The 57,671-nt window shown below is 29.8% G+C and carries 58 protein-coding genes (1 of these 58 cut by a window edge); 21 read left to right on the top strand and 37 right to left on the bottom strand.

Features of this window, described 5'->3' with window-relative positions; all coding sequences use genetic code 11:
• Positions 1 to 214 precede the first annotated feature (214 nt).
• Complete coding sequence (locus AQ1685_RS00790) at positions 215 to 1,576, top strand: alanine/glycine:cation symporter family protein (RefSeq protein ID WP_197697491.1); 1,362 nt, start codon at positions 215 to 217, stop codon at positions 1,574 to 1,576.
• Here AQ1685_RS00790 and AQ1685_RS00785 read toward each other — a convergent pair whose 3' ends face one another.
• From AQ1685_RS00785 to AQ1685_RS00730, 12 genes are all read right to left on the bottom strand, one after another.
• Positions 1,577 to 2,278, bottom strand: a complete 702-nt coding sequence (locus AQ1685_RS00785) for a M50 family metallopeptidase (protein ID WP_095068833.1) — start codon at positions 2,276 to 2,278, stop codon at positions 1,577 to 1,579.
• A 15-nt stretch (positions 2,279 to 2,293) separates the two neighbouring features.
• Complete coding sequence (locus AQ1685_RS00780) at positions 2,294 to 2,929, bottom strand: FMN-binding negative transcriptional regulator (RefSeq protein ID WP_095068832.1); 636 nt, start codon at positions 2,927 to 2,929, stop codon at positions 2,294 to 2,296.
• 96 nt (positions 2,930 to 3,025) lie between these two features.
• Complete coding sequence (locus tag AQ1685_RS00775) at positions 3,026 to 3,370, bottom strand: HopJ type III effector protein (RefSeq protein WP_095068831.1); 345 nt, start codon at positions 3,368 to 3,370, stop codon at positions 3,026 to 3,028.
• Positions 3,371 to 3,496: 126 nt separating this feature from the next.
• Complete coding sequence (locus AQ1685_RS00770; RefSeq protein ID WP_157730036.1) at positions 3,497 to 3,646, bottom strand: hypothetical protein; 150 nt, start codon at positions 3,644 to 3,646, stop codon at positions 3,497 to 3,499.
• 211 nt (positions 3,647 to 3,857) lie between these two features.
• Positions 3,858 to 4,223: a hypothetical protein gene (locus AQ1685_RS00765; RefSeq protein ID WP_095068830.1), complete on the bottom strand. Its 366-nt coding sequence runs from the start codon at positions 4,221 to 4,223 to the stop codon at positions 3,858 to 3,860.
• 20 nt (positions 4,224 to 4,243) lie between these two features.
• Positions 4,244 to 4,594, bottom strand: coding sequence for a hypothetical protein (locus tag AQ1685_RS00760; protein ID WP_095068829.1), 351 nt, complete (start codon positions 4,592 to 4,594; stop codon positions 4,244 to 4,246).
• A complete protein-coding gene (locus tag AQ1685_RS00755) occupies positions 4,591 to 4,866 on the bottom strand; it encodes a hypothetical protein (protein ID WP_095068828.1) in 276 nt (91 codons plus the stop codon). The genes AQ1685_RS00760 and AQ1685_RS00755 overlap by 4 nt, the downstream gene beginning before the upstream one ends.
• Before the next feature lie 11 nt (positions 4,867 to 4,877).
• A complete protein-coding gene (locus AQ1685_RS00750) occupies positions 4,878 to 5,144 on the bottom strand; it encodes a hypothetical protein (protein WP_095068827.1) in 267 nt (88 codons plus the stop codon).
• A 79-nt stretch (positions 5,145 to 5,223) separates the two neighbouring features.
• Positions 5,224 to 5,424 carry a hypothetical protein gene (locus tag AQ1685_RS00745; protein ID WP_095068826.1) on the bottom strand — a complete coding sequence of 67 codons (201 nt, stop codon included), beginning with the start codon at positions 5,422 to 5,424 and terminating at the stop codon, positions 5,224 to 5,226.
• 235 nt (positions 5,425 to 5,659) lie between these two features.
• Positions 5,660 to 6,028 (bottom strand): hypothetical protein, encoded by a 369-nt coding sequence (locus tag AQ1685_RS00740; RefSeq protein WP_095068825.1) that lies wholly within the window; start codon positions 6,026 to 6,028, stop codon positions 5,660 to 5,662.
• A gap of 123 nt (positions 6,029 to 6,151) precedes the next feature.
• Positions 6,152 to 6,538, bottom strand: a complete 387-nt coding sequence (locus AQ1685_RS00735) for a hypothetical protein (RefSeq protein WP_095068824.1) — start codon at positions 6,536 to 6,538, stop codon at positions 6,152 to 6,154.
• A 13-nt stretch (positions 6,539 to 6,551) separates the two neighbouring features.
• Positions 6,552 to 8,696 carry a hypothetical protein gene (locus AQ1685_RS00730; protein ID WP_095068823.1) on the bottom strand — a complete coding sequence of 715 codons (2,145 nt, stop codon included), beginning with the start codon at positions 8,694 to 8,696 and terminating at the stop codon, positions 6,552 to 6,554.
• A gap of 416 nt (positions 8,697 to 9,112) precedes the next feature.
• Here AQ1685_RS00730 and aspS point away from each other — a divergent pair, with 416 nt between their 5' ends.
• Both aspS and AQ1685_RS00720 read left to right on the top strand, forming a co-directional pair.
• Complete coding sequence (gene aspS / locus AQ1685_RS00725; protein WP_095068822.1) at positions 9,113 to 10,873, top strand: aspartate--tRNA ligase; 1,761 nt, start codon at positions 9,113 to 9,115, stop codon at positions 10,871 to 10,873.
• Between the two features lie 152 nt (positions 10,874 to 11,025).
• Positions 11,026 to 11,730 carry a DUF6503 family protein gene (locus AQ1685_RS00720; protein ID WP_095068821.1) on the top strand — a complete coding sequence of 235 codons (705 nt, stop codon included), beginning with the start codon at positions 11,026 to 11,028 and terminating at the stop codon, positions 11,728 to 11,730.
• 21 nt (positions 11,731 to 11,751) lie between these two features.
• Here the strand turns inward: AQ1685_RS00720 and AQ1685_RS00715 are convergent, their stop codons facing one another.
• Together AQ1685_RS00715 and AQ1685_RS00710 are read right to left on the bottom strand one after the other, a co-directional pair.
• The gene (locus AQ1685_RS00715) at positions 11,752 to 12,936 is read right to left on the bottom strand and encodes a leucine-rich repeat domain-containing protein (protein ID WP_095068820.1); all 1,185 of its coding nucleotides are present in this window, start codon (positions 12,934 to 12,936) and stop codon (positions 11,752 to 11,754) included.
• Positions 12,937 to 13,066: 130 nt separating this feature from the next.
• Positions 13,067 to 13,696, bottom strand: coding sequence for an energy transducer TonB (locus AQ1685_RS00710; RefSeq protein ID WP_095068819.1), 630 nt, complete (start codon positions 13,694 to 13,696; stop codon positions 13,067 to 13,069).
• 285 nt (positions 13,697 to 13,981) lie between these two features.
• On the opposite strand from AQ1685_RS00710, the gene AQ1685_RS00705 reads away from it, so the two are divergent.
• The 3 genes from AQ1685_RS00705 (at position 13,982) to AQ1685_RS00695 (ending at position 16,959) form a co-directional block, all read left to right on the top strand.
• A complete protein-coding gene (locus AQ1685_RS00705) occupies positions 13,982 to 15,091 on the top strand; it encodes an alpha/beta hydrolase family protein (RefSeq protein ID WP_095068818.1) in 1,110 nt (369 codons plus the stop codon).
• A 96-nt stretch (positions 15,092 to 15,187) separates the two neighbouring features.
• Positions 15,188 to 16,240 carry a sensor histidine kinase gene (locus tag AQ1685_RS00700; protein ID WP_095068817.1) on the top strand — a complete coding sequence of 351 codons (1,053 nt, stop codon included), beginning with the start codon at positions 15,188 to 15,190 and terminating at the stop codon, positions 16,238 to 16,240.
• On the top strand, positions 16,237 to 16,959 hold the full coding sequence (locus AQ1685_RS00695; RefSeq protein WP_095068816.1) for a LytR/AlgR family response regulator transcription factor: 723 nt from the start codon (positions 16,237 to 16,239) through the stop codon (positions 16,957 to 16,959). Before AQ1685_RS00700 ends, AQ1685_RS00695 begins: the two co-directional genes overlap by 4 nt.
• 33 nt (positions 16,960 to 16,992) lie before the next feature.
• Here AQ1685_RS00695 and AQ1685_RS00690 read toward each other — a convergent pair whose 3' ends face one another.
• The 5 genes from AQ1685_RS00690 to AQ1685_RS00670 form a co-directional block, all read right to left on the bottom strand.
• Positions 16,993 to 18,426 (bottom strand): SH3 domain-containing protein, encoded by a 1,434-nt coding sequence (locus AQ1685_RS00690; RefSeq protein WP_231970229.1) that lies wholly within the window; start codon positions 18,424 to 18,426, stop codon positions 16,993 to 16,995.
• Between the two features lie 281 nt (positions 18,427 to 18,707).
• Positions 18,708 to 19,691 (bottom strand): glycerophosphodiester phosphodiesterase, encoded by a 984-nt coding sequence (gene glpQ / locus AQ1685_RS00685; RefSeq protein WP_095068814.1) that lies wholly within the window; start codon positions 19,689 to 19,691, stop codon positions 18,708 to 18,710.
• A gap of 19 nt (positions 19,692 to 19,710) precedes the next feature.
• Positions 19,711 to 20,625, bottom strand: a complete 915-nt coding sequence (locus tag AQ1685_RS00680; protein ID WP_095074972.1) for a glutaminase — start codon at positions 20,623 to 20,625, stop codon at positions 19,711 to 19,713.
• A 157-nt stretch (positions 20,626 to 20,782) separates the two neighbouring features.
• A complete protein-coding gene (locus tag AQ1685_RS00675) occupies positions 20,783 to 22,681 on the bottom strand; it encodes an amidophosphoribosyltransferase (protein WP_095068813.1) in 1,899 nt (632 codons plus the stop codon).
• Positions 22,682 to 22,744: 63 nt separating this feature from the next.
• On the bottom strand, positions 22,745 to 23,671 hold the full coding sequence (locus tag AQ1685_RS00670) for a PfkB family carbohydrate kinase (RefSeq protein ID WP_095068812.1): 927 nt from the start codon (positions 23,669 to 23,671) through the stop codon (positions 22,745 to 22,747).
• Between the two features lie 75 nt (positions 23,672 to 23,746).
• On the opposite strand from AQ1685_RS00670, the gene AQ1685_RS00665 reads away from it, so the two are divergent.
• Genes AQ1685_RS00665 through AQ1685_RS00650 form a run of 4 tightly spaced genes read left to right on the top strand, consistent with a single transcriptional unit; the run spans position 23,747 to position 25,823 of the window.
• On the top strand, positions 23,747 to 24,166 hold the full coding sequence (locus tag AQ1685_RS00665; protein ID WP_095068811.1) for a SufE family protein: 420 nt from the start codon (positions 23,747 to 23,749) through the stop codon (positions 24,164 to 24,166).
• Between the two features lie 2 nt (positions 24,167 to 24,168).
• A complete protein-coding gene (locus AQ1685_RS00660) occupies positions 24,169 to 24,990 on the top strand; it encodes a hypothetical protein (protein WP_095068810.1) in 822 nt (273 codons plus the stop codon).
• A 4-nt stretch (positions 24,991 to 24,994) separates the two neighbouring features.
• Positions 24,995 to 25,315: a DUF59 domain-containing protein gene (locus AQ1685_RS00655; protein ID WP_095068809.1), complete on the top strand. Its 321-nt coding sequence runs from the start codon at positions 24,995 to 24,997 to the stop codon at positions 25,313 to 25,315.
• 1 nt (position 25,316) lies between these two features.
• A complete protein-coding gene (locus AQ1685_RS00650; RefSeq protein ID WP_095068808.1) occupies positions 25,317 to 25,823 on the top strand; it encodes a DUF2480 family protein in 507 nt (168 codons plus the stop codon).
• A gap of 143 nt (positions 25,824 to 25,966) precedes the next feature.
• Here AQ1685_RS00650 and AQ1685_RS00645 read toward each other — a convergent pair whose 3' ends face one another.
• The gene (locus AQ1685_RS00645; RefSeq protein WP_095068807.1) at positions 25,967 to 26,146 is read right to left on the bottom strand and encodes a hypothetical protein; all 180 of its coding nucleotides are present in this window, start codon (positions 26,144 to 26,146) and stop codon (positions 25,967 to 25,969) included.
• Between the two features lie 437 nt (positions 26,147 to 26,583).
• On the opposite strand from AQ1685_RS00645, the gene AQ1685_RS00640 reads away from it, so the two are divergent.
• The 3 genes from AQ1685_RS00640 (at position 26,584) to AQ1685_RS00630 (ending at position 29,571) form a co-directional block, all read left to right on the top strand.
• On the top strand, positions 26,584 to 27,432 hold the full coding sequence (locus AQ1685_RS00640; RefSeq protein WP_095068806.1) for a DUF3078 domain-containing protein: 849 nt from the start codon (positions 26,584 to 26,586) through the stop codon (positions 27,430 to 27,432).
• A 77-nt stretch (positions 27,433 to 27,509) separates the two neighbouring features.
• Complete coding sequence (locus tag AQ1685_RS00635; RefSeq protein ID WP_095068805.1) at positions 27,510 to 28,421, top strand: DUF3078 domain-containing protein; 912 nt, start codon at positions 27,510 to 27,512, stop codon at positions 28,419 to 28,421.
• Between the two features lie 76 nt (positions 28,422 to 28,497).
• Entirely contained in the window at positions 28,498 to 29,571 is a 1,074-nt protein-coding gene (locus AQ1685_RS00630; RefSeq protein WP_095068804.1) for a CNNM domain-containing protein, read from the top strand.
• A gap of 418 nt (positions 29,572 to 29,989) precedes the next feature.
• Here AQ1685_RS00630 and AQ1685_RS00625 read toward each other — a convergent pair whose 3' ends face one another.
• From AQ1685_RS00625 to AQ1685_RS00600, 6 genes are all read right to left on the bottom strand, one after another.
• A complete protein-coding gene (locus tag AQ1685_RS00625; protein ID WP_095068803.1) occupies positions 29,990 to 32,899 on the bottom strand; it encodes a TonB-dependent receptor in 2,910 nt (969 codons plus the stop codon).
• 26 nt (positions 32,900 to 32,925) lie between these two features.
• Positions 32,926 to 33,666 carry an energy transducer TonB gene (locus AQ1685_RS00620; RefSeq protein ID WP_157730035.1) on the bottom strand — a complete coding sequence of 247 codons (741 nt, stop codon included), beginning with the start codon at positions 33,664 to 33,666 and terminating at the stop codon, positions 32,926 to 32,928.
• Positions 33,667 to 33,833: 167 nt separating this feature from the next.
• Entirely contained in the window at positions 33,834 to 36,638 is a 2,805-nt protein-coding gene (locus AQ1685_RS00615; protein ID WP_162288542.1) for a TonB-dependent receptor, read from the bottom strand.
• Positions 36,639 to 36,709: 71 nt separating this feature from the next.
• Positions 36,710 to 37,435: an energy transducer TonB gene (locus AQ1685_RS00610; RefSeq protein ID WP_095068800.1), complete on the bottom strand. Its 726-nt coding sequence runs from the start codon at positions 37,433 to 37,435 to the stop codon at positions 36,710 to 36,712.
• A gap of 172 nt (positions 37,436 to 37,607) precedes the next feature.
• A complete protein-coding gene (gene hflX / locus AQ1685_RS00605; RefSeq protein WP_095068799.1) occupies positions 37,608 to 38,798 on the bottom strand; it encodes a GTPase HflX in 1,191 nt (396 codons plus the stop codon).
• A gap of 27 nt (positions 38,799 to 38,825) precedes the next feature.
• Positions 38,826 to 39,389: a class I SAM-dependent methyltransferase gene (locus AQ1685_RS00600; protein ID WP_095068798.1), complete on the bottom strand. Its 564-nt coding sequence runs from the start codon at positions 39,387 to 39,389 to the stop codon at positions 38,826 to 38,828.
• Positions 39,390 to 39,434: 45 nt separating this feature from the next.
• On the opposite strand from AQ1685_RS00600, the gene AQ1685_RS00595 reads away from it, so the two are divergent.
• Positions 39,435 to 40,115, top strand: a complete 681-nt coding sequence (locus tag AQ1685_RS00595; protein WP_095068797.1) for a ComF family protein — start codon at positions 39,435 to 39,437, stop codon at positions 40,113 to 40,115.
• Positions 40,116 to 40,157: 42 nt separating this feature from the next.
• Positions 40,158 to 41,768, top strand: coding sequence for an Ig-like domain-containing protein (locus tag AQ1685_RS00590; RefSeq protein WP_095068796.1), 1,611 nt, complete (start codon positions 40,158 to 40,160; stop codon positions 41,766 to 41,768).
• A 64-nt stretch (positions 41,769 to 41,832) separates the two neighbouring features.
• On the opposite strand, the gene AQ1685_RS00585 is transcribed toward AQ1685_RS00590, so the two are convergent.
• From AQ1685_RS00585 to AQ1685_RS00550, 8 genes are all read right to left on the bottom strand, one after another.
• Positions 41,833 to 42,504, bottom strand: a complete 672-nt coding sequence (locus tag AQ1685_RS00585; protein WP_095068795.1) for an energy transducer TonB — start codon at positions 42,502 to 42,504, stop codon at positions 41,833 to 41,835.
• Between the two features lie 165 nt (positions 42,505 to 42,669).
• Complete coding sequence (locus AQ1685_RS00580; RefSeq protein WP_095068794.1) at positions 42,670 to 44,358, bottom strand: glutamine--tRNA ligase/YqeY domain fusion protein; 1,689 nt, start codon at positions 44,356 to 44,358, stop codon at positions 42,670 to 42,672.
• Between the two features lie 100 nt (positions 44,359 to 44,458).
• Positions 44,459 to 46,315: a M1 family metallopeptidase gene (locus AQ1685_RS00575; protein ID WP_095068793.1), complete on the bottom strand. Its 1,857-nt coding sequence runs from the start codon at positions 46,313 to 46,315 to the stop codon at positions 44,459 to 44,461.
• A 57-nt stretch (positions 46,316 to 46,372) separates the two neighbouring features.
• Positions 46,373 to 48,022 (bottom strand): S8 family peptidase, encoded by a 1,650-nt coding sequence (locus tag AQ1685_RS00570; protein WP_095068792.1) that lies wholly within the window; start codon positions 48,020 to 48,022, stop codon positions 46,373 to 46,375.
• A gap of 13 nt (positions 48,023 to 48,035) precedes the next feature.
• On the bottom strand, positions 48,036 to 48,881 hold the full coding sequence (locus AQ1685_RS00565) for an MBL fold metallo-hydrolase (protein WP_095068791.1): 846 nt from the start codon (positions 48,879 to 48,881) through the stop codon (positions 48,036 to 48,038).
• A gap of 83 nt (positions 48,882 to 48,964) precedes the next feature.
• The gene (locus AQ1685_RS00560) at positions 48,965 to 49,876 is read right to left on the bottom strand and encodes a hypothetical protein (RefSeq protein WP_095068790.1); all 912 of its coding nucleotides are present in this window, start codon (positions 49,874 to 49,876) and stop codon (positions 48,965 to 48,967) included.
• Positions 49,877 to 49,980: 104 nt separating this feature from the next.
• Positions 49,981 to 50,865, bottom strand: coding sequence for a mechanosensitive ion channel family protein (locus tag AQ1685_RS00555; protein WP_095068789.1), 885 nt, complete (start codon positions 50,863 to 50,865; stop codon positions 49,981 to 49,983).
• 52 nt (positions 50,866 to 50,917) lie between these two features.
• On the bottom strand, positions 50,918 to 51,082 hold the full coding sequence (locus AQ1685_RS00550) for a DUF1328 domain-containing protein (protein ID WP_095068788.1): 165 nt from the start codon (positions 51,080 to 51,082) through the stop codon (positions 50,918 to 50,920).
• A 194-nt stretch (positions 51,083 to 51,276) separates the two neighbouring features.
• Here AQ1685_RS00550 and AQ1685_RS00545 point away from each other — a divergent pair, with 194 nt between their 5' ends.
• Genes AQ1685_RS00545 through cls form a run of 3 tightly spaced genes read left to right on the top strand, consistent with a single transcriptional unit; the run spans position 51,277 to position 53,508 of the window.
• Complete coding sequence (locus tag AQ1685_RS00545) at positions 51,277 to 51,444, top strand: hypothetical protein (RefSeq protein ID WP_157730034.1); 168 nt, start codon at positions 51,277 to 51,279, stop codon at positions 51,442 to 51,444.
• A 16-nt stretch (positions 51,445 to 51,460) separates the two neighbouring features.
• Positions 51,461 to 52,090, top strand: a complete 630-nt coding sequence (locus tag AQ1685_RS00540) for an SOS response-associated peptidase family protein (protein WP_095068787.1) — start codon at positions 51,461 to 51,463, stop codon at positions 52,088 to 52,090.
• Positions 52,090 to 53,508, top strand: a complete 1,419-nt coding sequence (gene cls, locus AQ1685_RS00535) for a cardiolipin synthase (RefSeq protein ID WP_095068786.1) — start codon at positions 52,090 to 52,092, stop codon at positions 53,506 to 53,508. The genes AQ1685_RS00540 and cls overlap by 1 nt, the downstream gene beginning before the upstream one ends.
• 2 nt (positions 53,509 to 53,510) lie before the next feature.
• Here the strand turns inward: cls and AQ1685_RS00530 are convergent, their stop codons facing one another.
• Positions 53,511 to 54,548 (bottom strand): helix-turn-helix domain-containing protein, encoded by a 1,038-nt coding sequence (locus tag AQ1685_RS00530; protein ID WP_095068785.1) that lies wholly within the window; start codon positions 54,546 to 54,548, stop codon positions 53,511 to 53,513.
• Between the two features lie 132 nt (positions 54,549 to 54,680).
• Here AQ1685_RS00530 and AQ1685_RS00525 point away from each other — a divergent pair, with 132 nt between their 5' ends.
• The 3 genes from AQ1685_RS00525 to AQ1685_RS00515 all read left to right on the top strand — a co-directional run bounded on the left by AQ1685_RS00525 (position 54,681) and on the right by AQ1685_RS00515 (position 55,925).
• Complete coding sequence (locus AQ1685_RS00525) at positions 54,681 to 55,154, top strand: hypothetical protein (RefSeq protein WP_095068784.1); 474 nt, start codon at positions 54,681 to 54,683, stop codon at positions 55,152 to 55,154.
• 31 nt (positions 55,155 to 55,185) lie between these two features.
• On the top strand, positions 55,186 to 55,392 hold the full coding sequence (locus AQ1685_RS00520) for a hypothetical protein (RefSeq protein ID WP_095068783.1): 207 nt from the start codon (positions 55,186 to 55,188) through the stop codon (positions 55,390 to 55,392).
• 80 nt (positions 55,393 to 55,472) lie between these two features.
• Entirely contained in the window at positions 55,473 to 55,925 is a 453-nt protein-coding gene (locus AQ1685_RS00515) for a ferritin-like domain-containing protein (RefSeq protein WP_095068782.1), read from the top strand.
• A 62-nt stretch (positions 55,926 to 55,987) separates the two neighbouring features.
• Here the strand turns inward: AQ1685_RS00515 and AQ1685_RS00510 are convergent, their stop codons facing one another.
• Positions 55,988 to 56,974 (bottom strand): Ppx/GppA phosphatase family protein, encoded by a 987-nt coding sequence (locus tag AQ1685_RS00510; RefSeq protein ID WP_095068781.1) that lies wholly within the window; start codon positions 56,972 to 56,974, stop codon positions 55,988 to 55,990.
• Positions 56,975 to 57,199: 225 nt separating this feature from the next.
• Positions 57,200 to 57,671 carry the 3' end of a spondin domain-containing protein gene (locus tag AQ1685_RS00505; RefSeq protein WP_095068780.1) on the bottom strand. Its footprint extends 1,868 nt past the window's final position, so the window shows 472 of its 2,340 coding nt (coding positions 1,869-2,340); its start codon lies beyond the right edge, outside the window; it ends in the stop codon at positions 57,200 to 57,202.

Below are 57,671 nucleotides of genomic sequence, written 5' to 3'. Positions count from 1 at the left end.
TTGTTTAAAACTTTCATTGCAAGGGGGATAAAAATTTAACATCGTAAAAATAAAAATGACTTAGAGTTTTCTCTTTTTCGTTCGATTAATGGTTGTTTTAAATCGTTGAATATAGAAAGAAAGTCGACAAATTGTAATTGAGCCTACAATTAAAATACCTTTTCAATATACAAAAAAATCTTTAATTATAGTACTTTCGCTGAAAACAACTTTTATGAATATGCAAGATTTAGTTGCAGAATTTTCTTCTTGGGTTTGGGGTTTTCCTTTATTAATACTCCTTATTGGTGGTGGTTTAATTTTATTTATTTATTCTGGTTTAGTTCCTTTCCGATATTTAGGTCATGCTGTAAATATTCTAAGAGGAAAATACGACAAACATAATTCTCCAGGAGATCTTTCACATTACGAAGCTTTATCTTCTGCCATTGCTGCAACTGTTGGTATGGGAAATATTAGTGGAGTTGCTATTGCAATTGCTACTGGTGGACCTGGTGCTATTTTTTGGATGTGGGTAAGTGCTTTTGTAGGAATGGCAACAAAGTTTTTTACTTGTAGTTTATCTATAATGTACCGTGGAAAAGATGAAGATGGAAATGTAAAAGGCGGACCAATGTATGTAATTACAGAAGGTTTAGGAAAAAAATGGAAGCCTTTAGCGCTGTTTTTTGCTTCAGCAGGATTAATTGGTACACTACCTGCATTTCAGGCCAATCAGTTAACACAAACTTTAATTGATGTTTTTGAAGTAAATGAAAGCAATATTCAAACTTCTAAATTATTATTGGGGATTACTATCGGAATTATTACTGCTTTGGTAATTTTTGGAGGAATTAAAAGAATTGGAAAAATTGCAGGTAAGTTAGTTCCTGTGATGGTAGCTATTTATTTAATTACTGTGCTTTCTATTTTAATTTTAAAAATTGAAAATATTCCTAGTATGTTTTCTTTAATCTTTACGGATGCTTTTTCAGGAAATGCAGTTATGGGTGGAACATTAGGTGCTCTGATTATTACTGGTGTGAAAAGAGCTGCTTTTTCTAATGAAGCTGGTTTAGGAACAGCGCCAATGATGCACGGAACGGCAAAGACTAATGAACCAATTCGTGAAGGTTTGGTAGCTATGTTAGGACCAGCTATAGACACATTACTTGTTTGTACGCTTACAGCTTTAGCTATACTGGCTTCTGGTATTTGGAAAGGCTTTAAGGGAAATGGAATATCATTAACATTAACTGCTTTTGATTCTGTTTTACCTTATGGAATTGGTAGTATTATATTAACTATTTGTGTTTTAATTTTCGCTTTTTCAACTTTATTTACATACTCTTTCTACGGATATTCTTGTTTATGTTTTTTAACCAATACAAAAATTGGGAAGTATTACAATTACATTTACATAGCTGCTATAGTAATTGCTGCAAACGTAAAATTAGATTTCGTAATTAATTTAATTGATAGTGGCTATGCTTTAATGGCAATACCAACCGTACTTTCTACCTTAATATTAGCTCCTAAAGTAAAAAGAGCTGCAAACGATTATTTTACGAGATTAAAAGCTGAAAAAAGTTCGTAGTTATTTTCTTAAATAAAATTTTACACTCTTATAAAGCATAATTCCGCTAAGTATAAAAATAAGAGCTCCCCACATCCAATAAGTTCCAAATGTATTGGCTGCAATATTTTGTGTGTCGGAGGTCATTGTTTGTCCGTTACGTTCAAATTCCTTTGTAAATAAATAATTAAACTGAAGATAAGTACTTAAAATACATTGTAACCCTAAGAACAAAACAGTAATTGTTTCAATCTTTTTATTTTTTAAAAACATAATAACAATTAACGCTATAGTAATAGCTCCTAAAACAACAATTCCCCAGTACGATCGAATCCATATAATTAAAGATAGAATCATGACTCCTGTCAGAATTCGTAACATAATTGCAGCATGTTTTTGTGATCTAGCCGACATAATTAGAATACTTCCTGAAATAGCAGGACCGAACAACCCACCCGTTGCTGTAAGCGCACTACAAAGATAAATAGGTAAAAATCGATTCGTTACTGAAGAATAAGCTACACCTCCACCATTCTGATAGATTTCTAAATAATGAAATTTGCCTCCAGTTAAAAGAGCGGTTAATCCATGTCCCATTTCATGAAACCATGTTCCTAAAAGCCTAAAAGGATATTGTATTTGAACAAAATATGGTAACTGTAACAATAGAAATATGGCAACTGCTACAATTAAAATCGTATAATCTAACTTTTTTGAAATCACTTTCTACATTTACAATTATTCAGAAAACAGTTCTGAAACTCTCTTTTGCATTTCCATTGCTAAAAAAGAATCTCTTCCTCCACGTTTCTCTAGCTCAGCAATTACATTTAAATAACTTTGCTCATCTAAGCTTTGACTTAATTTAAACACCGTATCTAAACAATCCACTTTAATTTCAAATCCTGTAATGTATGGCATCCATTTATTGGTGTAACTATCTGATAAATTATCATAAATTGTTGGTGAATTCTCATTTCCATTTTCATGAAGCAATGTAAATGTTTTCATTAAAGACACTAACTTTTCTCCTTCAAAAAAAGAAACTTTTCCTTCTGCATGAACACTCATATAATTCCAAGTTGAACCTTTGTTTGGACTCACACACCAAGAAGCGCTAACGTATCCATTAGGTCCAGTAAAAACCGATAATACATTTGGATTTTCTTGAAACGCTTTACAATGATCTGTTTCTTTCATCATATGCCCTACGATGTACAAATCATCATTTCGCTTTTCTACAATTACAGGAATTTGAGTGGCAACTGGTTTCCCTTTTTCATTCACACCTGTAATTTGAACGAAAGGATATTCTTTGATAAAATCTAGAATTTCTTGTTCATTCTTAGCTTTATAACTCGATACGTTATACATGATTCTTAAATTTTCATTAGAATTTATCTATAAAACTAAAAAAATCGTTCTTTTAGCACAAGAACGATCTTCTTTATTTGATTTTTAAATAACTATTTAGCTTTTCTTTGTTAATGTTTCATTCTCAAAACTCAATCCTTCAAAACCAGTATTCATAAAGTTTCTGATATTTTGATGACCAGTTCCATTAGGTTCATTAACAACTTCAGCATAATATTGTCCGAAACAAGCTAAGGTTTCCTCTTGTGTAAGTCCTTCTTGAATTGCAAATGAAAATACTTTACATGAACCCTGATTTTGAGAAACTTCATTTTCTAAAACTCCATTTTTAAATGCTGAAGGAGTAAAGTTATAATTGTCTTCAATTACCGCTATTGTTTCTGAAAAATCTATTGTAGTAGGTTCGTTTTGTAATTTATGTTTGAATTCTTGTAGTGTCATTTCTCCGATGTTTTAGAAATACAAAAAAATAGATAATTCAACTTAAAAACTAAACTATAGTAATTTTTTACAAACTAACAATTATAGTTAAATTTGCGCATCAAAGACACTTCTTTAACTTTTAGTTTAAGGAAATGAAATTTCATACTCTTCTCCTACTTCTTCATCATTTTCATCTACTTCACTCCATTCAAATTGATGTGTGATATTTTTTTCTCTAAGCTTTTTTGTAAAGTTATTAATGAATTCATTTGCTTCTAATAAAGTTCCTTTCAACTCAACTTGAAATAAAACACCTTTTTCAAAATAATTATGACTATAAATTTCTAAAAAGTCATCTTCATATTTTATTTCCCTTTCTATATCTATAGCAAATCGATCTCTTATCTTTTTTCTTTGGTAGAAATGATATTAAAATTTCTTTAATAAAATCAAGGTTAGTTTCTAAATAACCATTATATATGTATGTTTTTTTCATATAATTAATCTATTCGGAAGAAACTTCAAACTGTTCTCCAAGATCATTCCCTTTTCCGTCTCCATATCCATATTCAAAATTGAAATACCCAATATTATTTTCTCTTAATTTACCTACAATTGTAGAAACAAAATTATGAGCATAAGATAAATCTTGCTTTAATTCACAATCAAAAATTATTGTTTCATTTTCATCTTCTTCCTCATTACCATGAATATAAAAATACATCTCTTCATCTTTATAATTAATTTCATAACCAAAATCTTTAAGTTTTAATTCTAATTTTGAATTATTAATTTCCTCAATCTCATTTAAAATGCTATACAACTTTTTATTTGTTACCTCAATACTTCCGTTTATATATATGTTATTCATTAACTTCTTTATCTTTTAGCTTAAGGAAATGAAATTTCATACTCTTCTCCTACTTCTTCATCATTTTCACCTACTCCACTCCATTCAAATTGATGTGTGATATTTTTTTCTCTAAGCTTTTTTGTAAAGTTATTAATGAATTCATTTGCTTCTACAAACGAACCTAACAATTCAATATCAATTAAAAAACCATTATTTCCATCTTCATGGATATATATATCTAATTTTTCATCTTTATAATTAATTTCTTTTTCAATATCTGCAGCGTATCTCTCTTTAACTTTTGATGAAATTAGCATTTCTCTCATCAAGGAAATTAAAGGTTGGTACTCTATTTTAATATAACCTACATAAGTGAATCTCTTTTTCATTCTTCTATTTTCTCCATTATATTCTGACCTAAAATATATTCTAAGTTTTCAGTTTTCACATCTATTGCTACAGTATAGATATTCGTTGTATATGGATTTCCTTCAATATTTTCTAATGAATAATGTGTTAGGTGTAAATCCTTACTTTCGTTAGGATTAGTAGTAGGAGCATTTTGTCTAATTCCTGAATAACTTATTCGTGATTCATCTATGCTATTAAGTCTTTTTTCAAGGTGTTTTTTTACTTTTTTTATGATATCTTGTTCATTCATATTTTGAATTGTTATTCAATAGTAAATTTCTCTTTAAGATATTTAAAAAGCTCTTTTGAAGAAGTGAAATCTTTGTTTACAGCTGATTGCCCCACTAAATAAGAAAGTAAAATTTGATTTTGTGTTATTCTTATTTGAAAAGCTGACCCAAATTTAAAATTTGTATTAGAACCATGTATTCCTGCTATAATCCATTTTTCATTATCATTTTTACGTACAAAAGATTTATATCCTTGTTCTTCTAGTTTATTATGTATTGTGTTTAAACTGATGGACATTGTTTTATTAAATATAAAATTGATATTTACATAAGGAATAAGCTTAAGCTTTTTATCATTTTAAAGACCTTTAATCTTTTTATTGAATTGGATATTTTTCTTGAATAAAAGCAATTAGATTTTCAATACTTTCAAAATCACTATAAACAAGTATTTGTCCATTAAAGTACATATGCTTAATAATCTTATTCGGAATTGTTATTTGAGATATAGTACCTAAAATAGGTTCACCATGCTCATTATCTATTACACAGAATAAAATTCCATCTGCTTCTTGCAAATATGGAGAATATCCTATTTTTTTATTTCTTGTAAATCATAAGCATCTTTCAAATATTCAGCAGAATCATTATTAAATACTGCGTCTTCTAATGAGTCTAAATCATATAACTCCCAGATTTGAGTCATCAAATTTCTTTTTAATTTATTCATTAAAAATAATTCTTTGATTGATGAAATTTTATTTTTGGTTTCATCTTTCAGAGATAAAGTGATCTGTTGTGTTGAAATAATGCTTACTTTCTAGGAGTAAAATAATCTTCAATATCCATAAAACGAGTAACATCCGTTTGTACGTAAAGCATCTCTAAAGTTTCTAAGTCAGAAATAACAGTCTGTTTTTTACCAAATTTAGGTTCACTCATACTTGTAATTAAAACTGTTTTCTTTGTTGTTCCATCTTTTAAAAGACGATTTTCATATAGATAAGAAAATATACTTCTTTTTGGAATATTATTTTCATCTAACTTTTCTTTGACTCTTTTTGTAATTTCTAATTCTTTAGCTTCTATTTCTTGTTTCTTCTTTGGAGACCATTTTTTTCTGTTTTCCATCATTTGATGCACTTCATCTTCTATCTCTTTTATTTTACTTTTATAATCCATAATATTATTTTTAATGTAACGTTTTGATTTTTAGACAATTACCTTGTTCTAGAATTAAATTCATTCACTTATGATAAAAGAATTACAGAAGAATTAAAAGAAACTTAATGAATCTTAAAATTATTATGACTTTTTGTTGATTCTAATTCTTACAGGTACTTTATGGTTTTCATGAATATAGTCTCTTATTTCTTGCTGTTCATTTTCTGATACATCATTTGACCATCCAATATGATCTCCATGGAATGAAAAAACCTTTTTTATATCAGGACAATATTCAAAAAAGTTTTTAAATTTTTCTTGTAGTTTTTTATGTTCTGATATGTCATATTTTTCTGGTAACTCTAAATTTAGAAATACTTTTTTATGCCATAATAATATTTTTCCATTAAGTACATAAACATTTCGCTCTCCTTGTTTTTCATAAACGTTATTCAAAGATTTTTTTGGTTTTCTAGTTTTATCAAATTCAATTAATTCATTAATAATTACTCTTATTTCTGGTTTCATCTTTTACTTATTTTTAATAATTTAAATATATAAAATCAAGTAAATCATTAATTTCTTCATGATCTACATTTATTTTGACAGCTTTTTGGAATGCCCTTTCGTGAAAAAACGCACGTTTTTCTAATTGATATACGTCTCCTTTAAATCCACTTAGGTTATCTAAAGTGTGGGTTCCTTCGTGTACAATTTCACTCATAAATTCATCTACAGGTTTAGAGGCTCTAAAATAATTTTCATCCCCAATATTAAAGGCTGCTGTAGCTTTAGCTTCGTCAAGAGTGTCTCCAAAATCCATTAAAATTTGTTCAAAATCTGTGTCTTCTAATATCTTAATAACCATTTCTCCATCATCAATCAATTTTGCTATTCTATTAGCTTGTTCGGTAAACCCTTGTAAATTTTTAACTATTTCTTTTTTCGTCAGATTAGCTATGCTTTTTCCTTTCCATTTTTTTACAAATTGTTTGAACTGTTCTGTTTTCTTTGAGTTAACTTGTAAATCTAAATCATCAAAGATTTCTTCAATTTCCTTTTTGTTAAATAATTTTAAATCGTCAATAGCTTTTTTACCATAACGTTTAATATATTGAAGCCCTTTTTTTGAAAAATTAATAAACCCAGCGACTCCATTTACTAATTGAAAAATACCTGTCAACAAAGATACAATTTGTATAGCATCATGAGCCAAGTTGTAATAAAGTCGTTCAACGTTCCCTTCTTGGATAGCTCTTCTATATTCTTGAGTAGCACCTTCAATGATCGCTTGAAAGATACCTTCTTCAAATAATTTTTTAAGTCCGTTTATAAATGCTTCTTTCTCTTTTTCACTCCCCAATATTTTAGTGAAAAGAGATAGCATTTCAGGTATTGCTTTGGCTTCATCTATAATTCCATTAATAAAACCACAAACCTTGGCGTTAAATAAAGTGTCTCTTTCAATAAGAGGGAGATAGTTTTCCAACTTTGGATTCCAGTGATGTTCCTTGAATTTATAACTTTCAATTTTTTCTACAGCAAAGTTGGCTGCTTGCAAAGCAAGAAATAAAGCAGGGTTTGTATTAAATATTTCAGTATTTAACTCACTACTTTCTTTTCTCTCTAAAATCCATAACTGTATTAATGCATCTCCAAGACCTCTGTTAGTAGCTCTATCAATAATTCTTTTACTGTAAATATTAGTATTTAATTCAGCTTTAATTTCATTAATGATTAGTCGTTCAATAGAGTCTTGCGTTATCTCTTTTTCTTTTAGATCTCTAGCAATATTGGTTCCTAATTGAACTTTTATAAAAGAACTGCTTTTATGTACTAACCAAATATAAATTTCATTGGGTTTAGGAGCTATTTTAACTCCTTCATTAATTGTAGTGTCTGTTTTTAATTGTACATCTCTCTGAGATCTTTCAATAAAAACATATGGTTTGTATTTACCAGCTATGGTAAAATCTTCCATAAAAAAAACTACTTTTTTCGAAAAAAGAACATTGAATTCAGCTAGCTCAGTTGCCTCACTTTCAACTTCCAAAGTATTAAGAACATAACGCATCATATTATCATGCACTAACTCTTTATTAAAAAAACTTTGAAACTTTTTTTTATCCGTTTGGTAGATTTTGTTTTCTAATGAATCTGTAGATACTATTGACTTACTATTTTCCAAAGATTTCTTTAAATAGTTTTTAAATCGTTTTCCAAATTTAAAGGACACATCAATAGTTTCGTTTTCATCTACTTCAACAAATGTTAACACTTCATTTTCAGAAACCTGTATTCGGTCTTTTCTTTCTTGTGCTAATACTCCTTTTGGATATGTGTAATTAATTAGGCTGATTAAATATTCATGGTCATCAAAAGTGAATAATTTTCTTTCTGCCTTTTTTAATCCATTAAATAACTCAGCACCGTCATACATCCACATTCCTTTTCCTTTATAATATTTTTTAATGTATGGTAAAAATTTATCAGCAAAATCAATACTCTTGTAAGTGTTCCGATCAATATTAAAAACTTCATGCGGTCGTGCATGAAATTTTAGATCATCAAAAGAACCTTCTTGGAATGGACTCTCGGGTTGTTCTATTTTTTTTATTCCTGAGATTTGCGCAAAGCTCTTTTTATTGAACTCGTGAAGTTCATCAAGTGTTTTAAATGATAGCATAGCGATTATTTTTATTTTCAACAAATGTAGCAACAATTCAAACATAAAACAAATAAAACTGTAATATGATTAAGCATAAGGGTCAAGAAATATTTTTAGACCTCACAGGTTTTTGAAATCTGACTTATAGGTAAAAATAAGCTTGCGTTAGGGATTGAAATGGCATCCTTTTGATTACCATTTCTGAATGACAGAAATGGTAATCAAAAGATATAGTGGAAAGCCCGACCCACAGGGAAACGCCAAAAAAATATTTACATATTTTTCTTTAATAGGCAGATTACTTCACTACTACTTCGAAAAACTCAGGAATCGTTTATAATATCTCAAAATATTACATTTTATAACTTTTAAACTTTAGAACTTTTAAACTCAAAACTATTATACCTAAATTTGCGCATCTAAAATTATCAAAAATGTATAGATCGCATTCTTGCGGTGAATTAAGAGCATCGCATATTAATACTGAAGTTACCCTTGCTGGATGGGTTCAAAAATCAAGAGATAAAGGTTTTATGATCTGGGTTGATTTACGAGATCGTTATGGAATCACACAATTGATTTTTGATGAAGAGAGAACTTCAAAAGATCTTATTGAAAAAGCAAAAACCTTAGGTAGAGAGTTCGTTATTCAAGTAAAAGGAACGGTAATCGAAAGAGCTTCTAAAAACCCTAACTTAGAAACTGGAGACATCGAAGTTTTAGTTTCTGACTTAACAATTTTAAACGATGCAAAATTACCTCCATTTACGATTGAAGATGAAACTGACGGTGGAGAAGATATTCGTATGAAATATCGTTATTTAGATATTCGTCGTAATCCTGTTAAAAACAGTTTATTATTCCGTCATAAAGTATCGATGGAAGTACGTAAATATTTATCTGACAAAGGGTTTATTGATGTGGAAACTCCATATTTAATTAAATCTACACCAGAAGGAGCGCGTGATTTCTTAGTGCCTTCTCGTATGAACGCTGGTCAGTTTTACGCTTTACCACAATCGCCACAAACATTCAAGCAATTGTTAATGGTTGGTGGAATTGATAAATATTTCCAAATCGTAAAGTGTTTTAGAGATGAAGATTTACGTGCCGATCGTCAACCTGAATTTACGCAAATAGACTGCGAAATGTCGTTTGTAGAGCAAGAAGATATTTTAGAGATTTTCGAAGGAATGACACGTCATTTATTAAAAGAGATTAACGGAGTTGAAGTTGATAAATTCCCAAGAATGTCTTTTGATGACGCTATGCGTTTATACGGAAATGATAAACCAGATATTCGTTTCGGAATGCAATTCGGTGAATTAAACGAAGTTGCACAACATAAAGATTTTAAAGTATTTAATAGTGCAGAGTTAGTAGTAGGAATTGCTGTTCCTGGTGCTGCTTCTTACACTCGTAAAGAAATAGATAAATTAATCGACTGGGTAAAGCGTCCGCAAGTTGGAGCTTTAGGAATGGTATATGTGAAATGTAACGAAGACGGAAGTTTTAAATCTTCAGTAGATAAATTCTACAATCAGGAAGATTTAGCAAAATGGGCAGAAGTTACTGGAGCAAAACCTGGAGATTTAATTTGTGTTTTATCTGGAAACACGAATAAAGTACGTGCACAATTAAGTGCATTACGTATGGAATTAGCTGAGCGTTTAGGTTTACGTAAACCAGATGAATTTGCTCCGTTATGGGTTGTTGATTTCCCTTTATTAGAGTTAGATGAGGAAACTGGACATTATCATGCAATGCACCATCCATTTACTTCTCCAAAACCAGGTCAGATCGAATTATTAGATACAGATCCAGGAGCTGTAAAAGCAAATGCTTATGATTTAGTTTTAAACGGAAACGAAATCGGAGGTGGATCTATTCGTATTCACGATAAAGAAACACAAGCAATTATGTTCAAGCATTTAGGATTTACCGAAGAAGAAGCGAAAGCTCAGTTCGGTTTCTTAATGGACGCTTTTGAATATGGTGCACCACCTCATGGAGGTTTAGCTTTTGGTTTAGATCGTTTGGTTGCTATTTTAGGCGGACAAGAAACTATTCGTGATTTTATTGCGTTCCCTAAAAACAATTCTGGTAGAGACGTTATGATTGATGCACCTGCAACAATTGATAATGGACAATTACAAGAATTGAGTATTCAATTAGATATTCAGGAGGAAGCTTAGGTATAGAAACTAGACTGTTTCGCTGTAAGAATCAAAAGAAAAGACTTTTAATTTTCGTTTTTAAAGCTTTAAAAATGAAAAAAGAATTCTATAAATAAAATCCCGCCTGGTGCGGGATTTTTTATTAATTTCCCTCTCTTAAAGCCAAATACATGTTTAAATATCTTACTGCTTTTCTATTTTTCCTTTTTTCAGTTTCAATTACTTCTCAAAATATTACAGGTAAAGAATTACTAGAAAAAACTATTCAATATCATGATCCAGAAGGAAACTGGAAAACTTTTAAAGGTAAATTAAACATTACCATGACTACACCTAATAGTTCAAAAAGAGATAGTGAAATTGAAATTGATTTACCTAATGAATTTTTTTCTGTAGAAGCAAAACGAGGCGAAAACACAACAAAATATACTCTTGATAAAGGAATTTGCACAATGTCTTTTAACGGCAATGAAAATCCTTCAGCAGCTGTAAAAAAAGAACACAAATTGAGTTGTGATAGAGCTCATTTATTTAAAAACTATTACACCTATTTGTATGGCTTGCCTATGAAGCTAAAAGATAACGGTACTATTATAGATAATAACGTTGAAAAAAGAACTTTTAAAGGAAAAGAATATTTGGTTTTAAAAGCCACTTACGATGCGAACGTAGGAAAAGATACTTGGTATTTTTATTTCAATCCGAAAACTTATGCAATGGAAGTATATCAGTTTTTCAAAGCAACTAAAGATAGCGGTGAATATATTTTACTTTCTGATGAAACAACTATAAACGGAATAAAAATGCCAAAAGTTAGAGCTTGGTATTACAATAAAAACGACGGCTATTTGGGTACAGATACATTAACTGAGTAAAAAAATTACAATGCTTAATAGTTAGCGTTTTAAAAATTTTCGTGTTATTTTTCTCTTATCTAAAGTAGTGATTAGAGCAGTAAAAAATCCTGTTGGTAGAACACCTACTGAAACTGTTTTTTCATTGGAATCTAAATTAGAATCCATTACTTTTTTTCCTTGGATATTATAGATTTCAATACGCTTTAAATTCAGATCTCCTTGTATTTCTAAAGTTTCTGAAACCGGACTAAATATTTGAATATTCTCTTCGTAAGAAAACTCATTAATACTTAAAGAACTACAATCACTTATAAGTTGTGTTTGAGCTGGAATCAAATCAAAATTCCTTTGTGCAAATGAAACGTCATCTACACAAATAAAATTTAAATTAGGATTTCCTTTATCAGCAAATATTCCTGAAGTTATAGAAGATCCTCCTCCAATACTATAGGAAACTGAACATCCTTGGTTTTTGGCTAAAGCTTGATTATTGCCGTTTTTAATTATGATATACTCTAAAAAAGAACAATCTTTAGCACTCAAACTACATAACCGTGGATTATTAGAGAAATCTAAACTAGTAAATTTAGTATCACTAACATTAATCGATTTTAAATTTGGTAGCAGTGAAAAATCTAAACTTGAAATTTTAGTATCTCTAAAACTCAGAAATTCTAACATAGAATTACTAGAAATTTCTAATGAATTTATTTTTGTAAAGTTGATTTCTAAATTTAATAAACTCAAATTATTCGAAACATCAATACTACTTAAATCGGTTCTTGAAACATTTAAAAGCTCTAATTTATTTAAGTTTGATACATCTATTTTACTTATTGATGTATTTGATATAGCTAAAGAAATTAAATCTTTGTTTGTAGATAAATTTAGTTCTGTAATGTCTGTAAAAGTTAAATCTAACAATTTAAGTTTAGTCTGGTTAGTTAAGCTAATACTTGTTATTGGGTTATTAAATAAATTTAACCTTTCAAGATTTTTAAACTCTTCTAATCCTGTAACGTCAGAAATTCTTTTTGCTGAAGCTATAATGTTTTTTGTAGCTAGAGCTTCAGAAATTTGAATTTCACTGTCATTGTTTGTATCAATTGATGGTGATTGTTGTAGTAATGCACTTTTAAAATTTGCATCAGGGAAATCGATGATTTGACTAAAGCCAATCTTTAAAGACAATATTGTAATTGTTAGTAGCAATCTATTTTTCATAATTTTCTTCAACTTTTTTTATTAGAGAATAACAAAAGTCGTTAAAATTATTTTTAAGTTCCTACTGATTAACAAATTATTTATTTTGTAACGTTAAGTGTTTATAGAAAAAAATTAAAACACATTCAATTTACTTGCTCATCTCAAATTTTATCGCCATTAAATGTTTAACATTTACACGTTCACCATCTAACTCTCCTGGAGTAAATTTAGGTAAGGATTTTATTAATCTAGAAGCTTCTTCTTCAAACAATTTACCTCCAATTGGTCCTAAAGTTACTATGTTTTTAACGCCTCCATTAGCATCAATTACAAAGCTACTCCATACAATTCCTTCAATATTTTTATCTTTTAAAGAAGCTGGATAAACCAAATTATCGTTAATATAGCTTTTAAGTGTTTCTTTTAAACCTCCTCTGTTCTTTTTATCAGCTAGTAACAAAACAGGCTCTTTAGTTGCTTCTCCAAGATATATTTCTTTTGTTATAACCTCTTTTGCAGGTTCCTTCATACTTTTCTTTAACGTTCTTATACTTTTTCTTAAGTTGGCATAATAGCTATTATTTCTAACTCTTAAATATCTATTTCTTTTTGGTAAAACAACTTCCTTCTTTTCTTCTACATGACATTTACTAATTGCATTTAATTCCATTAAAAGATCGTCTCCAGAAGAAGGGCTAGTACAAAGATCTTCTTGTGCGAATAATGTTAAACTTGATAAAATGCTAAAACTTAAAATTAATATTCTTTTTAAAATCATAATAAAGGTATTTAATAGTGGTTGTAAATTTTATTCTTGTTGATTTGTAACAACACTACAAATAACCTTCAATATCAATTCTTATTAAAAAAAACATAGATGAGAGGGAAAAATTAACGTTGAAAGGGAAAAAAATCAGTTGAAATTTCAGAGAAACCCTTTATTTATAGTATTTTAGGAATTTCATATTTTGTACTTACCGTTTATACTTCTATTTTACCACTCATCATATTTTTAACTAAAAAACAAGATTACATACCTAGTTTAGCTAAAAAAACTTTAATTATGATACGTTTACTTATACTACTTCTCTTATACTTTTTATCTGGTTTATTTTCTGTTTTTGCTCAGTCTGAAAAAAGACCACAAGATCCTGTAGCTCCATTTCCATATGAAGTAAATGATGTAACTTTTAAAAGTGGTAAAGCAGATTTTAAATTAGCCGGAACTTTAACCTTGCCTAAAGACAAAAAAAATCCACCTGTTGCTATTTTAATATCTGGATCGGGTCCACAAAATAGAAATAGTGAAATAAAACAGTTTAATCATCGCCCTTTTTTAGTATTATCGGATTATCTAACTAAAAATGGAATTGCTGTGTTACGTTTTGATGATCGCGGAATTGCCAAATCTGAAGGAAAATTCAAAGGAGCTACTAGTCATGATTTTGCTGATGATGTTTTAGGAGCGATTGCTTTTTTAAAAACCAAAGGAAATTTAATTGACACAAAAAAAATTGGCTTAATAGGACACAGTGAAGGTTCATTAATAGCTGCGATTACAGCTTCTCAAAGTAACGATTTAGCATTTGTTGTTTCGTTAGCTGGACCAGGAGTAGATGGGGTTGAAGTTCTATTAACACAATCTAGAAAAACTATGGAACTTAGAAATGTTCCTGCCGAATTCATTGATAAAAATGAAAAGTTGGCTGGTAAGATGTACGAAATTGCTCAACAAGGAAAAGATTCTTTAACTATTGCTACTAAAATTCATTCATTTTTAGCGGAACAAAAAAAATCAGATCCTAACAGTCCATTATTAATGCAGTTAACAAAACCAGTAATTGATGCTCAAATAAAAGCAATTAACTCAAAATGGATGTTGAACTTTCTTAGAACAGATCCTAAGGCATATCTTTCAAAAATTACTTGTCCGTTTTTAGCATTAAATGGTTCAAAAGATGTACAAGTACTTTCTCAATTAAATTTAAACGGAATAAAGACTGCTCTTAAACAAGCAAAAAATAAAGATGCAGAGTTTATTGAGTTAGATGGATTTAATCATCTATTTCAAAAAGCAAAAACAGGCAGCATTCAAGAATATGCAACCATTGAAGAAACATTTTCTGAAGATGCATTGGTCGTGATAAAAGACTGGATTTTAAAACGTTTTTAATCGCAGATTGATAACCAAGAATAATTCTTCAATACTTGTATCGAGGTAGTTCATTTCTGCTAAGAATAGTATCTTTACTTTAAGCGCTAATATTTTATGCATAAAAAATCGCAGCAATTCCTATTCTGGACTTTACAAATTGTAGGTTGGGGAATTCCATCTTTATTAAACGGATATGGTAAATATCTTAGCAATTCTGATAGATTGACAAAGAAATATATTATCATTGAAACTTTACTGTTTTTTATTTTAGGTGTTTTTTGGAGCACTATATTTAGAAACTATATAAAGAGTTTTTTACAATCCTTAAATACCTTAAAAAAAGAGTCTAGGAAAGTTATTATTGCCTATTTCACAACTTCTACAAGTTATGCTGTATCATTAATCGGTTTATCATACGTCGCTTATAATTTAGTTCATCAAAAAGGTTTAGATGCTAAAAATCATATTATGACAGTATCTACGTTCCTTAATATTTTCTTATTTATTCTTTTTTGGGCACTCTTTTACATCAGTATTAAAACTATTGTAAATTCTGAAAAGAGACGTGTTGAGTATTTAAAACTGCAAAGTTCTTTAAAAGACTCACAATTAAATACCTTAAAAGGACAAATTAATCCTCATTTTATGTTTAATAGTTTAAACAATATTCGCGGATTGATGTTAGAAGATGTAGAAAAAGCTAGAGATATGATTACTAGATTATCAGAATTGCTTAGGTATTCTCTTTCTAAGAGTAGTGATAGTACGATTAAAGTTAAAGATGAGTTAGAAATGGTACATAACTATATCGAACTCTCTTACATTCAGTTTGAAGATCGATTAACTTATATAGAAAATCTAGATCAAGACTTACTCAATCAAGAAATTCCTCCAATGATTATTCAAATGCTTATTGAAAATGCAATTAAACATGGAATTTCTCAGCAAAAAAAAGGAGGTGTTGTTCAACTTGATATTTCTGAAGAAGATAAAAATCTTTGTATTAAAGTAGCTAATACGGGTCAGATTGAAAAGGGAAAATCATCTACGAAAATCGGATTGAAAAATATTAGTGATCGTCTTCAGATTTTATATGGAAATAATGCTAGTTTCAATTTGAATGAGACGGAAGACCAAGTAATTGCTCACATAAAACTCCCATTATGAAAACTACTTTAAAAGCTATTATTGTTGAAGATTCTAGATTAGCAAGAAAAGAATTACAACTTTTATTAAAAGAGCATCAACTCATTGAAGTAATTGGCGAGGCAGAAAATGTTGATAATGCTTTTGAAATGATTAATACAACTTTTCCTGATATTCTATTTCTAGATATTAACATGCCAGAAAAAGATGGATTTGAATTATTGGAAATGTTAGATGAAATTCCAAAAGTAATTTTCACCACAGCCTACGATGAATACGCAATAAAATCTTTTGAATACAACGCATTCGATTATTTATTGAAACCAATTAATAAAGATCGATTACAAAAAGCTATAGATCGAATTGAAATAGAGGAAAACGTAGAGAAAAACCCTCAAAAACAGTTTACTCCAACGAGCCAAGTTTTCTTAAAAGACGGTGAAGATTGTTGGATGGTCGCCATACAAGACATAACACTTTTTGAAATTGTTGGAAATTACACTCGCGTATATTTCAAAGACAAAAAACCTTTGATTTACAAATCATTAAATAAAATAGAAAATAGATTACCTACAAACGCCTTTTTTAGAGTAAACAGACAACAGATTGTAAATTTAAATCATATTAAAAATGTAACTCCTTGGTTTAATGGAAAATTAAAATTCACTATGATAAACGCTACAGAAGTAGAAGTTTCTAGGCGACAATCTGTAAAGTTTAAACAAGATTTAGAACTCTAATTTTCTGAAAAATCATAAAATTAACCCGAAACATCAATCAATTAAAGATGAATAACTTAAATGATATTTTTGAACAAAAACAGCTGGGTAGTTTTCGTTGTACTTTTTAATCCATTCAGGATAATAATATTTAGCATCTAAAGTATCTCCTTTCCAAGTAAATTTAGCAAAAGGTTTTCCTTTTTCTGGAACATGTTGTAACCCGAAATCATCTCCTAGACCACTTTTAAATTTACAATCCATATCTTGAGACCATATGAGTTCTACTTCAGTATCAGAAATAACTTTTACTGGATACGTATAATGACATTGTCCATGTAAACGCAATACAATTCCTTTTTTAGAAATACCCATTAAATACCAATCACTAAACATAGAATAATAATCGGAATTAATTAAAAATCCACTAAATACATATCCTAACCTTTTTGTATTTGTTTCTTTATTTAGAAATTCTGTTTTATACCAATAGCCTTCAATAGGATATTCGCCTTCTTTATCTTTATATTTCATTTCTATATCGGTCTTTTCAAGAATGGTTATCTCATTACCATAATCAAATTTACCAATTACATCACCATAAGAAGCTGGCTGATCACGAATAAGTAAACCATTTTCAGCAAAAACTTTATAAGTATTACTTGGAGCAATTTTAGGTTTGTATATGTATTTCTTTCCATTCCAAACAAGAATTTCATCACAATCAATTACCAAATCATTAACTCCGTTCGTTTTAGAGGCTAAAACACCAACTCTTTTAGCACTTCTTTTCGGAATTTGTATTCTTTGAGGGTTACCTCTGTACAAACGCATATCAAAATCATCAAATCCTTTGGTAATTTTATTATAGGTTAAAATCAATTGATCGCCATAACCATCATTATCAAAATCAAAATCGATATATTCTCTAGCCTCAACTACTGATGAATCATCGATAAGCTCTTGACAGCTGACCTCTTTGATTGCTTCTCTTTTACTCACTTGATCTACAGAAACTCTTTTCCATTGATAATCTTCAAGCACAAAAGTTTCCTCTTTATCATTACAAGAAAGTTGTTCTGTATTACTATAAATACTAGTTGCATGCGTTTCTATAGTAAAATGAAATTTTCCTTCTTTCAGTTCCATTTCTATTCCGTTCCATGCTTTTCCTACTGCTTCTGTTCTTTGAAATTTCTCACCATCATAGGTAATTATAAAATAAGAACTCCCTTCATGACTCAAATAACTGTATTCCCCTTTATTATGACAACCTTTTCTGTCTTCTAATAAAATATCTAAAGCTCCATCGTTGTTAAAATCATCCTGTAATTGAATGTATAAGTAAAGGTTCTCATCATAATCAACAATCACTTGTTCTTTACCATCTACACTCGCTAGTAATTGTTTACTACAATGATCTTCTCCTTCATTCAATTGATAAGAAATAGTAACGTTTTTCTGTGTTAAAGTCTCTTCCTTATTCATTTTACAAGACATAAACATCAGAATAAAAGCAAAAAGAATAGTGTACTTAAAAAAATCCATTGATTGTATACTTTAAATAAAGTATAATGATAGTAAAAAACACCAAGAATTAATGTTACGATTAAAGTATCGCTCGAACTGAATTAATATTCGTATTGAAAATTTGTGACTTTTACATTTTTTTGTTGTCTAACAAGTAGGTTCATAGTTGTTCGGGGGGACACTATTGAAAAAAATTAGTCTTAACTGTATTGTTAAGACTTTTTTTGTGAATTATTTATTTAATTTTCCTCTAGCACTTTTATTACTTTATCTGGAAAATCTGTAAAACATCCATCAATATTAGCTTCGAAAAGCAACGTATTTACATGTTCTTCAAATGAAGAAAAATCACCTAATTGATCTGCTCTAAACGTATATGCATGAACTTTTAAACCTAATTTATGAGCATCTTCAACTAAAGAAGTAAATTGCCACTTATCATCAACCTTTTTATCAATTATTTGCTTATACCAAGGTCCTATTCCGTCTGCATAAGTTGCAAAATGTTGTAGATTCTTCGTTTCTTCAGGAAATTCTATCAGTTGAATTAAGAATAAATCAGATTTTAAATCTTTACGAATACGCTCTAACTCTTTAGCATCAAAGCACTGAAAAATGCATTTATCAGCTTTTGTTTTGTAACCGTATTCTGAAAGAATTTCTAAGGTTATTTTTACAATATCTTTTCCATTTTCGTGATGAAATGCTGGGTCTTTTATTTCTGGATAAATTCCAATATGATTGCCTGTACTTTGATTTAAACCTTGAATTAACTCAATTTCTTGTTGAAATGAATGCAATCTAAAATTTCCTTTTCCTTTGGGAAAGCGATTTGGGTAAAATTGTTTTCCTGTTTTATGATCGAATCGCTCATATACTTTTAATTGTTGAATTTCCTCAAAAGTGAAATCAATTACATAATAACGTTCATCTTTTCTTTTTCTATCCGGAAATACTTCAGCAACATTGGTTACTTCATCTAAATGAATATCATGAATCACCACAGGAACATTGTCTTTACTTAATACCAAATCTTGTTCTATATAATCTGGATGCATTGCATAAGCCATAGCTTTGGCTTCCATTGTATGTTCTGGTACATATCCTGACGCTCCACGATGAGCTACAACAATTTTTTTCTCCATAGTTTTTGAAATTTGTTTTTCACTGGTTTTACATGAACATAAGATTAAAAATATTAGCGATAAACTAAAAAGTTTCATAAATCTAAGTATTTGACTTTTAAAATATAGACTGTTCGGTTTCTGTTGTGAAGGCTTCTAAAAATTTCATTCCTCGGTATGAATTCCCTTTTTCATTCAGTTTCGGACTCCAAACTGTTATACAATATTTATCAGGATAAATCGCAACAATTCCTCCACCTACACCACTTTTTCCAGGTAAACCAACTCGAAAAGAAAACTCTCCAGATTCATCGTAAAAACCACAAGTTTGCATAATTGCATTCACTCTTTTAGTCTTACTTAAACTTAATACTTTGCTTCCTTTTGATGTCGTAAAATTTGGATTAGCCAAAAACATAAATACTTTTGATAATTCTTGACAACTCATTTCGATTGCACAGATATGAAAATAAAAGTCCAATACTTCTTCAGGTTCATTTTCAATATTTCCAAAAGATTTAATAAAGTTACACAAAGCTTTGTTTCTGTATCCAACAGAAGCTTCAGATTTTGCAACTGCTTCAGAGTATCTAATTTCACTCGAACTGCATAATTCTCTAACTGCTACTAAAAAATCTTCTTTAGGATTTTCATAATAGCTCACCAACATATCACAAATAACCATAGCGCCACTATTCATAAAAGGATTTCTAGGAATTCCTGCGTCAGATTCTAATTGAACAAGAGAATTAAAAGGCGTTCCCGAAGGTTCAACATCAACACGATCCCAAATTTTATCTCCAAAGATTTGATACGCGATACTTAGCGACAAAACTTTTGAAATACTTTGAATGGAGAATTTTGTTTGCCAATTTCCTACACCATATTCTTCATTTTTTGTAGATAAAAAACAAACACCAAAGTTTTTTGCATCTACCTTAGCTAATTCTGGTATATATGTAGCTATTGCGCCTTTATTTTCTTCTGAAGCTATGGTTATATATAAATTTTCTAAAACTTGTTTATAATCGATTGTTTTTTCTTCTAAACTCATCTGGCTCTTTTTAAAACTTTTTGGTAAGCCAATGTAAAACAATTTATTTGAGTTCTAATTCATGAGAGGAATACTTTTTAACTAAAAAACGACTACTTTAAAAGTAGTCGTTTTTTAAAATATAATGCGTTTTTAATTAATACGCTCTTTTATTATTTCCTTCGTAGAAATTAATAAATGCCTCATTAACTACTCTATGACCTCCAGGCGTTGGGTAATCTCCTGTGAAGTACCAATCTCCTTTATGATCTGGACAAGAATTATGTAAACCTTCTACAGTTTGGTAAATGATTTCTACATCTGCATTTACTTCTTCAGTTTTTAACATTTCAGCAATTTTAGCTGAAATTTGCTCATGTGTAAATGGAGCGTAAATTTCTTTTACAAAGTTTACTATGTCTTTATCTTCATTTAATCTTTGAGCTTTACATTTTTCGTAAACTTCACCAACAACATGATATTGATCTGTTTCTTTTAATAATTCTAAAGCGGCTTTAAAAGCAATGAAGTCTCCTATTTTAGCCATATCGATACCATAACAATCTGGGTAACGAATTTGTGGTGCAGAAGAAACAACAACAATCTTCTTAGGTGATAAACGATCTAAAATTCTAATAATACTTTTCTTTAGTGTTGTTCCTCTAACAATACTATCGTCTATAATTACTAAATTATCTGTAGGTTTAACTACACCATATGTTACATCGTAAACATGAGCTACTAAATCGTCTCGACTGTTATCATCTGCAATAAACGTTCTTAATTTAGCATCTTTGATTGCTATTTTTTCAAAACGTGGTCTTTCCGATAAAATTTCAGTTACCCTTTGAGCAGAAAGCTTTCCACCTCCTGCTAAAATTTCAGCTGTTTTTTGTTGATTTAATACATCTTCAGCAGCTTCCATCATTCCGTAAAAAGAAGTTTCTGCTGTATTTGGAATGTAAGTAAAAACAGAGTTTGAAATATCGTCATTAATAGACTTTAAAACTTCAGGAAACACAAACTTTCCTAAATTTTTTCTTTCTTGATAAATATCTGCATCACTACCTCTAGAAAAGTAAATACGTTCGAAAGAACAAGATAACTTCTCACGCTTTTTCATTACTTTTTCTACTGTAGTTTTTCCATTTTTCTTAATGATTAAAGCTTTACCTCTTGGTAATTCCTTTACTTCATCGATAGGAACATTAAATGTAGTTTGAATTACTGGTCTTTCTGAAGCCACCACTACAACTTCTTCGTCTTCATACCAAAATGCTGGTCGAATTCCTGAAGGATCTCGTAATACAAAAGCATCTCCATGACCTAATAAACCTGCCATTGCATAACCACCATCCCAATTTCTAGAAGAACGCTTTAAAATTCTCTGAATATCTAAATGTTCTTCAATAAAAGGAGAAGCTTCTCTTTTATTAAAACCAGCTGCTTTTGCTTTTTTGTATGTATCTGCAACTTGATCTTCTAAAAAATGTCCGATCTTTTCCATTACAGTTACGGTGTCTGTAGCTTCTTTAGGATGTTGACCTAAAGTAATTAACTCTTTCATTAACTCTTTAGAGTTTGTCATGTTAAAGTTTCCTGCTACAATTAGATTTTTATGTTTCCAATTACTCTGACGTAAAAACGGATGTACATTTTCAATACTATTTCCACCAAAAGTACCGTAACGAACGTGTCCTAAGAAAAGATTTCCGATATATGGCATGTTCTCTTCTTGCCAAGCTACATCATCTAATTTATCTTCATTTTTCTCAAAAATATCATTGATTCTATTGTTGATTTGACCAAAAATATCTTGAATTGGTTGATTTTTATTGGAACGAATTCTACTAATATATCTCGTTCCTGGTTCAACATTGTATTTAATACTAGCTAAACCAGCACCATCTTGTCCACGATTATGTTGCTTTTCCATTAACAAGTATAACTTGTTTAAACCGTAAAAAGCTGTACCGTATTTTTCTTTATAAAATTGAAGCGGTTTCTTTAACCTAACTAATGCGATACCACATTCGTGCTTTAAAAAATCACTCATTATTCTTCTTTAAGTTGTGTTGTGTGTTTGAAACAAAAATCCGCGCAAAAAAGCGCGGATTTTCTATACTAATTCTATATTAAATTGTGTCAGTTTCTTAAAAGCTTCTAAACGATTTTGAACTTCATCTTTGGATAATTCTTCCATACGTTGTGTTCCAAATTTTTCAACACAGAAAGACGCCAAATTAGATCCATAAATAATCGCGTTCTTCATGTTTTCGAAAGAGTAATTTCCTGTTTTAGATAAATATCCACAGAAACCTCCTGCAAAAGTATCTCCTGCTCCAGTTGGATCGTAAACTTCAGCTAATGGTAAAGCTGGTGCAAAGAACATATTATCATCATTAAATAATAAAGCTCCGTGCTCTCCTTTTTTAATCACCACATATTTTGGTCCCATTTCGTGAATTTTCTTAGCAGCATTTACTAAAGAATATTCTCCACTTAACTGACGAGCCTCTTCATCGTTAATTGTAATTACATCAATTCTCTTTAACACTTCATGTAAATCACTTAATGCAATGTCCATCCAGAAATTCATTGTATCTAAAACAACTAATTTCGGACGCTCATTCATTTGATCTAAAACTGAAGCTTGTGTTAATGGATGCAAATTCCCTAACATTACCACTTCAGCATCTTTAAATGCATCAGGTACAACTGGTGTAAAAGTTTCTAAAACATTTAGTTCTGTAACTAAAGTATCTCTAGAGTTCATATCATTGTGATATCTTCCACTCCAAAAGAAAGTTTTACCATCTTTTACAATCTCGATACCAGTAGTATCAATTCCTTTGTTCTGCATCATATCTAAATATGATTGAGGAAAATCTCCTCCTACTACAGATACTACTCCTGTTTCTACTCCAAATTGTGAAGCTGCTAAACCAACAAAAGTTCCCGAACCTCCTAATATTTTGTCAGTTTTACCAAAAGGTGTCTCTATTGCATCAAAGGCAACAGTTCCAACCGCTAATAGTTTACCCATTTATTAATTTTTATCAGTAATTTTGCACAATAACTGCACAAAACAATTTGTAAAGTGCAAAAATAGTTCTAAAAAATGACTATCAAAGAAATACAAGAAGAAATTATTGATGAGTTTTCAATGTTTGAAGACTGGATGGAGCGATACGAGTATATTATTGAATTAGGTAAATCATTACCTCTTATAGCAGAAGACTATAAATTAGATGAAAATTTAATCAAAGGATGTCAATCGAAAGTTTGGATGCATTCTGCAATTAATGGTGATAAAATTACCTACACAGCTGATAGTGATGCTATTCTTACAAAAGGAATTGTTGCGTTATTATTACGTGTATATTCCGACCAAACTCCAAAAGCAATACTTGAAGCTGACACAAAGTTTATTGATAAAATTGGATTAAAAGAACATTTAAGTCCGACTAGAGCAAACGGACTAGTATCTATGGTAAAGCAAATTAAAATGTATGCTATTGCTCAGCAAGCAAAAATTTAATAATGAAAAAGTATTTTTTGTTGCTCATTGTATTAATACATATATCATGTAATGATTCTGAACAATCTGAGCAAATAGAATTAAGCAAAGTGCCTTTAAAATCAATTAATATTGATTACTACCAAGGTCGTGAATATTCAAAATATGAAAAAAATTATAGCTATGATGAGGACAATAGGTTAATAAGGACTGATATTATTAGTGATGAAGAACTAGTTGAATATTATATTTTTTCTTATGAAAATGATAAAATAGTTCTTATAGAATATTTTAAACGAAATCAATTATTTGAAAAAATTGAATTAAGCTATACTGTTGAAAACATAACAAAAATTAAAAACTCAACTTATTTATCTAGTGGAATTGTAACTTTTGAAAAAGAAATCATTTACAATTCTAATAATAAAGTAGTACAGGTATTTTCTACTTCAGGAAGCCCTAATTATTCTGAAATAAATGAATTTATTACAGATAATACTGTAAAAATTAATCAAACTGGAGAATATATATCTGGTTATAAAATAGTAAAATACGACAATTTGAATAACCCATACTCAAGAATACCATACTTTAAACCTATTTTTAAACTAAATAAAAGTGTTGCTGAAGGTGTTTCTAATGGATTCTTTGAAAGACTTGGTATTGGACGGCCTAATACAAACAACGTAATAGAGCAACAAAAATTTAAGGATAATGGAGAACTGTCTTTTGTTGATACAATTGAAAACAGTTATGATGGAAATGGATATTTAGTAAAATCTTCCTTCAAAGCTGGATTAGGAGGACATACTTACATTACCGAATATTTTTATAAAGAACTTTAATATTATGACAGACGAACAATTAGAAGATTTAGGAGATAAAATCGTTAGAGTTTTAAAAACTATTTACGATCCCGAAATACCAGTAGATATATACGAACTAGGGTTAATTTATGATGTTTTTGTATCTGAAGAAAATGATGCAAAAATTTTAATGACATTAACTTCACCTAACTGTCCTGTTGCAGAAACGTTACCTATTGAAGTAGAAGACAAAGTTAAAACGTTAAAAGAAATTAACGATTGTGAAGTTGAAATCACTTTTGATCCTACTTGGACAAGAGAAATGATGAGTGAAGAAGCTAAATTAGAATTAGGAATGTTATAAAATGGCAGACGAAATAGTAAATAGAGTAGCCAACAGTAAATTAGTAACTTTTGATCTTGAAGATTATTATGTTGAAGGAAAGCGTGTGCTTTTTGATATTTCTGATTGGTTATTTGAAGGTTTATTACTTAAAGAAAAAGATTTTAGGGAACATGTGAAAAATCACGATTGGTCTCAGTATGATGGAACTTATGTTGCTTTGTATTGTGCTACTGATGCTATTATTCCTTCTTGGGCTTATCTTTTAGTTTCGACAGAATTAAATCAATTCGCAAAAAAAGTAGTTATTGGAAATTTAGAACTATTAGAGACTGTTCTTTTTTCAGAAATCATAAATACGTTACCGTTAGATATATTTCAAGATAAACCTGTAATTATTAAAGGTTGTAGTAACAAACCAATTCCTGAAAGTGCATATCCTCTATTAATTTCAAAAATTCAACCTGTGGCAAAATCCATCATGTATGGAGAAGCTTGTTCAACTGTGCCTTTATTTAGAAAAAAGTAATACTTCAATATATAAAAGAGAATTTAACTATCCTGATTATTGAAAGCAGTATAATAACTTAAGGTTTTGAAATAACAATTAAAACCAAAAAAATAGAGCGTTCTTCGATCGAAGAACGCTCTATTTTAATATCGGCTAAAAGATTAACCTAAAGTCACTACTGTTTCACAAAGTTCTAAATCTTCATGAGTAGGACGATATTTTTTATAAGGATCAAATTGTTTGCATTTGCGATTCATAGTAGGTTCACCTCCTCCAGTTACTAATACTTGTTGTTCTTTTTCTAAAACTTTCACATTTTTTAAATTAAAAATACTTTTCATTATCATTATTTTTTTAGTTAACAGTAACTAAAATAAAGTAAAAAATTAATAGAAAAGCTTTTTTGTGAACTTTTAACACTTTTAAGAATATTTAATTAAAAAACACATATGCATTACTTTTCAGTTCTAGTTGAATACGAGAAATGAAGAAACAAAACTAGAATTAAGAATAGTATAATGTAAATAATTAAAAGTAGATTTATAAGTTTTTCTTTTTTGAACTAACAGGGTCTGTTTTTGCAGAAACTATAAATACCTTATCTTTAGGCACTTTTTTAGGATAAATCTTTAATTATTAATGATTTTAGTAATAAGTGAGTTCCTAAAATATATACCTTCTATTAATTTCAAAAATTCAATCTGTAGTTAAATCCATCACCTATGGTGAGATCTACAGTTCCACTATTTTGAAAAGAAATGAATATTATTGTTTTTATATGAGAAAAGTATTATTGTTTTTTTGTCTTAGTGTAAGTTTTTTTGTTTTCTCTCAAGAACAAGAAAAGAAAAAGGATAGTATTCCAAAAGATTGGAAGTTTAATACAAAAATTACTTTTCTTCTAAACCAATCTACTTTTTCTAATTGGACAGCTGGTGGAGCAAATACGGTTGCAGGTAATATAAATATCGTTCAAGATTTAAATTATAAAAAAGATAATTGGAACTGGGATAACAAAATTACTACCAATTATGGTTTAAGTTATGTAGACGACAAAGGAACTCGTAAAACTGATGATCGATTAGAGTATAATATGTTATTGGGTTACAAATCTAAAAACTATTGGTACTTTTCTTTTCTTAGTAACCTAAGAACTCAATTTACTAGAGGTTTTGATTACACAAAAGACCCTAAAGTTGTAATTTCTGATCCGTTTTCACCTGCTTACTTAAGTTTTGGACCAGGAATGTTATGGAAGAAATCTGAAACTAAATATGTAAATATTACGCCATCTGCTTCTCGTTTTACTTTTGTATCTGATAAGTTTTCTGGTCGTTTTGGTGTTGATGAAGGTAAAAACTCTAGTTTTAGTTTAGGTTTTAATCTTTCTTCCTACTACAAATTTAATTTGGCAAAAAATATTTCTATGGAAAACATTTTTGCACTTTATTCCGATTATTTAGATCAACCTGAAAATATTGATATCGACTATCAAATCAACCTGTTAATGAAAATTAACAAGTATTTATCTACCAATTTGGGCTTCCATACTATTATTGATGATAATGCTTCAACTAGAGTTCAATTCAAGCAATTATTTGGACTAGGATTAAATTATGTTATATAATTAAGTGACTTTTTAGATATATATTTGTCTTAAGTCTATTAGAGACGAATATCATAAAATCAAAATAATTAAAAAACATGAAAAAATTAGTTATAGCTGTAGCTTTATTAATAAGTAATTTTTCATTTTCTCAAACTGTTGAAGAATTAAAAGCTGAAAAGTCTAAGAAAGCTGCCGAAGTTGCAAAATTGCAAGGAGAGGTAGATGCATTACAAGCGAAAATTGATGCTTTCCCTGGTTGGAAGTTTAGTACATTTGGAACAATCGGAGCCAATTTCTCTGGGTTTAACGATTGGTTTTCTAATGCTGTACCAAACTCATCTGCAGGTAACATCGGAATTACAGTAAACGGAACTGCAAATTTAGATCGTGAAAAGTATTTCTGGAGAAACTCAGGAAACTTGAATTTAGGTTGGGTAAAAATTGATGATAAAGACGACCCAAATGATGATACTAATTTCCGTGGAACTACAGATGTGTTCACAATTACATCTTTATTTGGTTATAAATTAACTAAAACCTTAGCCGTATCTACTTTAGGAGAATATAGAACTTCTTTTATTGAAAACTTTAATGACCCTGGGTATTTAGATGTAGGAGTTGGTGCTACTTGGACTCCTTTAAAAGAATTAGTAGTTGTTGTTCACCCGATTAACTACAACTTTGTATTTAGCAGTTCTGGTACATCATTCGATTCTTCTTTAGGTGCTAAAATTGTTGCAGATTATAATAGAACAATTGGAAAACTTAAATTTAGATCTAACTTTTCTACATTTCAGAGTTATAAATCTTCTGATTTATCAAACTGGACTTGGATAAACTCTTTAGGGTTTAATATTTGGAAAGGAATTGGTGTAGGATTAGAATCTGGTTTAAGAAACAACAGACAAGAAACGTTTAATTCACCATTAACTAGCTTTGCTAGCTTAGAAAGTACTCCAACTAGACTTCAATCATACTGGTTATTAGGTTTAAGTTATGCTTTCTAACACGAAAATTTAACAAAATATACGCCCCAAGATTTCATATCCTTGGGGTTTTTTTATTTTTACAAAAAATTTAAAAATGGGACTACTTTTTTTCTACGGAACAATATCAATACTTTTTTCTTTTTTATGCTCAATTCTTGAGGCAGTATTATTGAGTGTAACACCAACTTTTGTTAACTTAAAAAAGAATGAAGGTAAATCTTTTGCTAATGGATTAGAGAAACTTAAAAAAGATGTAGATAAACCTTTAATTGCTATTTTGACTTTAAATACAATAGCACACACAGTTGGTGCAATTTTAGTAGGTTCTCAGGCAGAAACTGTATTTAAAGGAGAAGAATCTTCGGGAATTTTCAGTGGAGTATTTATTGTTTCTGCAATTATGACTATTCTAATTTTAGTCGCTTCAGAAATTATACCTAAAACTATTGGTGCTACATACTGGAAATCTTTAGCTGGAGTTACAACAACTACACTTAACATATTAATTACAGTTTTAAAATACACAGGAATTATTTGGGTATTACAGCTTTTTACTAAAATGTTTGGTAAGGGCGGACATGGTGCTAGTGTTTTAAGTAGAGAAGATTTTTCTGCCATGACTGAAATTGCAGAAAAAGAAGGAGTATTTCAAGAAAATGAAAGTAAAGTAATTAAAAATATGCTGAGCTTTAAAGAGGTAGCTGCCAAGCATATTATGACTCCCAGAACAGTATTAAAAACCGCAGATGCGTCTCAAACTATAAAATCTTTTTTTGATGAGAATGCTAACTTGCGTTTTTCACGCATTCCTTTGTATTCTGATAGTAGTGATAATATAGTTGGGTATTTTTTAAAAGATCAGCTCTTAGAAGCGATAATAAGAGGTAAAGGGGAAGAGAAATTAGAAACAATTAAGAGAAATATTATTATTACGAAAAGAGATCTACCAATTCCTCAACTTTTTGAAAACTTAATTGAACAAAGAGAACACATAGCTTTAGTTGTTGATGAGTATGGTTCTGTTAGTGGTTTAGTGACTCAAGAAGATGTAATAGAAACATTATTAGGTTTAGAAATTATGGATGAAAGTGATAATGTAGCTAATCTTCAAAATTTAGCGAGAAAAAGCTGGGAACAAAGAGCAAAAAGATTAGGAATTATAGAATAACATTATAATTTATCTTACCATATAGAAACACGATTATTAAAAAATAATCGTGTTTTTTTTATCTACATATATCGTAAATACAGTAATATTCAAAACAAAAAGATTACTATTGAATGTAAGTTAGATTGAAATTCTTTAAGAATTTTATATCGTAACTAATCTTTTCAGTACTCATAATAATCTCTTACGATACGATTTTCTATCAAAAATTATTCGAACTCATAATTTTGATAAACTTAAATTATCTTATCGAACTTACTTTATTTAATAAAGAGCTTTATAAATTAATTTAAGACTACTTTATAGTTTTAATCATACTTTTATTAGTAATGTATTTACAACCTCTTACATCTTTTGTAAAAGAAAAAAGTCTGTGCAAAATGCACAGACTTTATATATATGAACTAAAAAGTTATTTTTAATCGTTAATTGTCCAAGAGAAATAGTATAAACTACCAATATTTCCTGTTCCTGGAGCTACTTGGAATTCTTTTCCTAATAAGTTAGTTCCTCCAATTTTGAATTTAGATTTGATAGATGGAATTCTATAGTTTAATTGCGCATCTAATACTGTTCTTGAGTCTACATATCCTTTAACGAATGGAGACACCCATCTGTATTTATCTAACCATCTAGCATTAACATTGAAACCAAAATTCTTGAATAAATTATTGTTTCCAAATTGAGCTTTTACAGTATGCTTTGGTGTGTTAAAATTCGGCTCAAAGAATCCGTTATCTTTATCATCAAAAGTAAAATCTATATAACTATAGTTTAATCCTAAATCGAAACCTTCAAAAATCTTAGTTGATAAAGCAATACTAGCTCCATAAGAATTTACTCTAGATTTACTGTTAGTTACAATATTAAATTCTTGAACTAATAATTCTCCTGATGGTCCTAAATTTGTAAATGCATATTGAGCAAAAGCATCCCAAACTAAAACTCCATCAACTATATTACCTGCTTGGATCAACGGATCAGCTAATTCTTCTGGTGTTAATTGTCTGTTTCCAAAAGGATAAACCTGACCTAACTTTGGAGTTACAATATCTTGGAAGAATACGAAATCGTTGTGAAAACTATAGAAACCATTAATATCAACATTAATGTTATTCGTATCTGTAATTCCGAACATACTTCTATATCCTAATTCGATTGTTTGTACTTCTTCAGGCTTAATTTCCTCATACTCTGATTTTACATAAGTAAAGTCTGTAAATACAGTTTCAGTAAGTAATGAGTTATTGATAATATCATCTCCAGAAATTACACCGTCGATAACAGTAGGAACTCCTAATACATTTAATGTAATATCTTGACCAATTGCAACTCTATCTAAGTTTGCTTTTGATGTACCAACATTAATTTTCCTTCCTGGTTGATTGAATAAGTACTGTTCTTGAATTGTTGGGTTTCTAAAACCTGTTTGAAAAGATGCTCTAATGATGTGATTCTTATCTTCACCTAGTGCATAATTTACCGCAAAACGTGGAGAATAATTTCCGTCAAAATTCTGAGATTTATCATAACGAAGAGAAGCTGTTAACTTTAATCTGTTATCTAATAATTTCTTTTGAATTTGAGAATATACACCATATTCACTTACTGTAATAGGTTGTGTTCCATCATTAAAAATAGTTCCTTTAGAATCAGGATTGTATTGTCTAAATGATCCTCCAACTTGTACATCAGCCCAATCGTTAATTAAACTTGTGAAGTTGTAATTACCATCGATGTGTGCATATGAACTTCTATCATATATTCTACTTCCTCCCTGTGTGATTAGAGTAGATGTAATATTTTCAAATTCTGTGTTAAAACCAGGACTTCCAGGCTGCAAAGTAAAACTATCAGCATACTCTCTCGCAGCTTGTAAAATATCAGGATCGGCCGTAAGATTATTAAAATCTACACCATTGTCATTTAATCCAATTAAGTAATCAACACCCCAACTTCCTAAAGTATTACCAGCTGATGATCTTGCAGTAAGTAAAGCTCCAGTAATATCTAAATTATAAGATCTTCCTGCATCATTTCTGGTATAATATGTTCTTACATAAAAGTTATCTCCTTTTACTTCAAACTTAGATTGACCAATGTAGTAGTTTCTTTGAGAGAATCTAGAAGAGTTTCCTTGTAATAAATTATCACCCATTGCTAATCTTGTAGCTAAAATTAACTCTAAAGACTCGTCTTTAAAAGGTCTGTAGTGAAATGAAGTTGAAAACTTTAAGTTTTTAGATTTATCATCTACTAATAAATCACGTTCTGCAAAACCAGTTCTTCTGATTCTAGCATCTTGTGGTAAGTTTACATTGAAAAATCTACGTCCTATATCTTGAACACTAATACTGTTGTTAAATTCATCTCCATAAATGTTAACACCATCGTAATCTAATGGTCTGAAATCACCAATTACATTTACAATCTCATTAGAATCAATTAATTTACTATTCTCGTCATTAGCTAACCATTCTGTAGCTTCAAAATATGAGAAATTAACCTTAGCAGCGAAAGCATCACTAAACTTGTATGCTAACCTAGCAGATAAATCATAAAAAAGATTGTCTCCTGCTAAATCTTGACTAGTATAACCTGTTTTAAATACTGTACTAATTCCTGTAAAATCAAAAGGATTTTTAGTGTTCATTAACATGATACCGTTGTAGGCATTCGCTCCATATAATGCAGAAGATGCACCTGGTAAAACTTCAACGTTATTAATATCTAATTCATTAACTCCTGAAAGGTTTCCTGCACTAAAGTTTAATGCTGGTGCGGCAGTATCCATTCCATCTACCATTTGTACAAATCTAGAATTACTGAAATCAGCAAAACCTCTTGTGTTGATAGATTTAAAACCATAACTACCTTCTCTAGATTGAACTCCTTTTAAGTTAGCTAAACCATCATAAAAAGAATTTGATGAAGTTCTTCTAATATCTGTTAAACCAAATCTCTCGATAGTTACTGGAGATTCAATAATTCTTTCCGGAACTCTCGATGCAGAAATTACAACTTGATCTAATAATAAGTTCTCTTTTAAGATTACATTAATCTTTTGACCTTCTCTTTCAATATCTACATATTCAGTTTGGTGACCAAATGCAGAAATTTCAATGGTTTGTGGTAATGCACCTTTAATAGCAATTTCGAAATTACCATTAATATCAGATACTGCAGAGTTTGATCCACTTGTTATCTTAGCATTGTAAAATGGTTCTAAATATTCATTATAGACCACACCTTTAATTTTCAATACTTGCGCAAACATTGGTATAGCGCATAGCATGAAAACAATCATTACTAATTGTCTCTTAAACATTTTAAATTATATTAAGGATTGGGAATTTATTCTTCTAAAGAAAAGTTTATTGGGAAACCGTACTTTACAGCTACACGCTTTCCATCTTTTCTTGCTGGAGTAAATTTTGGTAATTTAGTTACTACTCGTTTTGCTTCTTCATTTAAGATTTCAGCATTTTCTGGCCCTAGAGTTTTGATGTTTTTTACTTCTCCATTCTTGTCGATAATAAAACGCACCCATACTTCGCCTTCAACAGTGTTTCTTACTGCTTCTGCTGGATATCTAAAATGTTTCTGAATATGTAACATCATTTCAGAATTGAAACAATCAATCATTTCGCCTTTTTTAGTTAAACTACAATTGGTAAATGCAGGTATTTTATCAACTGTATTGAAACGATCTGCCTTTCTAACTTCTTCTTCAGATAAACTGTTAGTTAAAGCGGCTATATTACTTGAAGCTGATTTCTTTTTTAATGAAAGTTTACTTGATATTCCAGAGTTATTTGAAACTGTAGAAACCCCAGAAGAATTTAGAGTACTTGCTCCAGAAACTGCAAGTTTTTTTCTAGATTCTCTCTTCTTTAAAAATCTTCTTTTAGATGCAGATACACGAACTGTAATCTGTCTACTTCTCTTGTCTTTCTTGTTCTTAGCTGGTTTGATAGAACATTTTGTAATACTATTTAAATCTTCAATAGTATTTTCCTCAGGCGTGTCACATGTGTCCTGGGCGAAACTATTTAGGGATAACAATAATACTACAAGTAAATAAACTTTTTTCATACTTTTAACATTTACTATTTTACTTCGTAGTAGCTGAATTGGTTCTTTCAGGGCGCAAAAGTACATTTATTTTTAATAAAAAACAAAATATTCAATTATTTTAATGTAGATAACAAAAAAAAAGAGAGGTAGTTACCTCTCTTTTTATGATTATTTCAACGTTTCTTTTAGTTATTAATAACCCAAGAAATATAATATTGTGAACCTATAGTTCCTGTACCAGGAACACTTACGTAGTCTTTTCCTCCTAAATTTGTTCCACCAACTTTAAAAATAGATTTTAATGCTGGAATTCCATAGTTTATTTGCGCATCTAAGACTGTTCTTTCTTCTACAATAGCATCAATGAAAAACGACTCATATAAGAAAGCATCTTGCCAACGAGCATTGATGTTAAATCCAAAGTTTTTGAATAAACGACTATGACCGAATTGAACTTTTACTTTGTGCTTAGGTGTATTAAATGATTCTTTAAACTCTGGATCTTTACCATCAGACTTAAAATCAGCAAAAGCATAACTTGCACCAAGATCAAATCCATTAAATACTTTTGTATTAAAACCAGCAGAAAAACCATAAGTATCTATTTCTGAATCTGTGTTAGTTCTAATTACATATCTTAAAATATCTTGATTCCTAATCGCGTCTATTCCATTAGCTGGAGCACCCGCAGGAACATCTGTAGAATTAACTGTTCCATAAAAAGGAACAAAAACATCTCTTGTAGTAATGAAATCTGTATGTAAGTTATAAAAACCTACAATATCAAATTCAAAAAGATTATCAGCCAAATTTACAGCACCACGATACCCTAATTCGAACGAACGTACAATCTCTGGCGTAACAAAATTTAACTCCGCTTTTTCTAAATCTGAATCATTTCCTGTTTGCGCAAATCTTTCAATAGAACTAGCAGTGTAAGAATTACTGAAGGCATCTTCTCCTGATAAAGTCGTAGTGAAGTTTGTGAAGGCTCTTGAAGTTACTTCTGTAACTTCTCTACCCAAATTTTCCTCTACAGAACCTAAGAATACTCTATCTGCTCCTAACTGTAAACCTATATACTGATCTTGTGTTGTTGGGTTTCTAAATCCTGTCTGGAATGCAAATCTGAAGTTATGATCTCTTTTTTCACCTGCAGCATACGAAACTGAGAAACGCGGTGAAAAATTACCATCGAAGTTATCAGACTTATCGTAACGAACAGTACCTGTTAACTTTAAACGGTCATCTAAAAGTTTTTTCTGAAGTTGAGTATATATACCAAATTGTCTGTAGGCAATTTCTCCATTATCATCAGTGTATATTTCCCCACCTGAATCTAAAAAGTACTTTCTATAACTACCTCCAACTTGAATATTGGCAAAATCTACTTTATCTGCAAAGTTATAGTTTGCGTCTACATTCAAAAATCCTGAATTATCTACTAATTTTGCTCCACCTTCACTAACAGGAGTATTTGTAATATCTGTTACTGCTGCCCTGAACGCATCTGTTCCTGGTTGTAATCTATTTGCTTCAACTCTAGATCTTGCCTCTAAAGCTGCTTGTTCGATAGGTAAAGCGTTAGGATTTAAAGGACTGATCAACTGAAAAAATTCTGAAGCAAACTGACCATAATAATTTTGATTATTTAACCATCTATCATTTAAAGCGATACCAGCTAATCTTGAATCCCAAGTTTGACCTGCATTATTTCTAGACAAATAACCTCTAACAAAATAGTTATCTCCTTTAACCTCTAATTTATACTGTTTAATAAATGCACCTTTCTGAATATATCTGTTACTAGCGTGAAGATAATTGTCTAGTAAATTAAACTTTGATGATAAAATTATTTCTGTATCATCTTTCCATGGTCTGAAATATAATCCAGCATCAAATAATAATGATTTTGCGTCTGTATCACCTAATAATAATTCAGATTCAGCATAACCTCTCCTTGCAATATTAATACCTTCAAAGGCACCTAAAAGAGCAGGATCTGTAACACCAGCAATTCTAGCGATTCTTGTTAATGGTAAACTTATCTCGTCTCCATAAACATTTACTCCATCATAATCTAAACCATTAACATCTGGTGTACCTTCTATAATGTCACCTCCTTGTCCAGTAGAATTTCTTTTGTCATTTGCTAACCATTCTTCTCCTGCACTATATGTAAAGTTAGCTTTTGCAGCAAATGTATCTGAAAATTTATGCGCTAAACGAATACCAACATCGTAAAACTGAGATTGACCTCTGTCTTCTTGTGTTGTAACACCTGTTTTAAAATATGTACTTACTCCAGCATCATCGAATGGGTTTTTACTTGTCATTAATAAGATACCGTTAAAGGCATTTGCCCCATATAATGCAGAAGCTGCACCAGGAAGGATCTCGACATTTTTAACATCCAATTCATTTAATCCAAAAGTATTACCGAAAGAGTAATCTAAGATCGGCACCGTAGTTTCAGCACCATCTACCAACTGTATAAAACGAACATTAAGTGTGTTTGCAAAACCTCTGTTAGAATTTATAGTTTTTACATTATAACTATCTGCTAATACATCAATTCCTTTTAAATTTCCTAAGCTTTCGTAAAAATTTACTGAAGGCGTGTTTTTTATTTCGTTTGCTCCAATTCTTTCAATCGTTACAGGCGATTCTATAACTCGTTCAGGAGTTCTCGATGCAGAAACTACTACTTGATCTAATCCCAATGTTTCTTTTAGAATAACATTTAAATCATCGTCTGCACTCGTTACTTGAATGTTTTCGGTTTGATAACCTACTAAAGATACTGTAATTGTTACGGGGAACTTTTTTACTTTAATTACAAATTCACCATCAAAATTAGAACTTGTTGTTTTGCCTTCACTTGTTTTTACAGTTGCTCCGGGAAAAGGTTCTAAGTATTCATCGAACACTAAACCTTTAACTTCTGTCTGTGCAAACAAAAAATAACTGCTTGATATAAAAAGCAGCATAAGTAATTTTTTGACCATTGCTTATAAATTTTGATTAATTGAATTTTACTGAGAAGAAAGTTACTAAATTATTAGTTATCTTCTAAAGAAAAGTTGATTGGAAAACCATATTTTACAGATATTGGCTTTCCTGCTTTTGTTGCTGGTTTAAATTTAGGTAAGTTAGAAACTACTCTAATAGCTTCGTCTTTAAGAATTTTACCTCCTTTTGGACCTAAAGCTTTAATATTGGTAACGTTACCATCTTTATCTATAATGAAACGCACCCAAACTTCTCCTTGTAGTTTATCAATCATTGCTTGATTAGGATAACTAAAGTGCTCTTGTATATGACCAATCATTTCATTGTTGAAACAATCTAATTGATCTCCGCCATATTCTCCAGAACAATCTGGGAAAGCAGGAATATTGTCTACACTACTAAACTTTTGAGCACTACGAATCTCTTCTTTAGATAAAGTATTTGTTAAGGCTGCTAAATTTGTTTTTAGCTTTAGTGTTTTGGTAATATCTGAAGAATGATTTACCGCAGAAACACCAGTACTGTTTAAGCTATTTGCTTCTGTTGCTGCTTGTTTCTTTCTTTTCTTTAAAAATCTTCTTTTTGGGGCAGATACACGAACAGAGATTTGTCTAGACTTTTTGTCTTTTCCTTTTTTCGAAGGTTTAACTGTACATTTTGTTATACTATTTAAATCTTCTATAGGACTCTCTGGTGTATCACATGTTTCATTACTACCTTGGGATAAGGCACTTAAAGAAAACATGAAAAATGCTATATATATGTATTTTCTCATAAGTTGGGGAGTTAAAACTTTTAAACAAAGTTTAATAAGTTTACTAAATTTACGCTATGTTCCACTTGCAAAAGTAAAAAAAATATCTTATCAGTACACCTGAAATTGATTTTTTATACATTTTTTGCTATTTATAATACATATTCAACAATTTTAATACCGAAAAATGAATTTAATACAAGAAATTGTTATATGGGAATATTTTTGAGTGAATGGCTACAACTTCATCATAAACCACATTTTTGAAATTCTCTATATTTTCTTTTTCCGTGGCGGATATAAAACAAGCTTTCTTCTCTAAATCATTCATCCAAGTTCTTTTCCAATCTTCGATAGTATAATGCTCCTTTCCTTTAATGGTAACTAAATCGTCTTCATCAATTGTTTCATGTGTATAAGCATCAATCTTATTGAAAACCATTATTGTTGGCTTATTTGCGCTATCAATTTCATCTAAAATCTTATTTACTGAAGCAATATGCTCCTCAAAATTTGGATGAGAAATATCAACAACATGAATTAATAAGTCTGCTTCTCTTACTTCATCTAAAGTAGATTTAAACGATTCTACTAATTGTGTTGGTAACTTTCTAATAAAACCAACAGTATCTGTAAGTAAAAAAGGAACGTTTTTAACCACTACTTTTCTAACAGTTGTATCTAAAGTCGCAAAAAGTTTATTTTCTGCAAAAACATCACTTTTACTTATTACGTTCATTAATGTGGATTTACCAACATTCGTATATCCAACTAAAGCAACACGAACCATTCTACCTCTGTTCTTTCTCTGAACAGCCATTTGTTTATCTATAGTTTGTAGCTTTTTCTTTAGCAACGTAATTTTATCTCTAATAATACGACGGTCTGTTTCTATTTCTGTTTCCCCAGGTCCTCTCATACCTATACCTCCTTTTTGTTTATCGAGGTGAGTCCACATTCGCGTTAACCTTGGCAGTAAATATTCATATTGTGCTAATTCTACTTGAGTTTTTGCAGAACTAGTTTGTGCTCGACTTGCGAAAATATCGAGAATAAGGTTTGTTCTATCTAAGATTTTACAATCTAGAACCTTTTCTATATTTCTTAATTGTGCAGGCGATAATTCGTCATCAAAAACAGCAGTACCAACTCCGTTCGATTCAATGAATGCTTTTACATCATCTAGTTTACCAGATCCTAAAAAAGTTTTAGGGTTAGGTTTGTCTAATTTTTGTAAAAAACGTTTTACAGGAACACCTCCTGCAGTGTGAGTTAAAAACTCTAATTCATCAAGATATTCATTTGCTTTGTCTTCATCTTGATGCTGAGTTATTACTCCTATTAAAACAACTTTCTCAGATATTGCTTCTCTCGTTTCTATCATAGAGAGCAAAAGTACAAATTGTAAAAATTATTTCTTTGTGCATTTGTAAATAAATGCAGGTGGAATATTTAAAGCTTCAAATTTTAGACGCACATTTTCTTTACCAAATAATTTTTTTAATTTTTTGTAGTAGTCTAATGTATATTGAAACTGCACATAAGTACCATTAGAATTTAGCGACTTATACGATTCGTTTAATATATTCTGCGAAATTTCTTTTGGTATAATAGATAATGGCAAACTAGAAATAATACTATCCACATTTTTAAAACCCTGCTTTTGAATTTCAGCTATTAAAAATTCTGCAGACGTATTTAAAACTGTCAATTGTGGATGTTCTATTTTTAATAATTCCTGATAAAACATTTCATTAATCTCGAAACATATTAAATGATTATTGGGTTGAAGTTTATCTAAAATATGTTTTGTAATAACTCCGTTTCCAGATCCTAGCTCAACTATTAAATTTATATTATTAAAATTTATTCCTTTAAGCATTTTTTCAGCAAGAAATCTAGAACTCGGCGTTATAGTTCCTGATGTTTTTGCAGTTAAAACAGCTTCTTTAAAGAAATTAAGTTTCTTTCCCAAGTAAGTATTATTTTTTTAAATTTATCAAAAAATTGCTAAGCAAATATGCGCTTTTTAAAGGATTTATTGGATATTTTTTATCCTAATTTATGTATAAATTGTGAAAACCATCTGTTTTCAAATGAAATTATCTTATGTAGTAACTGTAAAAACGACTTACCTATTGTTGATGATAATGACATTTTTACAACCAATATTCTTAAAAGTTTAGAGGTCAAAAAATTCTCTTCTTTGCTTTATTATGAAAGGAATACGAGTACACAAAGATTAATACATCATCTTAAATATAAAAAAAGAGAAGATGTTGGTGTTTTTTTAGGAGAATGGTTTTCACATAAAATAAGAAAACACAATTTATTTAAAAATATTGACTATGTGATTCCTGTTCCATTGCATAAAAAAAAGTTTAAAAAAAGAGGATATAATCAAGTCTCTGCTTTTGCAAAATGTATTGCTAAACAATTGAATGTATCTTATGATGAAAGTCTACTAGTAAGAGTTTCTGACAATTCGACTCAAACAAAAAAATCAAGATACGACCGCTACAATGAGAGTTCTACTAAGTTCACTTTACTAGATACTCGTTTTTACGAAGACAAACACATTCTCCTTGTTGATGACGTTATTACCACTGGAGCTACTTTAGAATCGTGTGTTAAGGCTTTATTAAAAACAAAAAACATTTCTATTAGCATCGCTACTATGGCATATACATTAAAAGTCTAAGGCTTTTTTTTACTACTTTTGAATACGTTTAAATATACCTTTGTGAAGCATTATAATCTTATACTTTTTCTTTTAAGCTTTAGTTTAATCTTTACCAGTTGTGCAAGAAAAGGAAGGCCTGATGGCGGACCTAAAGATGAAGATGCACCGATATTAATTTCTGCAGAACCGGCGTACGAATCCTTGAATTTCAATGATGATAACATTCGTATTTATTTTGATGAGTACATCGTTTTAAAAGACTTAAATAAACAATTAATTATTTCTCCTCCTTTTAAAAATGAACCTTTAATAACTCCACAAGGAACACCTAGTAAGTATATAAACATTAAAATTTTAGATACTTTAAAAGAGAACACTACCTACACATTTAATTTTGGAAATTCAATTCAGGATAATAATGAAAATAATCCTCTTGAAAACTTTAAATATATCTTTTCGACAGGAAATTTTATTGACTCTTTAGCTATTGAAGGATCTGTAAAGGATATAAAAATACAAGAAGCCAAGAAAAATTACAGTGTTTTATTATATAAAATTGATTCTACTTACAACGATTCTATTGTTTACAAGAGAAAACCAGATTATGTTACAAGAACATATGATTCTATAAATTATAAATTTACCAATCTTGCTGAAGGCAAATATTTTTTAATGGCTATAGATGAATCTGTTTCTGATTATAAATTTAACTCCAGAACAGACAAAATAGGTTTTTTAAAGGACACATTATACCTACCTAAAGACAGCATAATAAAATCACCTATTGTACTTTTTAAAGAAGTTCAACCATATATTTTTAAACGAGGAAAGGAAGTAAGCAAAGGAAAGATTCAGTTTGGATACACTGGTAATCAAAAAAACATGACTGTAAAGCTATTATCAAAAGTTCCTGAAGATTTTATGTTCAAAACTGAATTTGAAAAAGATAAAGACACTCTAAATTATTGGTATTTCTCTGAAAAAAAGCTAGATTCTTTAAATTTTATAATTTCAGAAGATACATCGATAGATACAGCCACCGTTTTCTTAAGAAAAAAGAAATTAGATTCTCTTTCCATTTCGCCTAATATCAAAAGTACTTTACACATAGGAGATACCCTCATGTTAATGACTAATAATCCTATTCGAAATTTTGACAGTTCAAAATTTTCATTGGTGAATACTGGCGATACTACTGAAGTTGCTCATACATTAAAAATGACTTCAAACAACAAATTGAGTGTTCTTTTTAAGCAAAAGATGAAGACACCGTACAAATTTACAGCACTTCCTAATGCCATAGAGGATATATTTAAAGTAAAATCTAAAGATACTCTTACTTATACATTTTCTACTCGAGAAACTGAAGATTACGGAAGTATCATTTTAAATGTAAATAAAGAAGTAGAGTCTCCGGTTATTATTGAATTGCTAAAAAACAATGAAGTTTACAAAAAACAGATTTTAAAAACTTCAGGCAAAGTAGAATTCAATTCTTTAATACCTGAATCATATAGTATTAGAGCCATCATTGATAAAAACAACAATGGTATTTGGGATACTGGAAATTATTTAGAAAAAAAATTACCAGAACGTATTCTATATTATCCTGACGAACTTCCTGAATTAAGAGCAAATTGGATTTCTAACTTAAACTTTACTATAAAATAAAAAAGAGACTTAAAAGTCTCTTTTTTTTGTTTGTTATATAATATGCTTCAATATTTACTATTCTTTATAGAGAAAAATCTAAATATAATTCATAAGACACGGCTACTGGTTTTCCATTTTTTACCGCAGGCTTTACTCTAGATAATTTAGATATCAATTGTTTGCTATACTTTGTTAAAATATTCTTTTCATTGTTTTCATTTGTAGCTTCAATAGCCTCAACTTTACCTTCTTTATTGATGATAAAATTAATGGTTACTTTACCCACGATTTCATCTTCTATAGCTTCTTCTGGATATTCAAAGTTTTCTTGTATAAAACTTCCTATAGAAACGTTAAAGCATCTTAAGTTATCGCTTGAATTCGTACAGTTTTCAAATACTGGTAATTTATCTACATTTTGGAAAGTGAAAACTTCTTTTGAGTCTGAAATATCAACATTGACTGATAATTCAGCATTTTTTTCTTTTGAAATTCCTTTGGAAGTGATTGAATTGAGTGTTTTAGCTAACTCTTTTCTTCGTTTTCTTAAAAAACGTCTTTTTTGAGCATTAAAACCTAAAACTATTCGCCTAGCAGATTGATTTTTATCAAACTTATTCTCTACTTTACATTTATTTATATAATTGAGATCTTCAATTAAAATCGTTTTTTGCTTTTCACAAGTTTTATTCGACTGAGATGTTACTATTTGCGCATACAACAAACATAAAAGTAACCAACGTAAATCTTTCATTTTAGGGGGGATTTATACTTGGTAATTAATAATATTGGGATTACTAAATTACATAAATTATGTTAAAAAACAAAAATAACTATATTATTTCTATTTTTTTAACGCAATTAAGTAGCTATAATTATAAAATTTACAATAAACAGAAATTAACAAATAGAATTAGTTCTACTTGTTAACCTTTGCCCAAGTATCTCTTAAACCTACAGTTTTATTGAAAACTAAACGTTCTTTGGTACTATCATCATCAACATTAAAATATCCTAAACGTTGAAATTGAAATCTTTCTCCAACTTTAGAATTAACTAAACTTGGTTCAACAAAAGCATTAATCACTTTTAAAGAATCAGGATTTAAAAACTCCATAAAATCTTTGTCTTTATGACTATCTGGAGCTTCATCAGAAAATAATCTATCATATACCCTAACTTCCGCAGAAATTGCATGCTTTTTAGATACCCAGTGTAATGTTCCTTTTACCTTACGTTTACTTTCTTCAGTACCACTTCCAGATTTACTTAAAGGATCATATGTACAATGTATTTCAGTAATATTTCCTTCGTCGTCTTTCACACAGCTCTCTCCTTTTATGATATAGGCGTTTTTTAAACGAACTTCTTTACCTAAAGTTAGTCTAAAGTACTTTCTATTTGCTTCTTCTTTAAAATCCTCTCTTTCTATATATAATTCACGAGAAAAAGGAACTTCTCTAGAACCCGCATCTAATTCTGGATTGTTCTCTGCAATTAGAATTTCTTCTTTATCTTCTGGATAATTAGTAATGACCAATTTCACTGGATTTAGAACCGCCATAACTCTATTTGCATTTTTATTTAAATCCTCTCTGATTTTGAATTCTAATAATGCAACATCGATTATATTTTCTCTTTTTGAAACCCCAACTGTTTCAATAAAGTTTCTGATTGAAGCTGGAGTATAACCTCTTCTACGTAAACCTGAAATTGTTGGCATTCTTGGATCATCCCAACCAGAAACAACTCCTTCTTCAACTAGCTTAAGTAATTTACGCTTACTCATAATCGTATAACTTAAGTTTAATCTAGAAAACTCTCGTTGTTTTGGAACTAAAGGAAAATCGTTTTTACTGTACTCATAAACATGATCTCTAAACCAGTTGTATAAATCACGATGTGGCTTGAATTCTAAAGAACATAAAGAGTGAGAAATTTGCTCTAAATAATCACTTTCACCGTGTGTCCAGTCGTACATAGGATAAATCACCCAATCGTTTCCAGTTCTGTGGTGAGATTTCTTTAAAATTCTATACATCAATGGATCTCTTAATAACATATTAGGAGACGCCATATCTATTTTTGCACGAAGTACATGTTCACCTTCTTCGAACTCACCATTTTTCATCTTAGTGAAAAGCTCTAAGTTCTCTTCTACAGTTCTATCTCTATACGGACTAGCTACACCAGGTTCTGTTGGTGTTCCTTTTTGCTCAGCCATTTCTTCAGAAGTTTGACTATCTACATAAGCTTTTCCGTCTTTAATTAACTGAACTGCCCAATCGTATAATTGTTGAAAATAATCTGAAGAATAACATTCATTTTCCCATTGATATCCTAACCAAGAAACATCTTTCTTAATTGCATCTACATACTCTTGCTCTTCTTTAGCTGGATTGGTATCGTCGAAACGTAAATTTACAGGAGCATTATATTTTTCTCCTAAACCAAAACTTATTCCTATAGCTTTTGTATGCCCAATATGAAGATATCCGTTAGGTTCTGGTGGAAATCGAAAACGTAAGTTTTCTTTTTTCATTCCATTAGTTAAATCCTCTTCTATGATTTGTTCAATAAAATTGAGTGATTTTTTTTCTTCTGACATTTTCAATACGATTAAAGAGCAAAAGTAATTATTTATAAAGAAAAAAAGCGGCAAAAACTTTTCGTTTTTACCGCCTAATATTTTAAAAATGATAATATCTCTACTCTAGAGTAAATGTATTATTTAACGGATTAACATCTGCCATAAAACCATCTTTGTTTATATCTATACTTTTTACTAGTTTAGCAGCCTCAAAAGTATATGTTGGATATGCCCAACCCCAATCTTTTAATAAAGTTGCAGAAGTAGGCTTATTTCCTCTCATCATTTCTAATGGAATATTGAAAGATTCTTTTGTTCCATCTGTATATTCAACTTCTACATCTAAAGGCATTGGCATTGCTCCAATTCTTTCTAAAGTGATCTCTTTACCTTTTACAGTTTTAACTCCATAATCAATAAAGTGAGTGGTTTGACTCCATTCATTTAAATACCAATCTAAATGAATTCCGGAAACTTTTTCTGCTACACGTTTAAAATCGTTTGGTGTTGGATGCCTGAATGAAAAGTCTTTAAAGTATTGCTTTAATGTTTTAGCCACATTTTCTGAACCAATTACATACTCTAATTGACTTAAGAAAATACTACCTTTACTATAACTTCCGATACCATAAGCTCTGTTAGTTTCATATCTGTCAGCATTTGTAGATAAAGGTTTCTCCATACCCGATTTTACTAAGAAATTATAACCTCTGTAAGAACCACTATTTGGATTTACAGCTCCTCTTCCTGTAATTTTATCCATGGCTTTATTAGATATGTAGGTTGTAAAACCTTCATCTACCCAAGGATGTTTAATTTCGTTTGTAGCTAATAAAAATTGAAACCAAGAATGCGCTAACTCATGTGCTGTAACACCCAGTAAACTTCCCCAAGGTCTTTGTCCTGTGATTAACGTACATTGTGCATATTCCATACCTCCGTCTCCTCCTTGGATTACAGAATATTGTTTGTATGGATATTGACCAATATTTTCACTGAAATATTTCATTAACTCAGCTGTTTTTGGCTGTAATTTTTTCCAATTTTCAATGTATTTAGACTCTAATGTTTTCTTGTACAAGAAATGTAAATCTATTCCATTTTCCATTTTATAAATATCATGTTGGTACTCTGGATCAGCAGCCCAAGTAAAATCATGAATATCTTTTCCTGAAAACTTCCAAGTTAATTTTTTTCCTTTTGGAAGTTTTAATGGTTTGCTTTTATCTTCATAACCATGCCCAACTTCTTGAGGGTTTAATAGATCTCCTGTTCCTCCAACTACATAATTTTTATCAATGTGTAATGTAACATCAAAATTTCCCCAAACTCCGTGAAACTCTCTTGCGATATAAGGAGGTGTATGCCAACCCTCAAAATCATATTCCGCCATTTTAGGGTACCACTGTGTCATTGATAAAGCCACTCCTTCTTTATTATTTCTTCCAGATCTACGAATTTGTAGAGGAACTTGAGTAACAAATTCCATTTCAAAAGTAGCCTTCTGACCAGATTTAATAGGACGATGTAATGTTACTTCTAAAATTGTACCTACAATTTCGTAAGAAACTTTTTTACCATCTTGAAGTAATGAATTCACTTTTACAAATCCAACTTCATTTGGTTTTAATTTTGCAATTCTACTTACGGTTTTTACATCTTCAGAAGTTCCTATTTTTTCAACCATTCTTCCATCTGGATCTTCAATAGTATGCAAACGTGCATCCATTTGTGAGTTTGGCTGAAAAGCATTGAAGTATAAATGATAAAACACCTTATTTAGTTCGTCTGGTGAATTATTGGTGTATACAAGTTTTTGCTTTCCTTTATATTGATAGGTTTTTACGTCCATATCAATATCCATAGTATAATCAGCTTGTTGCTGCCAGTAATGTTTATTCTTAGTTTTATTTTGTGCATGAGTTACGCATACAATAAATCCAAAACATAAAATAGAATAAAGAATTTTTTTCATTATTTGTGATTGTATTAATTAAAAAAAGAGCATTTCAAAATGCTCTTTTTGTTATGTTTATTTTCCTGTTTTAACTAGTCTATCTGCAAGTTTTAACGCATTGTAAGCATTTACAACTCTTCCTGAAACTGATAAGTTTTCGAAAGGAATTAATTCTACTTCTTTACGATATCTTGGTCCTGTTCCTGGTTTGTTTACTTCCATATTAATTTTAGTTCCAGAATTCATGATAATTCTCTTTACCTGACTAGCAGATAATTGCGGATAATATGAACGAATTAAAGCTGCAACTCCTGCTGTAGATGGTGAAGCCATAGAAGTACCACTAATAGACTCGTAAGTACTATTTGGATATGTTGAGTAAATTTCTACTCCTGGTGCAAAAATATCAACATTCTTTTTTCCATAATTTGAAAAAGCAGCTGGTAACTCTTTGTTGTAATTAGCACTCATTGCTCCTACAGTAAGAAAGTTATCAGATATTTCATTAATTAAATCTTGTGAATCATTTGGAAATGTTTTTTCAACGTCAATGTTTTTCCCATCATTTCCTGCAGCATTTACAATTAAAACATCTTTATCTGCTGCATATTTAATCGCGTCATAAACCCACTCTTTATTTGGTGAAAATGCTTTACCAAAACTAGTATTAATTACTTTTGCTCCATTATCTACCGCATAACGAATACCTAAAGCCACATCTTTATCATACTCATCTCCGTCTGAAACAGATCTAACTGCCATAATTTTTACATTAGTAGCAACACCATTCATTCCTTTACCATTATTTCTAGCGGCAGCGATAATACCAGAAACGTGAGAACCATGAGATTCTCCTTCTTCAGAATGTCCTGTATTTCCATTACCATAACCTGGTTTATCATTAATATCGTAAGGGTCATCGCCAACTACTGTACGATAATCATTCTTAAGATTATCACCATTAATTGTTTTTTCTGCTTTTTTGATTTCTTTTTTTAATTCTTTTTGAATCCCAGACATAGTCATTTTATTCGCTTTAACAAAGCCAATAGCAACACCAATTGCCTGTTTTAATTCATCACTAGGATTTTTTATCGCTTCAACTTCTTCAAAAGTATACTCATCTTTTTTGAAGTGATCTTTTAAAGCTTTATCAGCAAATAATATTCCTGATAAATAGTTTTGATAATTAAACTTTAACTCTTTAGCATCTTTAACTTTTTCTGCTTGGTAAGCTTTAACTTCAGCTAAAGTTTCAGGATCTGCAACAGAAGGTTTCATTAAAATACGTTCATATTCTAAATGTTCTGTATAAGAATCACCTAAAAAATTCCATCCATGAATGTCATCTACATATCCATTGTTGTCATCATCTTTACCGTTTCCAGCTATTTCATCTTTGTTAGTCCAAGCTACATCTTTTAAATCTTCATGATTTAAATCTGTTCCACTATCTACAACCCCTACAATAACCTCTACACCTTTCTTTCCTTTTAAGAATTCGTATGCTTTATTAACACTCATTCCTGGAATAGAATCTGTAGCTAAATCTAAATGTTGCCAGTTTTGTTTTTCTGTATTGGTTAATGCTGCTTTTTTTGCAGTGATAGAAACTTCATTATTGATTCCGGCTGGAACTACTATTTTTTTTATGTTAGCCGTTGAAGAACAACTTGCTAAACTTACTAAAACGATTGAAGATAAAATTGGTTTGTATACTCTCATTTTCATTTCTCTCTTAATTAAATATCTCTCTAAATTTGTATGTTTCGTTTAATCGAACTCCTTTTTCAGTATGCTTTACAGTAATAACTTCATTATGAGCATCGTGCTCTAAGAAAAGTAAATATTCGTTATCTGCTGCTTCTGTTAAAAATGCTTCTTTTTCTTTCAGCGTAAGTAAAGGTCTTGTGTCGTAACCCATAACATAAGGTAATGGAATATGACCTACGGTTGGTAATAAATCGGCCATAAAGACAATCGTTTTACCTTTATATTGAATCTTTGGCAACATTTGTTTTTCTGTATGTCCGTCTTTGAATAACACATCAAAACCGACATCATCTTTTGCATTTAGATGAAGAAAATTTAATTGACCACTTTCTTCTATTGGAAGTATGTTTTCTGACAAAAATGAAGCTTTTTCTCTTGGATTTGGATTTACAGCCCAATCCCAATGACGACTGTTGCTCCAAAATTTTGCATTCTTAAATGCTGGTTCAAAACCGGTTTTATCTTTATTCCATTGAATAGCTCCTCCACAGTGATCAAAATGTAAATGTGTTAAAAACACATCTGTAATATCATCTCTATGAAAGCCTAATTCTGCTAGGGATTTATCTAAAGAAAAATCTCCAAACAAATAATAATAGCCATAAAATTTATCTGATTGTTTGTTTCCAATTCCTGTATCGATTAAAGTTAATCTATCGCCATCTTCAATTAAAAGACATCGCATAGACATATCGATCATGTTATTTACATCTGCAGGATTGGTTCTTTGCCATAAAGATTTAGGAACAACACCAAACATTGCTCCACCGTCTAATTTAAAATTTCCGGTTTCTATAGGGTAAATACGCATGGTAACAAAGATGCGAAAAATTAACGAGTTAACTCGTTAATAATATCGTAATACTTCAGTGAAGATAATTTAACTTAGAAAAATTAAACGCCTTCTTTTTCTAGTAAATAACCTATTGTAAAATTTGTTTCCCAATCGAATATAAAATTTCGACATTGAGTTGCATCTGAAATAGCTTTGAAGATGATTAATCCTGATGCTACCTTTCTTCCTTTTTCTTCTTTTATTTTACTGATATTATTCACATTAGGAGAAAGAACAGTGTAACGTTCTTTATCTTTTCTAAATTCTTTTGCTAATTCGAAAGGTATACCTCCTATTAAAAAGCAAAACTTCCTGTTTTCTTGAGGTACTAGGTTTGCAATTTCTTTTACTTCCTCATATACTGTTTCGTCTTCTGTTCCCTTTTGATGATATTTACTTCCGTGAGTTTCTTTACCTACAAGTTTTTCGTTTTGTACAAAGGAAATTTTTGTGTTTCCTGAACCAAGATCAACAACAAAAGCGTTGTTTCTGAATGAATTTGGTAAAATTGCTTTTAAACTATAAATAGCTTCTTCTTTAGGTGAAATTTCTTTTATCGTATGGTTTCTTTTCTTAAGTTCATCTACGATTAATCTTGTAACCTCTTCTTTTAAAGCCCCCGAACTCACCACGAAGTTAATATGCTCTTTCAGCACTCCTAAACTTTCTATTTTTATTAAGAATTTGTTTAGTTTACCATCAATTTCATCTGGAGTTGTCATAGCTTCTGCTATTAAACTTTTTCCGTAAGCAGCTTCTTTTAATTTCCAGTTTTTATTTTTATCTATTTCAACTATAAAATAATTAAACCCTGAAGTACCTAGCTCAACAACACCTTTTAAAATACCTTCTTCCGGTTCCTGTGGTTCGTAATTAAATGCTACTGGTTTTACCTCTTCTTTTTTTTCATTTTTACATGAAAAAGTACAACATAAAAACACAGTTACTAAAAGGTATTTGTATAAATTCATCTTGATGATTATCGTATGGTATTAGTTCTTACAAAAATAAAGAAACATCTTAATTTAAAAACTAAGATGTTTTAATTCACTAATTCCATATTTCATTACTTAACCTAATTTACTGAAATTGGTATTTCTTTTTGAGAGTTATAAAGTTTTACTTCTGTTATATCTGAAGGCATATTTAATCCATTATTCATGATAACATTTTTCACATTTTTAACAACATCACTTTTTATTTCTGATGCACCTCTTTTGTATTCCATAGTTTTAGTCCAAAATAAGACTTTGAGGTTTACAGTACTTGTTCCTAGAGAATCAACTACTACAAAACATTTGTGTTCGGATGTATCTATAACTCCTGGAGTATCTACAACTGATTTTATGATAACTTTTTTTGCTAATTCTACATCATCGTTGTAATCTATTCCAACCGTAAAATCTATACGATAATATCCATCTTCTGTATAATTAAAAACAGGCTTTTTAATGATATCACTGTTGGGTATGTAAACATCTCTTCCATCGAACGTTTTTAATTTAGAATGCCTAAATTCTATCATTTTCACTTTGCCAAAAATATCACCAATTAATACAGTATCGTTTACATCAAAAGGTCTGTTAAATGATAATATTACACCTGATATAAAATTTTCTCCAATATCTTTAAATGCAAAACCTATAATTACTGCTGAAGCACCTGCGGCAGTTATAAAACCTGTTGCAACATAACCAAGGCCAGCTATGTTTAACGCAAAAATTATAGCTAATACTATTAAACCATATTTAACCGTTTTTCCCAAAAAATTGGTTATTAATGGATCTTTTGTTCTTTTAGAAATTGTCGTTTGAAAAATTGAGGAAATCAAATTAGATAGTAAAAAACCTATTATTACTATTAAAATAGCTATTAGTATACCTGGAACATGTGCTAAAAATTCATTCCAATAGGTAATTAAAGCCGACTGTACTTTTTGTAATGTATTATTTAAATTCATGTATGTGTTTTGTTGTTATGAAAAAGTTCAATATTCATTTACAAACACTACACTATACATTTCTTGATTTTCCTCGTACTAGTGAAAAAACAAATAACACTAAAAAAATTAAAAATAAAATCTTTGCAATACTTGTAGCAGTTCCTGCTATACCAGAAAAACCTAAAAATCCAGCAATTATTGCAATTATTATAAAGGTTAATGACCATCGTAACATAAATATATTGTTTTAAAGTTAATACTAATTGTTACGACAAAACTATAATGAACTTGCCAATAACATTGACTCATATAAGATTCATGTTAGCTCAAAAGCCCTAAATTGAAATGAGTTAAGATTAAAATCTAATGAACAAAAAAACACTTTATATCTGTTCTAATTTTGTGGTGTAACAAAAAACTAACAATAAAATGAAACAAGGTAAAGAGGATTTTAAAATCTTTAAAAAAAACACAAAAAACAAAAACAAGAATTATATATTTCAAAATAATAAAGAAACCCGATCTGGATTTTATGTCGTTTTAGGCGTAATTGTTTTAGGTATAAGTATGATCGTTGCTTCGGGTATTTTGATTTAAAATACTACAGCAAGTTATGATGTACAATTTATCTAATACAGCTGATTTAATTTTTTTGAAAGACACTCTACAAGTCAAATTTAAATATCCGAATTTATACAGACCCAAACTGAAAATTGATGGATATAAAGAACAGTCTTTATCAATAATAACAATGGAAGACCCCAATACCGTAACATTGGGTATTTGGGGTATGCTTCCTCAAAATTTTGATGGGAGTTGGAAAAAATTTCAGCGATTAAAAAACACGTTGCATGTAAATAAAAACGATATTTATAAAAATATACTTTTTAAAGAAGCGCTTCTAAAACGAAGATGTTTGATAATAGTTACTGGTTTTTATACGCATTATTTATCAGAAGATGGAATTACAGATTATTTAGTTGAAAAGGAAACATTAAAACCATTTTATTTGGCTGGGATTTATAATGTTTTAGACGACGGTTTTATTACATGTACAGTTATAAACACTGAAGTAAATGAATCTTTAAAATCAGTTAATAACCTCTACGAAGTAATGCCTTTACAAATTCCTAAAATTTTTAAAAGTATTTGGCTAGATAAGAACTCTACTCAAAAGGCAATTGATCATATTATTTCTAAGCCTTACATTACAAAATTTAAGATTCAAAAAATAATTTCATAATGATATTATTATATATCATATATGTACTGGGAGTAATCTGGTCTGTTTTTAATATACTTTTATATGGGAATAGACCTGCGAGATCTATTGGTTGGCTATTAATAGTTATTACAATTCCAATAATCGGTGTTATTTTCTATATAATTTTTGGAATCAACAGAAAGAAATTTAAGTTTTTCACATTAAACTTTAATGCCAAACGAAGACTTTATGATTTAAGACATAAAGGTGAATCTATTGAAAATTTTTCCCACAAATTTAACTCTGAAAAATTTGCTAAACTAGGTCATTTGATGAAAAAATCGAGTGGATTTCCTGCTGTTGAGGGAAATAAAGTCTCAGTTCTAGATACAGGTAAAAATACTTTTGAGGAAATTTTTAAAGAAGTTTCAAATGCTAAAAAGTTTATTCATATTCAATACTATATTATTGAAGAAGGAGAGTTGTTAAGCGAATTAATAAAACGCTGTAAACAAAAGCTTAAAGAAGGAGTTGAAGTCAGAATTTTATATGATGCAATAGGTAGTAATAACTTAAGAGCAAAACAGATTAAAGATTTAAAAAACTGTGGCGCTGAAATCTTTCCTATTTTACCAATTAAACTGAATACTATTTTATCAACTTTAAATTATAGAAATCATAGAAAAATTCTGGTTATAGATGGAACCGTTTGCTTTACTGGTGGTGTTAATATATCAGATAAATATGTTAATGAGAATACTGAGTTAGGTATTTGGGACGATTTTCACTTAAAAATCGAAGGAATAGCAGTAGATCATCTTCATAGAGTTTTTATTAAGGATTTCTACTTTGCTAGTAATAAGGAATTATTAAATGATACCTATTTACCTAACCAAAGTAAAAAAGGAAATTCATTAGTACAAATAGTAGCTGGAGGTCCCGATTTAAAATACTCTTCTATTTTACAACAATATACAATGATGATTCACTGTGCACAAAAAAGTGTATGCATTGAAAATCCTTATTTTATACCTAATAAAATACTTCTAGAAACTATAAAAATGGCTGTTTTGAGAGGTGTGGATGTCAAAATTATGGTACCTGAAAAAAATGACAGTAGAATTGCAAAATACAGTATGTATGCAAATTTTGAAGATTTATTAGAAACAGGTGCCAAAATCTACACGCTAAAAAACAATTTTTCTCATAGTAAGCTTATTGTTATCGATGAAGAAATTGCTTCTATAGGATCAGGTAATTTTGATTATAGAAGTTTTGAACACAATTATGAAATAAACACAATACTGTATGATCAAAAAATTGCAAAAAACTTAAGTGATCATTTTAAAAGTAATATGAGTAAATGCAATGCTTTAAATTATGATACTTACATGAAAAGATCTCTAAAAACAAAACTTTTAGAAGGAGCTGCAAAAATTCTTAGTCCTCTGTTGTAATATTAAGCTACTTTTATATCTGCTTCTTTCTTATTCTTTAAAAATTCACTCGGACTAATATTATATTTTCTTTTAAATATTTTCGAAAAATAACTTCTACTGCTAAAACCAATCGTGTATACTATCTGAGATATATTCAAATCAGTTGTATTCATTAAATCTCTAGCTTTTTCTAACCTGACATGGCGAATATACTCTGTAACAGTTCTAGTATATAAAAGCTTGAATCCTTCTTGTAATTTTGCCTGAGTAAGACCGCTTTCTAAAGCTAATTCTTCAACAGAATAATCTAAAGCAACATTTTTTAAAATTTTTGATCCAGTTTTCCTAACTAAACTCAGTTCTTTTTTAGTTAATGAAGAGTTTGGTTTTTTATTTAAGGCTACATCTTTATTATGCTGTAAAATATGCTCTGATAAAATTTGAAATACAATACCTTCTTTAATAAGCATTCGTATCATTCCTTTCTGCCTCACTTTATCAAACTGTTTAATTAAACTAGCTAACTTTAAATTGTATGTTCCGAAATAAGCAAAAACACTTTCATGCTGTTGATCGTGAAAAACATTATAAAGTCTCTGATTTAAAATCGCTCCATCATTTAATCTTTTTTTCAGAAAAAGTACTCGACTAACCTGAATAAGATGAATATGTATCTTCACATCTTTTTCAAAGTATCCATAATTATACCCTCCATCTTTGCTAGTAATAATTACTGATTGAAATTGCTCTATTTTCCTTTTATTATTTTCTTTTTCGAATCTATGAAAGCAAAATCCTTCAGACGCATATGTAAAATGTATAGGATTATATTCAGAAGTATCCATTACTAATGCAATATTCTCTAAAAAGGTAATATCATACTCCAATACACTAGCTCCCCATTCGAAATTAATAAATGTAATTTTACCTTTTGCAACTTCATTATCTACCTCTAAAACATACTCTCCCCAGCGTTCGATAATTCTTCCACCAATAGCTTCTCTTATTTGCTTTACTGTGCCTTCAGTACTACTAGCTGTAATATTTATTGTTTTCATAGTATAGTTATACAACGTAAAGTTAATAAAAATCAATACATGAAAGTATATGAGCTAATACTTACTTTATATGAGCTAAACCCTTAGAGGCCTTTGCTGTAATTTTGTAGTGTAAGTAATTAAAACATAAGAATGAACAATATTAGAAATATAATTTTAGGAACTTTTTTATTAGTAGCATCTTCATTAACAGCGCAAAAAATAGCTAAAAACACCATTGGTTTAAGGCTAGGTGATAATGATGGCTTCGGAGGAGAAATTTCCTACCAACGTTACTTATCTGAAAATAACAGATTAGAGTTTGATTTAGGTCTCAGAAATTCAAATAATATTGAAGCCTTTAAACTTGTCGGATTGTATCAATGGGTACAACCTATTGATAATAATTTCAATTGGTATGTAGGTGCTGGTGGTGGATTAGGTTCCTTTAGTACACCTAATAGTGATGGAGTTTTTGCACTTATTGCTGGGGATTTAGGTATTGAATATAATTTTAAAATTCCACTATTAATTTCCTTAGATATTAGACCCGAACTTGGATTTAATGACAATTATAGTGACGATTTAGACTTAGACATAGCCTTAGGATTAAGATACCAATTCTAAACTAGCAAATATTAACCTTTAAAAACGAAACATGAACAAAATAATAAAAATCATATTTATCCTAGCAGGAGTTGCATTTCTTGCATATGGAGGATATCAACTTATAAAGCCAGAGTCGTCAGTAGATTTAGGAATTGCTGAATTCGAATCTCAAAATAATAGCAACGCATATGTCGTATTAGGTATTGGTTTATCTATTCTATTATTAGGCTTAATAGTAAACAAAAAAGAAGCTTAGTTCTTTTCAATTGTTTACCTACAGATGTTAAAAAGTAAGCATCTGAAAACAATTTACTTATCACTTAAAAATAAAATATTATGTATAGTTATACACAAGAAGTAGCCAGTCAATTAAACGGATTATTAATGAAGAATTATGATGCTGAAAAAGGATATCAAACCGCAGCAGAAAATGTAAATAGCGATGTATTAACAAGTTTATTTGAAAGAAAAGCTGAAGAACGTAAAAAATTCGGAAATGAATTAAAAAAAGAAATTAGAATGTTTGGGCAAATGCCACAAGACAACGGAAGCAATTTAGGTACAATTCACAGAGCTTGGATGGATACTAAAGCATTTTTCTCTTTAGATAATGACAAATCTATCTTAGAAGAAGCAATACGAGGAGAAAAAGCTGCAATTAATGAATATAATGAAGTTATAGATTCCAAAGAGCACTTACCAGAAACCACTGCTAAAATGCTAAGAAGTCATAGAAATACAATTCTAGATGACACTATTTTAATAAAAAAATTAGAAGAGATCAAATAATACCTATTAGTTGACTTTTAATAAACCCACCTTTTTTTAAAAAACCCGAATTGGTGGGTTTTTTAGTGCTTTAAACTCAACAAAAAGCCAATAGTGAAATTCGAATCCCAATCAAAAACTATAATTCTAGGTTTTGTTGCATCATTAATCGCATTAAAAATATTTACTCCACTTTTAACTTTAGCTCCTTTCTTTTCAATAACGTCTTGATAAGCTTCTATACTTGTATTCAATAAAGTATATCGCTCTTTATCTTTTCGCAATTTCTTCGCTAATTGATACGGAACACCTCCAATGATAAAATATTGTTTTTGCTTTTGTTCTGGTATGTTTCCAGCAATTGCGTTTACTTCCTTATAAACTTTTTTATCATCTAGGTTATTTTGAAAATACTTTGCTCCATACGTTTCTTTACTTATAATTGAACTCCCTTCAACATAAGATATTTTTGTATTTCCTGAACCTATATCAACCACAAATGCTGTATCTTCAAAACTTTTCGGCATTACAGCTTTTAAAGCAAATTGTCCTTCTTCTTCAGCCGTGACCACATTAACATTATAGCCTAAGTCTTTTAGTTCTTTTTTAATAGTTTGAGTAATATTCTTTTTATCTGCTCCAGAACTCACTACAAAATGAATATCTTTAGAATCTACACCAAAATCGATAATCTTTTTTATGTAAGACTTTAGTTTTGAACTCACTTCTTTTGTGTTTGTATGACTTTCTAATATCGAACTATTGCCGTACTCTTTATTTTTAATCTCCCAGTTTTTATCTTCATCAACATTAATTATAAAAGAATTGAAACCAGAAGCTCCTAATTCTACTACAGCTTTAAGTTTTCCATTTTCAGGCTTTACGGGTTGATATCTAAATTGCTCTTTTACAAGATTAGTATCAGTTGATTGATCTAATTCTTTTTGTGGAGTTTTTATTTCTTCCTTTTCTGATTTACATGAAAATAGAAATAATATTAACAGTATAAAAAGTATTGTTTTTTTCATTATTTGTAAAGCTGGAGTGAGTTCAGTAAAAATATTATTCATTTTATTGTAACAGTTTCAATATTGATACAATTTAAAAAAGGAAATAATAAACTCATTTTATGATACTTATACGAAAAATTAAAAATATGTTACTTTATTCTTTCTATAAAAAAAGAAACTCCAGTCAATTTAATTGACTGGAGAAATAATCCCAAATTAATACATAGAATGAATCAACGTTATTCTAAAAACTATTACATTTTTGATTCAACACATATACTACTTTTATTGAGGTTGGATGTTTACCTCTATTAAATTGTAACCTCCTCTTGGATCACCAAACCATGTTACCCCTGGAGAGCTATTAATTGCTCCTTTACCAAATTGTACATCATTTAATGTTGTTACTCTTCTTACTAAATTATCGCTATCAGCTGCTCCTGTATTTGGTCCTGATTGTCTTGGCGCTTGATTAGCTCCGAATCCAACTTCTTCGTCAGCTTCAGTTCCTGCATCAAAAAGATAAGTTTCATCACTTTCAGAAGTACCAGAGAAAGCTGTTCCATTTTCATCGAATAAAGCAACTCCATCGTTGTTGTAACTAATAAACCAATCGTTAGTATCTACTAACATTGTTCCAAATCCTAATTTATAATCTAAACCTTGTGGAACTTCAATTGTAAATGTTAGAGATTCACCCGGTTTTACTGGAGCAGTTTCATTACTCTTAGCTACTGGAAGACCTAAACCTTTTAAA

The organism is Tenacibaculum jejuense (assembly GCF_900198195.1).
GTDB lineage: Bacteria > Bacteroidota > Bacteroidia > Flavobacteriales > Flavobacteriaceae > Polaribacter > Polaribacter jejuensis.
Note: the sequence above shows the minus strand (reverse complement) of the source record. Positions and strands in the feature narration are given on the sequence as shown.

Bases quoted from the DNA above. Each gene is read 5' to 3' on its own strand.
- hflX (WP_095068799.1), bottom strand. From the start codon at position 38,798: ATGATAGAAACGAGAGAAGCAATATCTGAGAAAGTTGTTTTAATAGGA.
- AQ1685_RS00595 (WP_095068797.1), top strand. From the start codon at position 39,435: ATGCGCTTTTTAAAGGATTTATTGGATATTTTTTATCCTAATTTATGT.
- glpQ (WP_095068814.1), bottom strand. From the start codon at position 19,691: ATGAAACTTTTTAGTTTATCGCTAATATTTTTAATCTTATGTTCATGT.
- AQ1685_RS00620 (WP_157730035.1), bottom strand. From the start codon at position 33,666: ATGAAAAAAGTTTATTTACTTGTAGTATTATTGTTATCCCTAAATAGT.
- AQ1685_RS00550 (WP_095068788.1), bottom strand. From the start codon at position 51,082: ATGTTACGATGGTCATTAACCTTTATAATAATTGCAATAATTGCTGGA.
- AQ1685_RS00640 (WP_095068806.1), top strand. From the start codon at position 26,584: ATGAGAAAAGTATTATTGTTTTTTTGTCTTAGTGTAAGTTTTTTTGTT.
- AQ1685_RS00555 (WP_095068789.1), bottom strand. From the start codon at position 50,865: ATGAATTTAAATAATACATTACAAAAAGTACAGTCGGCTTTAATTACC.
- AQ1685_RS00625 (WP_095068803.1), bottom strand. From the start codon at position 32,899: ATGTTTAAGAGACAATTAGTAATGATTGTTTTCATGCTATGCGCTATA.
- AQ1685_RS00560 (WP_095068790.1), bottom strand. From the start codon at position 49,876: ATGAATTTATACAAATACCTTTTAGTAACTGTGTTTTTATGTTGTACT.
- aspS (WP_095068822.1), top strand. From the start codon at position 9,113: ATGTATAGATCGCATTCTTGCGGTGAATTAAGAGCATCGCATATTAAT.
- AQ1685_RS00580 (WP_095068794.1), bottom strand. From the start codon at position 44,358: ATGTCAGAAGAAAAAAAATCACTCAATTTTATTGAACAAATCATAGAA.
- AQ1685_RS00510 (WP_095068781.1), bottom strand. From the start codon at position 56,974: ATGAATAATATTTTTACTGAACTCACTCCAGCTTTACAAATAATGAAA.
- AQ1685_RS00665 (WP_095068811.1), top strand. From the start codon at position 23,747: ATGACTATCAAAGAAATACAAGAAGAAATTATTGATGAGTTTTCAATG.
- AQ1685_RS00710 (WP_095068819.1), bottom strand. From the start codon at position 13,696: ATGATTTTAAAAAGAATATTAATTTTAAGTTTTAGCATTTTATCAAGT.
- AQ1685_RS00700 (WP_095068817.1), top strand. From the start codon at position 15,188: ATGCATAAAAAATCGCAGCAATTCCTATTCTGGACTTTACAAATTGTA.
- AQ1685_RS00705 (WP_095068818.1), top strand. From the start codon at position 13,982: ATGATACGTTTACTTATACTACTTCTCTTATACTTTTTATCTGGTTTA.
- AQ1685_RS00610 (WP_095068800.1), bottom strand. From the start codon at position 37,435: ATGAGAAAATACATATATATAGCATTTTTCATGTTTTCTTTAAGTGCC.
- AQ1685_RS00670 (WP_095068812.1), bottom strand. From the start codon at position 23,671: ATGGGTAAACTATTAGCGGTTGGAACTGTTGCCTTTGATGCAATAGAG.
- AQ1685_RS00570 (WP_095068792.1), bottom strand. From the start codon at position 48,022: ATGAGAGTATACAAACCAATTTTATCTTCAATCGTTTTAGTAAGTTTA.
- AQ1685_RS00720 (WP_095068821.1), top strand. From the start codon at position 11,026: ATGTTTAAATATCTTACTGCTTTTCTATTTTTCCTTTTTTCAGTTTCA.
- AQ1685_RS00760 (WP_095068829.1), bottom strand. From the start codon at position 4,594: ATGAAAAAGAGATTCACTTATGTAGGTTATATTAAAATAGAGTACCAA.
- AQ1685_RS00565 (WP_095068791.1), bottom strand. From the start codon at position 48,881: ATGCGTATTTACCCTATAGAAACCGGAAATTTTAAATTAGACGGTGGA.
- AQ1685_RS00545 (WP_157730034.1), top strand. From the start codon at position 51,277: ATGAAACAAGGTAAAGAGGATTTTAAAATCTTTAAAAAAAACACAAAA.
- AQ1685_RS00740 (WP_095068825.1), bottom strand. From the start codon at position 6,028: ATGGATTATAAAAGTAAAATAAAAGAGATAGAAGATGAAGTGCATCAA.
- AQ1685_RS00575 (WP_095068793.1), bottom strand. From the start codon at position 46,315: ATGAAAAAAATTCTTTATTCTATTTTATGTTTTGGATTTATTGTATGC.
- AQ1685_RS00645 (WP_095068807.1), bottom strand. From the start codon at position 26,146: ATGAAAAGTATTTTTAATTTAAAAAATGTGAAAGTTTTAGAAAAAGAA.
- AQ1685_RS00655 (WP_095068809.1), top strand. From the start codon at position 24,995: ATGACAGACGAACAATTAGAAGATTTAGGAGATAAAATCGTTAGAGTT.
- AQ1685_RS00540 (WP_095068787.1), top strand. From the start codon at position 51,461: ATGATGTACAATTTATCTAATACAGCTGATTTAATTTTTTTGAAAGAC.
- AQ1685_RS00695 (WP_095068816.1), top strand. From the start codon at position 16,237: ATGAAAACTACTTTAAAAGCTATTATTGTTGAAGATTCTAGATTAGCA.
- AQ1685_RS00715 (WP_095068820.1), bottom strand. From the start codon at position 12,936: ATGAAAAATAGATTGCTACTAACAATTACAATATTGTCTTTAAAGATT.
- AQ1685_RS00735 (WP_095068824.1), bottom strand. From the start codon at position 6,538: ATGAAACCAGAAATAAGAGTAATTATTAATGAATTAATTGAATTTGAT.
- AQ1685_RS00520 (WP_095068783.1), top strand. From the start codon at position 55,186: ATGAACAAAATAATAAAAATCATATTTATCCTAGCAGGAGTTGCATTT.
- AQ1685_RS00690 (WP_231970229.1), bottom strand. From the start codon at position 18,426: ATGAATAAGGAAGAGACTTTAACACAGAAAAACGTTACTATTTCTTAT.
- AQ1685_RS00585 (WP_095068795.1), bottom strand. From the start codon at position 42,504: ATGAAAGATTTACGTTGGTTACTTTTATGTTTGTTGTATGCGCAAATA.
- AQ1685_RS00615 (WP_162288542.1), bottom strand. From the start codon at position 36,638: ATGCTGCTTTTTATATCAAGCAGTTATTTTTTGTTTGCACAGACAGAA.
- AQ1685_RS00675 (WP_095068813.1), bottom strand. From the start codon at position 22,681: ATGAGTGATTTTTTAAAGCACGAATGTGGTATCGCATTAGTTAGGTTA.
- AQ1685_RS00525 (WP_095068784.1), top strand. From the start codon at position 54,681: ATGAACAATATTAGAAATATAATTTTAGGAACTTTTTTATTAGTAGCA.
- AQ1685_RS00775 (WP_095068831.1), bottom strand. From the start codon at position 3,370: ATGACACTACAAGAATTCAAACATAAATTACAAAACGAACCTACTACA.
- AQ1685_RS00635 (WP_095068805.1), top strand. From the start codon at position 27,510: ATGAAAAAATTAGTTATAGCTGTAGCTTTATTAATAAGTAATTTTTCA.
- AQ1685_RS00755 (WP_095068828.1), bottom strand. From the start codon at position 4,866: ATGAATGAACAAGATATCATAAAAAAAGTAAAAAAACACCTTGAAAAA.
- AQ1685_RS00660 (WP_095068810.1), top strand. From the start codon at position 24,169: ATGAAAAAGTATTTTTTGTTGCTCATTGTATTAATACATATATCATGT.
- AQ1685_RS00750 (WP_095068827.1), bottom strand. From the start codon at position 5,144: ATGTCCATCAGTTTAAACACAATACATAATAAACTAGAAGAACAAGGA.
- AQ1685_RS00630 (WP_095068804.1), top strand. From the start codon at position 28,498: ATGGGACTACTTTTTTTCTACGGAACAATATCAATACTTTTTTCTTTT.
- AQ1685_RS00780 (WP_095068832.1), bottom strand. From the start codon at position 2,929: ATGTATAACGTATCGAGTTATAAAGCTAAGAATGAACAAGAAATTCTA.
- AQ1685_RS00515 (WP_095068782.1), top strand. From the start codon at position 55,473: ATGTATAGTTATACACAAGAAGTAGCCAGTCAATTAAACGGATTATTA.
- AQ1685_RS00530 (WP_095068785.1), bottom strand. From the start codon at position 54,548: ATGAAAACAATAAATATTACAGCTAGTAGTACTGAAGGCACAGTAAAG.
- AQ1685_RS00790 (WP_197697491.1), top strand. From the start codon at position 215: ATGAATATGCAAGATTTAGTTGCAGAATTTTCTTCTTGGGTTTGGGGT.
- AQ1685_RS00765 (WP_095068830.1), bottom strand. From the start codon at position 4,223: ATGAATAACATATATATAAACGGAAGTATTGAGGTAACAAATAAAAAG.
- AQ1685_RS00650 (WP_095068808.1), top strand. From the start codon at position 25,317: ATGGCAGACGAAATAGTAAATAGAGTAGCCAACAGTAAATTAGTAACT.
- AQ1685_RS00730 (WP_095068823.1), bottom strand. From the start codon at position 8,696: ATGCTATCATTTAAAACACTTGATGAACTTCACGAGTTCAATAAAAAG.
- cls (WP_095068786.1), top strand. From the start codon at position 52,090: ATGATATTATTATATATCATATATGTACTGGGAGTAATCTGGTCTGTT.